General features: G+C 72.8%; 53 protein-coding genes (2 of these 53 cut by a window edge). 16 read left to right on the forward strand and 37 right to left on the reverse strand.

Features of this window, described 5'->3' with window-relative positions; translation table 11 throughout:
• The 3 genes from ABD811_RS19905 to ABD811_RS19915 all read right to left on the reverse strand — a co-directional run.
• Positions 1-1,306, reverse strand: partial view of an FAD-dependent monooxygenase gene (locus ABD811_RS19905; protein ID WP_344949546.1) — the 5' portion only. It extends 170 nt beyond the left edge of the window; 1,306 of the gene's 1,476 nt are visible here — the first part of the coding sequence; the start codon lies at positions 1,304-1,306; its stop codon lies beyond the left edge, outside the window.
• Between the two features lie 312 nt (positions 1,307-1,618).
• The gene (locus tag ABD811_RS19910; protein ID WP_344949549.1) at positions 1,619-2,353 is read right to left on the reverse strand and encodes an EthD domain-containing protein; all 735 of its coding nucleotides are present in this window, start codon (positions 2,351-2,353) and stop codon (positions 1,619-1,621) included.
• Positions 2,354-2,393: 40 nt separating this feature from the next.
• On the reverse strand, positions 2,394-2,996 hold the full coding sequence (locus ABD811_RS19915) for a DsbA family oxidoreductase (RefSeq protein WP_344949552.1): 603 nt from the start codon (positions 2,994-2,996) through the stop codon (positions 2,394-2,396).
• A 492-nt stretch (positions 2,997-3,488) separates the two neighbouring features.
• Here ABD811_RS19915 and ABD811_RS19920 point away from each other — a divergent pair, with 492 nt between their 5' ends.
• The 3 genes from ABD811_RS19920 to ABD811_RS19930 are packed head-to-tail and all read left to right on the forward strand — an operon-like array spanning position 3,489 to position 5,771.
• The gene (locus ABD811_RS19920; protein WP_344949555.1) at positions 3,489-4,256 is read left to right on the forward strand and encodes an SDR family oxidoreductase; all 768 of its coding nucleotides are present in this window, start codon (positions 3,489-3,491) and stop codon (positions 4,254-4,256) included.
• 31 nt (positions 4,257-4,287) lie between these two features.
• Positions 4,288-4,872 carry an NADPH-dependent FMN reductase gene (locus tag ABD811_RS19925; RefSeq protein WP_344949558.1) on the forward strand — a complete coding sequence of 195 codons (585 nt, stop codon included), beginning with the start codon at positions 4,288-4,290 and terminating at the stop codon, positions 4,870-4,872.
• A gap of 38 nt (positions 4,873-4,910) precedes the next feature.
• The gene (locus ABD811_RS19930) at positions 4,911-5,771 is read left to right on the forward strand and encodes an NAD(P)H-binding protein (protein ID WP_344949561.1); all 861 of its coding nucleotides are present in this window, start codon (positions 4,911-4,913) and stop codon (positions 5,769-5,771) included.
• Between the two features lie 154 nt (positions 5,772-5,925).
• Here the strand turns inward: ABD811_RS19930 and ABD811_RS19935 are convergent, their stop codons facing one another.
• Positions 5,926-6,327 (reverse strand): winged helix-turn-helix transcriptional regulator, encoded by a 402-nt coding sequence (locus ABD811_RS19935; protein ID WP_344949564.1) that lies wholly within the window; start codon positions 6,325-6,327, stop codon positions 5,926-5,928.
• 145 nt (positions 6,328-6,472) lie between these two features.
• Between ABD811_RS19935 and ABD811_RS19940 the strand changes: the two genes are divergently transcribed.
• Both ABD811_RS19940 and ABD811_RS19945 read left to right on the forward strand, forming a co-directional pair.
• Entirely contained in the window at positions 6,473-7,216 is a 744-nt protein-coding gene (locus ABD811_RS19940) for a hypothetical protein (protein ID WP_344949567.1), read from the forward strand.
• Between the two features lie 40 nt (positions 7,217-7,256).
• Positions 7,257-8,123, forward strand: coding sequence for an SDR family oxidoreductase (locus tag ABD811_RS19945; RefSeq protein WP_344949570.1), 867 nt, complete (start codon positions 7,257-7,259; stop codon positions 8,121-8,123).
• A 10-nt stretch (positions 8,124-8,133) separates the two neighbouring features.
• Here the strand turns inward: ABD811_RS19945 and ABD811_RS19950 are convergent, their stop codons facing one another.
• From ABD811_RS19950 to ABD811_RS20005, 12 genes are all read right to left on the reverse strand, one after another.
• The gene (locus ABD811_RS19950) at positions 8,134-9,012 is read right to left on the reverse strand and encodes an alpha/beta hydrolase (protein WP_344949573.1); all 879 of its coding nucleotides are present in this window, start codon (positions 9,010-9,012) and stop codon (positions 8,134-8,136) included.
• Positions 8,963-10,594, reverse strand: coding sequence for a dipeptide ABC transporter ATP-binding protein (locus ABD811_RS19955; protein WP_344949576.1), 1,632 nt, complete (start codon positions 10,592-10,594; stop codon positions 8,963-8,965). The genes ABD811_RS19950 and ABD811_RS19955 overlap by 50 nt, the downstream gene beginning before the upstream one ends.
• Positions 10,591-11,439, reverse strand: a complete 849-nt coding sequence (locus ABD811_RS19960; protein ID WP_344949579.1) for an ABC transporter permease — start codon at positions 11,437-11,439, stop codon at positions 10,591-10,593. Before ABD811_RS19960 ends, ABD811_RS19955 begins: the two co-directional genes overlap by 4 nt.
• Positions 11,436-12,416, reverse strand: coding sequence for an ABC transporter permease (locus ABD811_RS19965; RefSeq protein WP_344949582.1), 981 nt, complete (start codon positions 12,414-12,416; stop codon positions 11,436-11,438). The genes ABD811_RS19960 and ABD811_RS19965 overlap by 4 nt, the downstream gene beginning before the upstream one ends.
• On the reverse strand, positions 12,398-14,014 hold the full coding sequence (locus ABD811_RS19970) for an ABC transporter substrate-binding protein (RefSeq protein WP_344949586.1): 1,617 nt from the start codon (positions 14,012-14,014) through the stop codon (positions 12,398-12,400). Before ABD811_RS19970 ends, ABD811_RS19965 begins: the two co-directional genes overlap by 19 nt.
• Entirely contained in the window at positions 14,011-15,414 is a 1,404-nt protein-coding gene (locus ABD811_RS19975; RefSeq protein ID WP_344949589.1) for an FAD-dependent monooxygenase, read from the reverse strand. The genes ABD811_RS19970 and ABD811_RS19975 overlap by 4 nt, the downstream gene beginning before the upstream one ends.
• Before the next feature lie 89 nt (positions 15,415-15,503).
• The gene (locus ABD811_RS19980; protein WP_344949592.1) at positions 15,504-16,448 is read right to left on the reverse strand and encodes an aromatase/cyclase; all 945 of its coding nucleotides are present in this window, start codon (positions 16,446-16,448) and stop codon (positions 15,504-15,506) included.
• A 69-nt stretch (positions 16,449-16,517) separates the two neighbouring features.
• Positions 16,518-17,303, reverse strand: coding sequence for a 3-oxoacyl-ACP reductase (locus ABD811_RS19985; RefSeq protein ID WP_344949595.1), 786 nt, complete (start codon positions 17,301-17,303; stop codon positions 16,518-16,520).
• A 70-nt stretch (positions 17,304-17,373) separates the two neighbouring features.
• The gene (locus tag ABD811_RS19990; protein WP_344949598.1) at positions 17,374-17,631 is read right to left on the reverse strand and encodes an acyl carrier protein; all 258 of its coding nucleotides are present in this window, start codon (positions 17,629-17,631) and stop codon (positions 17,374-17,376) included.
• Between the two features lie 684 nt (positions 17,632-18,315).
• The gene (locus ABD811_RS19995; RefSeq protein WP_344949601.1) at positions 18,316-18,984 is read right to left on the reverse strand and encodes a hypothetical protein; all 669 of its coding nucleotides are present in this window, start codon (positions 18,982-18,984) and stop codon (positions 18,316-18,318) included.
• 799 nt (positions 18,985-19,783) lie between these two features.
• A complete protein-coding gene (locus ABD811_RS20000; protein WP_344949604.1) occupies positions 19,784-20,674 on the reverse strand; it encodes an ADP-ribosylglycohydrolase family protein in 891 nt (296 codons plus the stop codon).
• Between the two features lie 63 nt (positions 20,675-20,737).
• Positions 20,738-20,926: a hypothetical protein gene (locus ABD811_RS20005; protein WP_344949607.1), complete on the reverse strand. Its 189-nt coding sequence runs from the start codon at positions 20,924-20,926 to the stop codon at positions 20,738-20,740.
• 98 nt (positions 20,927-21,024) lie between these two features.
• Here ABD811_RS20005 and ABD811_RS20010 point away from each other — a divergent pair, with 98 nt between their 5' ends.
• Positions 21,025-21,459, forward strand: coding sequence for an archease (locus ABD811_RS20010; RefSeq protein ID WP_344949610.1), 435 nt, complete (start codon positions 21,025-21,027; stop codon positions 21,457-21,459).
• Positions 21,460-21,481: 22 nt separating this feature from the next.
• Here the strand turns inward: ABD811_RS20010 and ABD811_RS20015 are convergent, their stop codons facing one another.
• Both ABD811_RS20015 and ABD811_RS20020 read right to left on the reverse strand, forming a co-directional pair.
• The gene (locus ABD811_RS20015; RefSeq protein WP_344949613.1) at positions 21,482-22,894 is read right to left on the reverse strand and encodes an RtcB family protein; all 1,413 of its coding nucleotides are present in this window, start codon (positions 22,892-22,894) and stop codon (positions 21,482-21,484) included.
• Complete coding sequence (locus tag ABD811_RS20020) at positions 22,891-23,538, reverse strand: dienelactone hydrolase family protein (protein WP_344949616.1); 648 nt, start codon at positions 23,536-23,538, stop codon at positions 22,891-22,893. The genes ABD811_RS20015 and ABD811_RS20020 overlap by 4 nt, the downstream gene beginning before the upstream one ends.
• A 139-nt stretch (positions 23,539-23,677) precedes the next feature.
• Here ABD811_RS20020 and def point away from each other — a divergent pair, with 139 nt between their 5' ends.
• The gene (gene def, locus ABD811_RS20025) at positions 23,678-24,196 is read left to right on the forward strand and encodes a peptide deformylase (protein WP_344949618.1); all 519 of its coding nucleotides are present in this window, start codon (positions 23,678-23,680) and stop codon (positions 24,194-24,196) included.
• A 25-nt stretch (positions 24,197-24,221) separates the two neighbouring features.
• On the opposite strand, the gene ABD811_RS20030 is transcribed toward def, so the two are convergent.
• Both ABD811_RS20030 and ABD811_RS20035 read right to left on the reverse strand, forming a co-directional pair.
• Positions 24,222-24,830 carry a DJ-1/PfpI family protein gene (locus ABD811_RS20030; RefSeq protein WP_344949621.1) on the reverse strand — a complete coding sequence of 203 codons (609 nt, stop codon included), beginning with the start codon at positions 24,828-24,830 and terminating at the stop codon, positions 24,222-24,224.
• Positions 24,827-25,795, reverse strand: coding sequence for a GlxA family transcriptional regulator (locus tag ABD811_RS20035; RefSeq protein ID WP_344949624.1), 969 nt, complete (start codon positions 25,793-25,795; stop codon positions 24,827-24,829). Before ABD811_RS20035 ends, ABD811_RS20030 begins: the two co-directional genes overlap by 4 nt.
• Positions 25,796-26,180: 385 nt before the next feature.
• On the opposite strand from ABD811_RS20035, the gene ABD811_RS20040 reads away from it, so the two are divergent.
• Complete coding sequence (locus ABD811_RS20040; protein WP_344949627.1) at positions 26,181-26,345, forward strand: hypothetical protein; 165 nt, start codon at positions 26,181-26,183, stop codon at positions 26,343-26,345.
• A gap of 99 nt (positions 26,346-26,444) precedes the next feature.
• Here the strand turns inward: ABD811_RS20040 and ABD811_RS20045 are convergent, their stop codons facing one another.
• The 10 genes from ABD811_RS20045 to ABD811_RS20090 all read right to left on the reverse strand — a co-directional run bounded on the left by ABD811_RS20045 (position 26,445) and on the right by ABD811_RS20090 (position 40,024).
• The gene (locus ABD811_RS20045) at positions 26,445-27,764 is read right to left on the reverse strand and encodes an SEL1-like repeat protein (RefSeq protein ID WP_344949630.1); all 1,320 of its coding nucleotides are present in this window, start codon (positions 27,762-27,764) and stop codon (positions 26,445-26,447) included.
• Between the two features lie 171 nt (positions 27,765-27,935).
• Positions 27,936-28,328: a hypothetical protein gene (locus ABD811_RS20050; RefSeq protein WP_344949633.1), complete on the reverse strand. Its 393-nt coding sequence runs from the start codon at positions 28,326-28,328 to the stop codon at positions 27,936-27,938.
• A gap of 112 nt (positions 28,329-28,440) precedes the next feature.
• Positions 28,441-28,833 (reverse strand): SSI family serine proteinase inhibitor, encoded by a 393-nt coding sequence (locus ABD811_RS20055; RefSeq protein ID WP_344949636.1) that lies wholly within the window; start codon positions 28,831-28,833, stop codon positions 28,441-28,443.
• 454 nt (positions 28,834-29,287) lie between these two features.
• Positions 29,288-30,367, reverse strand: a complete 1,080-nt coding sequence (locus ABD811_RS20060) for a WD40 repeat domain-containing protein (RefSeq protein ID WP_344949639.1) — start codon at positions 30,365-30,367, stop codon at positions 29,288-29,290.
• Positions 30,368-30,804: 437 nt separating this feature from the next.
• The gene (locus tag ABD811_RS20065) at positions 30,805-31,104 is read right to left on the reverse strand and encodes a hypothetical protein (RefSeq protein ID WP_344949642.1); all 300 of its coding nucleotides are present in this window, start codon (positions 31,102-31,104) and stop codon (positions 30,805-30,807) included.
• Positions 31,105-31,620: 516 nt separating this feature from the next.
• A complete protein-coding gene (locus ABD811_RS20070) occupies positions 31,621-32,517 on the reverse strand; it encodes a sugar phosphate isomerase/epimerase family protein (protein ID WP_344949645.1) in 897 nt (298 codons plus the stop codon).
• Positions 32,518-32,571: 54 nt separating this feature from the next.
• Positions 32,572-36,018 carry a ThuA domain-containing protein gene (locus tag ABD811_RS20075; protein WP_344949648.1) on the reverse strand — a complete coding sequence of 1,149 codons (3,447 nt, stop codon included), beginning with the start codon at positions 36,016-36,018 and terminating at the stop codon, positions 32,572-32,574.
• Between the two features lie 1,035 nt (positions 36,019-37,053).
• Positions 37,054-37,791 carry a carbonic anhydrase gene (locus tag ABD811_RS20080; protein ID WP_344949651.1) on the reverse strand — a complete coding sequence of 246 codons (738 nt, stop codon included), beginning with the start codon at positions 37,789-37,791 and terminating at the stop codon, positions 37,054-37,056.
• A 603-nt stretch (positions 37,792-38,394) separates the two neighbouring features.
• Positions 38,395-38,910: a YfbM family protein gene (locus ABD811_RS20085; protein ID WP_344949654.1), complete on the reverse strand. Its 516-nt coding sequence runs from the start codon at positions 38,908-38,910 to the stop codon at positions 38,395-38,397.
• Positions 38,911-38,950: 40 nt separating this feature from the next.
• Positions 38,951-40,024, reverse strand: coding sequence for an alpha/beta fold hydrolase (locus ABD811_RS20090; protein ID WP_344949657.1), 1,074 nt, complete (start codon positions 40,022-40,024; stop codon positions 38,951-38,953).
• Between the two features lie 163 nt (positions 40,025-40,187).
• On the opposite strand from ABD811_RS20090, the gene ABD811_RS20095 reads away from it, so the two are divergent.
• Positions 40,188-41,663, forward strand: a complete 1,476-nt coding sequence (locus ABD811_RS20095) for a CYTH and CHAD domain-containing protein (protein WP_344949659.1) — start codon at positions 40,188-40,190, stop codon at positions 41,661-41,663.
• Here the strand turns inward: ABD811_RS20095 and ABD811_RS20100 are convergent.
• The gene (locus ABD811_RS20100) at positions 41,660-42,709 is read right to left on the reverse strand and encodes an NUDIX hydrolase (RefSeq protein WP_344949662.1); all 1,050 of its coding nucleotides are present in this window, start codon (positions 42,707-42,709) and stop codon (positions 41,660-41,662) included. The genes ABD811_RS20095 and ABD811_RS20100 overlap by 4 nt on opposite strands.
• The gene (locus ABD811_RS20105) at positions 42,702-44,786 is read right to left on the reverse strand and encodes an RNA degradosome polyphosphate kinase (protein WP_344949665.1); all 2,085 of its coding nucleotides are present in this window, start codon (positions 44,784-44,786) and stop codon (positions 42,702-42,704) included. The genes ABD811_RS20100 and ABD811_RS20105 overlap by 8 nt, the downstream gene beginning before the upstream one ends.
• A 169-nt stretch (positions 44,787-44,955) precedes the next feature.
• Here ABD811_RS20105 and ABD811_RS20110 point away from each other — a divergent pair, with 169 nt between their 5' ends.
• The 4 genes from ABD811_RS20110 to ABD811_RS20125 all read left to right on the forward strand — a co-directional run bounded on the left by ABD811_RS20110 (position 44,956) and on the right by ABD811_RS20125 (position 48,642).
• Positions 44,956-45,402, forward strand: a complete 447-nt coding sequence (locus ABD811_RS20110; protein WP_344949667.1) for a phage holin family protein — start codon at positions 44,956-44,958, stop codon at positions 45,400-45,402.
• Entirely contained in the window at positions 45,399-46,547 is a 1,149-nt protein-coding gene (locus tag ABD811_RS20115) for a DUF3618 domain-containing protein (protein WP_344949670.1), read from the forward strand. The genes ABD811_RS20110 and ABD811_RS20115 overlap by 4 nt, the downstream gene beginning before the upstream one ends.
• A gap of 198 nt (positions 46,548-46,745) precedes the next feature.
• The gene (locus ABD811_RS20120; RefSeq protein WP_344949673.1) at positions 46,746-48,224 is read left to right on the forward strand and encodes a pentapeptide repeat-containing protein; all 1,479 of its coding nucleotides are present in this window, start codon (positions 46,746-46,748) and stop codon (positions 48,222-48,224) included.
• 19 nt (positions 48,225-48,243) lie between these two features.
• Positions 48,244-48,642, forward strand: a complete 399-nt coding sequence (locus tag ABD811_RS20125; RefSeq protein WP_344949675.1) for a gamma-glutamylcyclotransferase family protein — start codon at positions 48,244-48,246, stop codon at positions 48,640-48,642.
• Positions 48,643-48,645: 3 nt separating this feature from the next.
• On the opposite strand, the gene ABD811_RS20130 is transcribed toward ABD811_RS20125, so the two are convergent.
• The 3 genes from ABD811_RS20130 to ABD811_RS20140 form a co-directional block, all read right to left on the reverse strand.
• Positions 48,646-49,998 carry a sensor histidine kinase gene (locus ABD811_RS20130; protein ID WP_344949677.1) on the reverse strand — a complete coding sequence of 451 codons (1,353 nt, stop codon included), beginning with the start codon at positions 49,996-49,998 and terminating at the stop codon, positions 48,646-48,648.
• Entirely contained in the window at positions 49,995-50,708 is a 714-nt protein-coding gene (locus ABD811_RS20135; RefSeq protein WP_344949679.1) for a response regulator transcription factor, read from the reverse strand. Before ABD811_RS20135 ends, ABD811_RS20130 begins: the two co-directional genes overlap by 4 nt.
• Before the next feature lie 120 nt (positions 50,709-50,828).
• On the reverse strand, positions 50,829-51,311 hold the full coding sequence (locus ABD811_RS20140; protein ID WP_344949682.1) for a hypothetical protein: 483 nt from the start codon (positions 51,309-51,311) through the stop codon (positions 50,829-50,831).
• Between the two features lie 497 nt (positions 51,312-51,808).
• On the opposite strand from ABD811_RS20140, the gene ABD811_RS20145 reads away from it, so the two are divergent.
• Positions 51,809-53,029, forward strand: coding sequence for a PucR family transcriptional regulator (locus ABD811_RS20145; RefSeq protein WP_344949685.1), 1,221 nt, complete (start codon positions 51,809-51,811; stop codon positions 53,027-53,029).
• A 98-nt stretch (positions 53,030-53,127) separates the two neighbouring features.
• A complete protein-coding gene (locus ABD811_RS20150) occupies positions 53,128-53,421 on the forward strand; it encodes a hypothetical protein (RefSeq protein ID WP_344949688.1) in 294 nt (97 codons plus the stop codon).
• Positions 53,422-53,973: 552 nt separating this feature from the next.
• Here the strand turns inward: ABD811_RS20150 and ABD811_RS20155 are convergent.
• Positions 53,974-54,537, reverse strand: a complete 564-nt coding sequence (locus ABD811_RS20155) for a TetR/AcrR family transcriptional regulator (RefSeq protein WP_344949691.1) — start codon at positions 54,535-54,537, stop codon at positions 53,974-53,976.
• Between the two features lie 90 nt (positions 54,538-54,627).
• On the opposite strand from ABD811_RS20155, the gene ABD811_RS20160 reads away from it, so the two are divergent.
• Positions 54,628-55,026, forward strand: coding sequence for a nuclear transport factor 2 family protein (locus ABD811_RS20160; RefSeq protein WP_344949694.1), 399 nt, complete (start codon positions 54,628-54,630; stop codon positions 55,024-55,026).
• Positions 55,027-55,077: 51 nt separating this feature from the next.
• On the opposite strand, the gene ABD811_RS20165 is transcribed toward ABD811_RS20160, so the two are convergent.
• On the reverse strand, positions 55,078-55,618 hold the end of the coding sequence (locus ABD811_RS20165) for a CU044_5270 family protein (protein WP_344949696.1). The gene runs 623 nt beyond the window's last position; 541 of the gene's 1,164 nt are visible here — the last part of the coding sequence; its start codon lies off the right edge, out of view — the gene reads right to left on this strand; its stop codon occupies positions 55,078-55,080.

Below are 55,618 nucleotides of genomic sequence, written 5' to 3' on the forward strand. Positions count from 1 at the left end.
CCGCGGCGGCGCGCCGCAGGCCGGCGTCGTCGGCCAGGTCGAGCAGCACGCCGCGTCCCGCGTGCAGCAGCGCGGTCGTGCTGGTCTTGCCGGACTCGGTGGCCAGCTCCTGCGGCGGCATGCGGCGGCCGAGCAGCGGATGGTCGCCGGGGCCGACGTCGTACCGGATCTCCAGCCCGCTGACCATGCCGACCAGGTGACGCGCGACCTCGGGGTACTCGACCAGCTCGGTGAGCAGCTCGCGCAGCGGGCCGGTGTTCTCGCCGGTGAGGAACAGCAGGCCCTGCGCCTGGGTGTTCATCAGCAGCCGCGCGCCCACCGGGTGCCGTTCGGAGTGGTAGGTGTCCAGCAGCTCGTCGGGGGCCTGGCCGCGCACCACCGCGGCCAGCTTCCAGCCGAGGTTGACCGAGTCCTGGATGCTGACGTTCATGCCCTGCCCGCCTGCGGGCAGGTGGATGTGCGCGGCGTCGCCCGCCAGCAGCACCCGGCCGCGCCGGTACTGGGCGGCCTGCCGGGCGGCGTCGCCGAACGCGGTGGTCCACACGGCGGTGCCGCCGCTGATGTCCTCGCCGGTCAGGCGCTGCCAGCCGGCGGCCACCTCCGCGAACGGCGGCGGCTCGGTGCGCTTGCGCGGCGCCCGTCCCCGCTCGCACACCACGATGCGGGTGACGCCGTCGCCGAGCGGCCCGGCCAGGACCATGCCGCCGGGGACGGGCTCGCCCGCCCAGCGCGGCTTGATGTCGGCGTCCTTGACGTCGGCGATGAACATCTCCACGGTCGCGGCGGTGCCGGGGAAGTCGAACCCGGCGAGCTTGCGCACCGTGCTGCGGCCGCCGTCGCAGCCCACCAGGTACGAGGCGCGCAGCCGCCGGGGACCGTCCGGCCCCCGGACCTCGACGTCCACGCCGTCGCCGTCGTCGGACAGGCCGACCACCTCGTGGCCGCGGCGCACGTCGCCGCCGAGGTCGTCCACCCACCCGGCGAGCATCGCCTCGGTGCGGCTCTGCGGGATGCTCTTGCCGCCGAAGTGCGCGCCCTCCAGTACGCCGAAGTCCAGCGGGACGCCGGCGAAGTGCCCGACGTTGCTGGTCTCGACCTCGCCGAGCCGGGGCAGCAGGCCGCGCTGGTCGAACGATTCCATGGTGCGGGCGGTGAACCCCAGGCCCCGGGACTCGCCGGTGGGCTCGGCCAGGCGTTCCAGGACGACGACGTCCACACCCGCCAGCCGCAGTTCGCCGGCGAGCATGAGCCCCGCGGGGCCTGCGCCGACCACGACGACGGGAACGGTTTCCTTCTGCTCGGTCACCTGTTGTTCCTTCCAGGAGCGGGCGGAGGCCGGCCCGAGGCACGCCGGAGGCCGGAGCGCCCGGGGGGCGTCCGGTGGAGGGCTCGGGAGGCCGGATGGGCGGCGGAACGCGCGGTGGCGACGCGACGCCCTGGTTGCGGTAAGCGAGAGACCTGCGATATCAGCGGGAGCGCCCGTTTTCGGGCATGGCTCAACCGCGGGCAAAAGTGTGACATCGCCGCCGCACGGGAGTCAAGGCGCCAGTGAACGCGCCGGCATGTCAAAGGCCGGGGCTCCGTTTCCGGGCCCCGGCCGTCGACGCAGGTCAGGCGGTCACACGACGACCTTGCGCCGGGTGAGCGCGGAGAAGCTGGAGTCGGCGTCCACGTATTCGGCCTGCCTGGCCCGCAGCCGGTCGTACAGCGCGGCCAGTCCGGTGAAGTCGGTCACGGTGGTCGTGACGATGGCGTCGTGCAGGTCGGCCGCGCCCGGGTTGAGCGAGCCCTCGCCGCCCTGGACGAGGTTGTGCACCCGCCGCCGGGCGACCGCGCGGTAGTCCGCGTCGGCGCCCAGCCACTCGGCCTCCGCGGCGAGCGCGGCGCGGAACCCGGCGGCGTCCACGTCGGGACGGCGGCGCAGGAAGTCGATGACCACCAGGTCGCCGTCGTCGCCGGACGCGCCGTCCCCGGCGTCGTCGAGCACGGTCTCCTCGGCGACCTCGTACACCGTGGGCGGCACGGAGAAGATCTCGGTGCTCATGTAGATCTCGTCGGGCCGCACCGTGGCGAGGTACTCGGCGTCCTCCAGGGTCGCCTCGAATCCCGCCCGGTCGTCGCAGCTGTGCTCGACCACCACGAGCAGGTCGTCGGCGCGCCGGTGGAGCGCGTCGGCGTCCACGCCGTCCGCGGGCGTGAGCACCCGGTACATCACGTACCCGGTGAACAGGTCGCGGATGGCGGGCACCGTCATGGCCAGCGCCGAGTGCTTCTCGATGACGTAGTCCTGGCCGTCCCGGCGGCCGACCCCGGGACGGGGGCCGCGGGTGACGAGGATGTCCTTGAAGGTCACGAGGCGTTCCTCTCCGTGCGGAACTGCGGTCGGACCGGCCTCACCCGGCGTGCTGCTGCAGGAAGCGGGACAGGTCCTGGATCTCGGGCGAGACCAGCATGTACTTCTCGTCGACGATGAGGGTGGGCACCCCGACGACGCCGTACCGGGCCGCGAGGGCGAGGTCGGCGTTGACCTCGTCGGTGTAGGCGCCGGGCTCCAGCGGGGGCAGCCCCTGCTCGGCGGCGATCTCGTTGAGCGTGTCGTGGTCGCCGATGTCACGGCCCTCGACGGCGAACGCGCGCATCAGCGCCTCGGCCGTCTCGGTGCCCTTCCCGTGCGCGTGGCCGTGCTTGACCAGCCGGTGCGCGTCGACGGTGTTGGCCATGATGGCGCGGTCCAGCCGGTAGCCGATGCCGACCTGGGCCGCCAGGTCGGTGACGAGCTTCTGCCGGCGCTTGTCCTCCTCCCCGTGGATGCCGTAGCGGTTGGCGTGCGCCTCGGAGAGCGTCCAGGTGACGTTGGACGGGTAGGACGGGTCGAGCTGGAACGCGCGCCAGACCAGCTCGGGCTTGGCGCCGACCTGGTCGAGCGCGATCGACAACCGGCGCTTTCCGATGTAGCACCAGGGGCAGACCATGTCCGAGAAGACTTCGATTCTCATGCCCCCACTGTAGGAAACGAGCGCACTCAATGAAAGAACATACCTTTTAGTTAGCGCCTTTCGAGCAGTAAGCTTTGCCCTTCCGTGGACGTTCAGACGATCTTGTGCTGACCGCTGTTGACGCCGCCCGCGCGGACATGTCACGCTTTCGAGGCGCGGGTGAGGTATGCCCACGACACCGCCGGTGACGACCCGGCGGTGGTCCGCCCGCCGTTCCACCAGGCGCACGTCGCGTCCCGCCACGCCGTCACGTCCCCGGCCCCTCTCGCACGCGGGCCGAGGCAGGCCAGGATGCGCGCCTCCGCACCGTCCTCGCGCGTCCGCCACGCACAGCTTCCGTCAGGCCCCCGCCATCGCCCGGGGGCCCGGCCCGCCGTGCGCACGGACGTCCGGCCGCGGCTCGACGGCGCCTCGGCACCCGCCGCGCCGACCCCTCGCCGGCACGCACCGGCCCCTTCGGCACCCGATGGCACTCGATGGCAGGAGGAAGACATGGGAGTTCTCGACAACAAGATCGCACTGGTCACCGGGGCGAGCCGCGGCATCGGCAAGGCGATCGCCGAGCGGCTGGCCAGGGACGGCGCGCTGGTCGCCGTGCACTACGCGAGCAACTCCGAGGCCGCCGAGAAGACCGTGGCGGGCATCGTCGAGTCGGGCGGCTCGGCCTTCACCGTGCAGGCGGAGCTGGGCGTCCCCGGTGACGTGGACACGCTGTTCGACGGGCTGCGCGCCGGGCTGGCCGAGCACACCGACCGGTACGAGCTGGACATCCTGGTCAACAACGCGGGCGAGCAGACCGCCGCCGGGCTGGCCCCGGAGGACATCACGCCCGAGGCGTTCGACCGGCTGTTCGCGGTCAACGCCAGGGCGCCGCTGTTCATCACCCAGCGGGCGCTGACGATCGTGCCGGAGGGCGGCCGGATCATCAACATCTCCTCGGGCCTGACCCGGTTCGCGGTGCCCGAGCAGCTGGCGTACTCGATGACCAAGGGCGCGCTGGAGCAGATCACGCTGCACTACGCCCGGCACCTGGCGCCACGCGGGATCACCATCAACACCGTCGCGCCGGGCATCACCGACAACGGCAGCCCGGTGTTCTCGATCCCCGAGGCGCGCGAGCAGATGTCCCAGCTGTCGGCGTTCAAGCGGGTCGGCACCGCCGAGGAGATCGCGGGCGTGGTGGCCTTCCTCGCCGGTCCCGACGGCGGCTGGACCACCGGCGCGTTCGTCGACGCGTCCGGCGGCACGCTGCTGGGCTGACCGGCCCGCGTCCGGAACGGAAGTGACAGACATGGCGCAACGCCCCGTCCACCTCGTCGTCGTCACCGGCAGCGTGCGGACCGGACGGTTCGGCCCCACCGTGGCCCGCTGGTTCGCGGAGCAGGCCGAGGCCTGCCCCGACGTCACCGTCGAGCCGCTCGACCTGGCGGACGTCACCCTGCCCGCGCGGCTGCCCGAGTACGACATGCGCGACCGGCCGCCGGAGGCGGACGCGATCGCCGAGCGGCTGGCCGCTGCGGACGGTTACATCATCATTACGCCTGAGTACAATCACAGCTTCCCGGCCTCCCTGAAACACTTCATCGACTGGTTCATGGAGGAGTGGCAGGCCAAGCCGGTCGGTTTCGTCTCCTACGGCGGAATGGCCGGCGGCCTGCGCGCGGTGGAGGCGCTCCGCCTGGTCTTCGCCGAGCTGCACGCGGTGACCGTCCGCGAGACGGTCAGCTTCCACAACCACCGCGAGCGGTTCGGCGCCGACGGGCGGCCGCTGGAGCCGGAGGGCTGCGAGCAGGCCGCCAAGGTCCTGCTCGACCAGCTCGTGTGGTGGGCGCTGGCGCTGCGGGAGGCCAAGGAGCGGCGTCCCTACCGCCGCTGACCGACCGCCCGAGCAAACCGACGCGGAAGAGGACTGAGATGTCGACCATCACCACGGTCCTGGTGACCGGCGCCACCGGCTCGGTCGGGCGGCACGTCGTCGACCGCCTGCTGGCGCGCGGCGTCGCCGTCCGGGCGCTCACCCGCGACCCGGCCCGGGCGCGGCTGCCGGAGGCGGTCGAGGTGTTCGCCGGCGACCTGACCCGGCCCGACACGGTGCGCCCGGCCATCGACGGCGCGGACGGGCTCTACCTGTTCCCGGTGCCCGACACCGTCGAGGAGGTCGTGCGGATCGCGGAGAAGGCCGGGGTGCGCCGGGTGGCGGTGCTCTCGTCGCTGACCGCCGGCGACGAGGTCCAGGCCAACGCCACCAAGGACCACCACCGCGCGGTGGAACGTGCCGTGGAGGCCGGGAGCTTCGAGTGGACGCACGTGCGGCCCGGCGAGTTCGCGGGCAACGTGCTGTGGCGGTGGGGGCCGGCGATCCGCGCCGAGGGCGTGGCCCGGGCCCCCTACGGCGAGTCGCGGCGGGTGCCCGTCCACGAGGACGACATCGCCGCGGTCGCGGTCGCCGCGCTGCTGGACGGCGGGCACGCGGGGAAGGCGTACGAGATCACCGGCCCGCAGGTGCTCACGCAGATCGAGCAGTTGCGGATCATCTCCGAGGTGACCGGCCGGGAGCTCGGGTTCGTCGAGCTCACGCACGAGCAGGCGCGCGAGCTGATGAGCCCGCACGTGCCCGCCGACCTGCTGGAGGGCGTGCTCGGCTACATGCGCGAGTCGGTCGGCGCCGAGCTGACGGTGCACGCGGACACGATCGAACGCGTCACCGGACGGCCCGCCCGGACGTTCGCCGAGTGGGTCGCCGACCACGCCGACGCGTTCCGTCCGGAGCGCTGACCGCCCGCACTCCCGGCGCGGCTCGTCCGCACGCCCGGCCGCGCATCCGACGGCCGCACATGCGGCGGCCGCACGCGCGGGTTCGTACGCCCGCGCATCCGACACCGGCCCATCGGTCCGGCTCCAGGCCGGACCGGTGGGCCGCCGCATGCGTTCAGGCGGAGTCGCCCGCGGCGCGGTCGTAGCGCTGCTGGGCGGCGACGATGTCGTCGGTGCGGCAGGTGATCCAGTCGATCAGCGTGCGCAGCAGCGAGGCCAGCTCGCGGCCGAGCGGGGTCAGCGCGTAGGAGACGCGGGGCGGCGTGCTGGACTCCACGGTCCGGTCGATCAGGCCGTCGCGGATCAGCAGCCGCAGGTTCTGCGACAGCATCTTCTCGCTGATGCCGCCGATGTTGTCGCGGAGCTGGTGGAAGCGCATCGGGCCCTGGTGCAGTGAGGTGACGATCAGCGTCCCCCACCGGTTCGCCACGTGGTTGAGCACCACGCGGCTCGGACAGTCGTCGACGAACGGGCCCTGCCGGCTCCGGGTCACCACACGTTCCAACTCGGCCTCCATCGCGCCCACCTCAATTCTTTCTTTTGGGTTTGGAGCTTACCCGCAGGTAGGCGCCTTGTCTCTCGAAGCAGGACGCCCTATTTTGTCCAGTCGGAGAAATATTTCCCTTTGGCCACACTCGTGGTGAATTCATTTTGGAGGCGTCATGCGGCTCGCCGCACCCCGTCCCTTCGATGTCACGCTCGCCCCGTCGGGTGTCACGGTGGTGAGCCACTGGGCCGTCCCCGACCCGGCCCGCCAGGGTGAGGTGGCCGACACGGTGTTCGCGGCGTGGGAGGCCGGGCCCCTGCCGGACGGGCTGCTGTCGGCCGACACCTTCGTCAGCACCACCGAGAAGCCCCAGGGCGAGGAGAAGCTGAGCACCGAGGACAGCGCGGTCGTCGTCGTGTCGCAGTGGCGGGCCGCCGAGGACTACGAGCGCTTCGCGGCCGCCGCGCCCGAACCGCCCGACATCGCGGACGTGCCGCGTCCCGAGCCCGTCGTGCACCGGCTCTACAGGGGAACGTTCCGACGCGACCTGCCGACCTCGGTGCCGACCCAGGAGCCCGCCGGCGGCGCCGACGCCGAGCCCGGCTGCATCTTCATCGCCGAGTTCGAGATGGCCGACACCGAGTCGGCCCAGCTGTGGTCGGACGCTGTGTACGACGCGATGGAGGAGGCGGTCGTGCGGAAGGGGGCGCTGCCCGGCTGGATCTCCAGCCACCATTTCCTCAGCCTGGAGGGGCGGCGGGTGTTCCAGTACGCCCAGTGGGCGTCGGCCGCCGCGCACGAGGAGTTCCTGGAGAGCGACCTGCGGCAGGACGTGCTGCGCCGGGCCGGGGGGCTGTCGAAGGTCAAGAGCGCGCTGGGCCAGCGGTACGTGCACCACGCGGGCCTGCGGCGCGGTTGAGAAACGCTGAGCGGTTGAGAGCGGAAGGGACTATCACCTGATGACCACGTTGGTGACCGGGGCCACGGGCAAGGTCGGCCGGCACGTCGTCGCGGAGCTGCGCGCCGCGGGCGAGGACGTGCGGGCGACCAGCCGCGACCCCGAGGCCCCGGGCCTGCCGCGCGACCTGCGGGTGTTCCAGGGCGACCTGGCGGCCCCCGAGTCGCTGCGCCCGGCCCTCGCCGGGGTCGAACGCCTCTACCTGTATCCGCACGCCCCGACCGCGGGCGAGGTGGTCGAGCTGGCCCGCGCGGCGGGCGTGCGCAGGATCGTCGTGCTGTCGTCGCGCGCGGTGTCCCTCGGCACCGACACCGACCGGCACCTGCCGGTCGAGCAGGCGGTCGAGGCGTCGGGGCTGGAGCACGCGTTCGTCCGGCCCAACGACTTCGCCGCCAACAAGACCGACCTGTGGGGCCCGATGATCCGCAAGGACCGGACGGTGCGGTTCCCCGACCCCGACGAGATCAGCAACCCGGTGCACGAGCGGGACATCGCCGCCGTGGCCGCCGCCGCGCTGCTCGCCGACGGCGCGCCCCCGGCCGTGCACGAGGTGACCGGGCCGGAGATCCTCACCCAGCGGCGGCAGGCGGAGCTGATCGGCGAGGCCATCGGCACCCCGGTCCGGTTCGAGCCGACCCCGCCGGAGGAGACGCTGCGCATCCTGACCGAACAGGGCGGCTGGGTCGCGCAGATGGCCCCGTTCCTGCTCGGGCTGGCGCCGTACTCCGAGGGCGAGCCGATCCCCAGCTTCACGCCCGAGGAGCAGCGCGAGATCTGGAAGCCGCGGTCCACGGTGCTGGACGTCACGGGCCGTCCGCCGCGCTCGTTCCTGGAGTGGGCCCGCGAGCACCAGGCCGACTTCCTGTGAGCCCCTTCTTCTAGTCCACTTCCGCCGGCGTCCCGGACGCGTTCAGGCAGGAGTCGAAGAACGCCAGCGCGCGTGCGTGGTAGGTGCGGGCGACCCGGCTGAGGCTGATGTTGTGGCCGGTGTCCGCCAGCCGGTCGACCCGCACCACCGGCGAGGACAGGCGCGCGGTCATGTCCCGCAGCGTGTCCTCGTCGTGCCGCCACCAGCGCTCGTGTTCGGCGAAGGTGAGCCGCACCGGCACCCGGACGCGGCTCGCCAGCGCGTCGTACCGGCCGGGCCAGCTCGGCACGTCCGCCGCCTCGCGCGGCGGGAGCGGCCCGGCCAGGTCCCGCGCGAACTGGAAGGTCCCCGGCGGGTAGAGGCCGAGCGGCCCCCAGTGCAGCCGGTGCGCGCCGAATCCTCCGGCGTCCCTCGTCTGTTCCGGGTCCGCCGCCCACCGGTGGCTGACCCCTGACACGTCCACCGCGCGCACGCGGTCGTCCTCGGCCGCGAGCAGGAGCGCGACCTTCCCGCCGAGCGAGTGGCCGAGCAGGACGAAGCCCGCGCCGATGTCGTGACGGCCGGCCAGGTCGGTCAGCGCGGCGCGCACCAGCCGTACCTGTTCGGTAAGGCCGGTGCCGTCGGGCAGCGTGCGGGCGGACAGGCCGTACCCGGGACGGTCCAGCGCGACCGCCAGATACCCGTGAGCGGCGGCGTGCTCCAGCAGCGACTGGCCCGGCTCCACCTCGCCGTGGAAGTACCGGGCGCGCATCCCGCCGCCGTGCAGCGCGACGAGGGCCGCGCGCGGCGGCCCCTCCGGCGGCGCGGCGAGCAGGCCGGACAGCCGCGCCGCCCCGGCGTCAACCGTGATCGGCCGAACGGACGCGGCCGCCGTCGTGGTCGGTGCCATGGTTCCCTCCCTGGTCCTCCGGCGCGCCCGGTTCCCCCGGCAGGCGCGGTATCGCGGCCAGCAACCGCCTCGTGTAGTCCGTGCGGGGCGCGGTGAACACCCGCTCGACCTCGCCGACCTCGACGATCCGCCCGTCCTTCAGCACCGCCACCCGGTCGCTGACCTGCCGGATGACGCCGAGGTGGTGGGAGATGAACAGGTAGGACAGGCCCAGCTCCGCGCGCAGCCGGGCCAGCAGGTCCAGCACCTGGGCCTGCACCGAGACGTCCAGCGCGGAGACGGGCTCGTCGCACACGATGACCTTCGGGCGGGTGGCCAGCGCCCGGGCGATCGCCACCCGCTGGCGCTGCCCGCCCGACAGCCGCGCCGGGCGGCGGTCCAGCAGCCCGGCGTCCAGGCCGACCTGCTCCAGCAGTTCCACGGCGCGGTCGCGGCGGGCGGGACGGGGCAGGCCGCTCACCGCGATCGCCTCGTCCAGGATGCGGCGGACGTCGAACCGCGGGTCGAAGGAGCCGAGCGGGTCCTGGTAGACGACCTGGATGCGGCTGCGGACGGCCCGGCGGTCCCGCGCGGACATCTCCCGCCACGGCCGCCCCTCGATCAGCACCTCGCCCGAGTCGGGACGCAGCAGGTCCAGCGCCAGGCGGCCGAGGGTGGTCTTGCCGGAGCCCGACTCTCCCACCAGCCCGAGCGTCTCGCCCTCGCGCAGCTCGAACGAGACGTCGTCGGCCGCCCGGCGGGCCCCGTACGACTTCACCAGGTTGCGCGCCTGGACGACCGGTGCGCCGATCTTCGTGGCGGGGCGTGCGGGCCGGGGGTCGGCCGCCTCGCGCAGCATGACGGTGTAGGGATGCTCCGGCCGGGTCAGCACCCGCTCGGCGGGCCCCTCCTCGACGATCACGCCGTCCTTCATCACCAGGACGCGGTCGGCGATCCGCGCCACCACCCCGAGGTCGTGGCTGATGAGCAGCAGCGCCATCCCGTCCCGTTTGCGGGCGGCCAGCAAATCCAGGATCTGCGCCTGGACGGTGACGTCGAGCGCGGTGGTGGGCTCGTCGGCGATGAGCAGGGCGGGCGCGCACGCGATCGCCGAGGCGATGAGGGCCCGCTGGCGCAGGCCGCCGGACAGCTCGTGCGGACGCTGCCCGGCCCGCGCCTCGGGCTCGGGCACGCCGACGTCGCGCAGCAGCTCGACCACCCGCGCGCCGACCTCGGCGCGGGGCACGGTCCGGTGCAGCCGCAGCGCCTCGGCGATCTCGCGGCCGACGGGGCGCAGCGGGTCCAGCGACACCAGCGCGTCCTGCAGGACGAAGCCGATCCGTGCGCCGCGCACCGCGCGCCACTGCCGGTCGCCGAACGTCCGCGCGTCCCGGCCGTCGACGCGCAGCGTGGTCGCGCGCACGTCGGCGCCCTCGCCCGCCAGGCCGATGAGGGCGCGGGCGGTGACGCTCTTGCCGGACCCGGACTCCCCCACGATCGCCACGCACTCGCCGGGGTGGACGGCGAACGACACGTCCCGCACGGCCCGCGTCGCGCCGAACGCGACCGACAGCCCGGCGACCTCCACCAGGGGATCGCTCACGCGTCCCTCCCTTCGCCCCGCCGCCGCAGCGCGCGGCCGACGACCGTGATCGACAGCACCGTCAGGGTGATCGCCAGCCCGGGGAAGACCGCCACCCACCAGGCCACCGCCGTGTAGTCGCGGCCGGCGGCGAGCATCGCGCCCCACTCGGGTGCGGGCGGCTGCGGGCCGAACCCGAGGAACCCCAGCGACGCCACCGCGACCAGCGCGGTCCCGACCTCGATGGTGGCCAGCACCAGCAGCGGCGCCAGCACGTTCGGCAGCACGTGCCGTACGACGACCACCGCGCGCGGCAGGCCCAGCGCGGTCGCGGCCTCGACGTAGCCGGACCCGCGCACGACCATCGCCCGCACCCGCACCAACCGCGCGTACACCGGCATGGTGGCCACCGCGACCGCGCAGACCGAGTTGAGCGTTCCGGGCCCGGCCATCACCAGCACCACCAGCGCGAGCAGCAGGCTGGGCAGCGACAGCACCACGTCGACCAGCCGCATGACCAGCTCGTCCAGCCACCGCCCGCCGAGCGCCGCGACCAGCCCCAGCGCCGTGCCGCCCGCCACCGCCAGCGCGGTGGCGCCCAGCCCCACCAGCAGCGACGGACGCGCCCCGTGCACGATGCGGACGAACACGTCGCGGCCGTTGGCGTCGGTGCCGAACACGTGGTCCGCGCCGGGCGGCATCAGCGCCGCCGCCGGATCCCCGTCGACGGCCGAACCGTCGGTGAACAGCCCCGGCGCGAGCGCCGCCAGCACGACCAGCCCCAGGAACAGCGCCGCCGCCCACAGGCCGGGCCGCGCCGGCGCCCGCCGCGCCCGGACGGCCTCGGCGGTGACCGCGGCGGTCACCGGGCACCCCGCAGCCGCGGGTCGACCACGAGATACAGCAGGTCGAGCACGATGTTGACCGCGACGTACAGCACCGCGGTGACGAGCACCGCCCCCATCACCACGGGCAGGTCCTTCCCTTCGACGGCGGTGAGCACCAGGCGGCCCAGCCCCGGCCGCGCGAAGATCTCCTCAACCACGACCAGCGCGCCGACCAGCGCGCCGAACATCCATCCGGCCAGGGTCAGCGCCGGCAGCAGGGCGTGCCGCAGCGCGTGCCGCATCCGCACCGCCAGGTCCGACAGCCCGCGCGCCCGCGCGGTCAGCACGAACGGCTCGTCCAGCGCCAGCTCCAGGCTGTCGCGCAGCAGCTGCGTCAGCAGCGCCGTCAGCGGGACGGCCACCGCGACCGCGGGCAGCACCAGGGCAGCGCCGCCGTCCGCGCCGGCCGCCGGGAACCAGCCGCGCTGGAACGAGAACACCGTCAGCAGCACGATCGCCGTCCAGAACGTCGGGATCGACACCCCGACCAGCTCGATTCCGGACGACAGCCCGCGGATCCAGCGGCCGCGCCCGGCCGTGAGCAGCGCCAGCGTCAGCGAGGCGACGACGGCCAGCGCCATCGCGGCCCCGGCCAGCTGGAGCGACGGGCCAAGCTGCGAGCCGAGCGCGTCCGCGACCGGCTCGTGCAGCTGGTAGGACTGGCCGAGATCGCCGCGCGCCATCCGGCCGACGAGCCTGCCGTACTGGACGAGCAGCGGCTCGTCCAGGCCGTACTCGGCGACCAGCTCGGCGCGCGCCTGCGGGGTGATCGTGTTCGGGCCGACGAGCGCCTGCTCGACCGAGCCCGGGGTGAGGTGCAGCGCGACGAACGCGACCGTCACCGCGCCCCACAGCACCAGGACCGAGGTGCCCAGCCGGACCAGCACCGCGCGCGCCACCCGGAACCGGGGGCTCGTCCAGTGTGTCCACAACGCCTTCACCGCTCGCTCACCCACGCCTCGTAGAAGGTCGGATACGCCAGCGGGGACCAGCCGATGCCGTGCACCGTCTTCGACGCGCCCAGCACGTAGGCGGGCTCGTACACCGGGAAGGCCACGGACTCGTCCATCACCTTGCGCTGCACCCTGGCGTAGAGGTCGGCCCGTTCGGCCCGGTCGTCGGTGGCCAGCGCGGCGGCGAGCCACCCGTCCACCTGCCGGTCGGAGTAGCGCGCGCCGTTCTGGCCGAACTTTTCGGGCGTGGAGATGAACGAGGTGGCGAAGAGGTTGCGCAGCATGTCCCCGTCGATGCGCCGGCCGACGTAGTCGACCAGGTCGTAGTCGCCGGAGCCGTACAGGGGGAAGTACTCCGCCTGCGACACGTTGCCGACCCGCAGGTCGATGCCGATCTTGCGGGCCTCCGACTGCACCAGCTCGGCCAGTTCGGCGCGCTGCTCGCGGGCGGTGCCGCGCTGGAACGGCCATCGGACGACCAGCCGCCGCCCGTTCTTGGTGCGGTAGCCCTGCCGGTCGCGTCCGGTCCACCCGGCCTCGTCCAGGAGCCGCCCGGCGGCCGCCCGGTCGAACCGCCACCGGGCCCGGGTGCCCGAGTCGTACCCGGGCGTGCTGGTGCCGAGCGGGCTGAACGCCGGGCTGAACAGCCCGAAGTACAGCCGCCGCACGATGGTCGGGTGGTCGATGCCGATGCGGAACGCCTCGCGGACGCGTCTGTCGGTGAAGACGCCCCGGCCGACGTTCGGGAGGTACATGTACACGCCGCCGGGGGCGGGACGTGTCTCCACCCGCAGCCGCGGGTTCGCACGCACGCGGCGGACGGTGACCGGCGGGACGCTCGCGATCGCGTCGGCCTGGCCGCTGGTCAGCGCGCCGAGCCGCACCGAGTCCTCGGTCAGGATCGTGAACTTCAACCTGGCCAGCCGGGCGGGGCCGGTGTGCCGGGCGGTGGCCGGCCCCCAGCGGTAGCCGGGGTTGCGCCGGTACACGATCTCCTGGTGCGGGACGAACCGCTCGATGACGAACGGCCCCGACCCGACGACGTGGCGGGCCAGCACGTCGAGGCCGCGCCGCAGCGACGCGGGCGACTGCATCCCGAAGAACGCCTCCGACAGCGCGGCGAGGAACGGCGCGTGCGGCTTGGCGAAGTGGACCTTGACCGTCCGCGCGTCCACCACCGTGCTGCCGGTGTACGGCTCCATGTAGTGGGCGGCGAGCCGCGACTGCGTCTTCGGGTCGGCGATGTGGTCGAGGTTGGCCTTCACCGCCGCCGCGTCGAAGCGCGTGCCGTCGCTGAACCGCACGTCCTCGCGCAGCGTGAAGGTGTAGGTGCGCCGGTCGGGGGAGACCGACCAGGCGGTGGCGAGCCACGGTTCGACCCGCCCGTCCGGGCCGAGCGAGACCAGGGAGTCCAGGACGGGCCGGGTGAACAGCGCCGCCGAGTCCTGCGGGCTGGCGTGCGGGTCGAGCACGAGCGGTTCGTCGTCCACGGCGAACACGAGCGTGTCGGCCGCCGCCTGCCGGGCGCCGCACCCGGCCGACGAGAGCACCAGCGCCAGGGCGGCCAGCGCGGCGAGCGCGGCGGGGCGACGCCGGATCACCGGGGGTCGCCGAACCAGCGGCGCACCGCCGCGTCCAGGCCGGTGCCGGTGCCGGCGACCCAGGCGACGTAGCCGTCCGGCCGCACGAGGACGGCCTCGGAGCGGCCGATGGCGCGCACCACGTCCACGCGGTCGTGCGGGCCGGGGCCGTCCGGCGGTTCGGGATGCAGGAGCAGGCCGCGCGCGGCCCGCAGGGCCTCGCCTCCCGCGCCCAGCTCGTCGGGCGGGACGCGGACGCCCAGCAGCGGGTGGTCGCCGGATCCCGTCGCGTAGCGGACGTCCAGGCCGCTGATCGTCGAGGCCAGCCGGTCCCGCACCCGGGGGTAGTCGATCAGCTCGCCGAGCACCGCGCGCAGCGGCTCGACCTCGGGCCCGCCGAGCAGGATCCGCGCCTGCGCGCGGATGTTGCCGAGCACCCGGCGGCCGACCGCGTGCCGTTCCTCGTGGTAGGTGTCCAGCAGCGGGTCGGCCGCACGGCCGGTCACCACGGCGGCCAGCTTCCAGCCGAGGTTCACCGCGTCCTGCAGCCCCAGGTTGAGCGCCTGCCCGCCGGCCGGAAGCTGCCGGTGCGCGGCGTCGCCCGCCAGCAGCACCCGGCCGCGCCGGTACTCGCTCGCCTGGCGGGCCGCGTCGCCGAAGGCGTTCACCCAGATCGGCGTGCCGTGCCCGATGTCCTCGCCGGTGACCCGCTCCCACACCTTGACGACCTCGGCGAAGTCGGGGTCGCCGGCACGGGCGGCGGCGGGGCGGCCGAACTCGTGCACCATCACCCGGGTCACGCCGTCCGGCCGCCGCGCCGCGATCGCCAGGCCGTCCGGGAGCCGCTCGAAGCGCCGGTTCGGCACCTCGATCCCGTCCACGTCGGCCCGCAGCAGCTCCCGGCCCGCGTCCTCGCCGGGGAACGCGAAACCGCCCAGCCGCCGCACGGTGCTCTCCTCGCCGTCGCAGCCGACGACGAACCGCGCGCGCAGCCGGACGGTTCCGTCCGGCCCGTCGGCCTCGACCTCGACGTGGTCGGCGGCCTGGGTCAGCGCCCGCACCTCGTACCCGCGCCGCACGTCCGCGCCCAGCTCGGCGGCCCACCCGCCGAGCAGTTCCTCGGTGCGGGTCTGCTGGACCTTCCACTGCCCCGGGTACGGCGTGCGCAGCCCGGAGAAGTCGAGCGGGATGCCGCCGAAGTGGCCCCGCAGGTCGTTCGGCGGCGGCCCGCCGAGCCGCTCCAGCAGCCCGCGCTGGGCGAAGATCTCCATCGTGCGGGCGTGCAGGGTCGAGGCGCGCGACTCGGTGGTGGGCGCGGGCAGCCGCTCCAGCACCACCGCCTCCGCCCCGCCGAGCCGCAGCTCGCCCGCGAGCATGAGCCCGACCGGGCCCGCGCCCACGATGATGACCTGGGTGTCCATCGTCCTCCTCTTGCATGGGGTGCCGTCGCGGCGGCGCCGCGACGGCGGCGCGGGTGAACGGGGTGGGTTCGACGGGCGGGGCCGGCGGGTCAGCGGCGGCTCTCGGCGTACTCCTTGGCGTGGCGGAGGGTCGCGGAGCTGTTGCCGCTGAGGGCGGTGCGCACGAACGTGCGGGCCCTGTCCAGGTCGGCGTCCTCGCCGAGCACCTTGGTGATGTTGTCGGTGTTGATGATCACCGTGTGCTGGGACGTGGCGGTGACGCCGCCGTCGTGCTCGGTCAGCAGCCAGTAGCCGGTGTGCAGGTTCATCAGCGCGGGCAGCACCAGCTGCTTGTAGACGATCTTGTGGTGCGGGAAGCACACCCGGACCGACTCGGTGGTGTGGGTGGAGCCGTCCTTGGTGCGGGTGTCCATCCGCAGCACCTGCAGGCCCGGCGTCTCCTCGGTCAGCCGGACCTCGGCGACGTGCGGCAGCCGCTCCTTCCACAGGTCCGCCTCGTTGAGGAAGTCGTACACGTCCTTGGCGGACCCGTCGATCTCGACGGTGTCCTCGAACGACAGCAGGACGTCCCGGTCGCCGGTGACCAGCTCGGCGTTGGCCTTCAGCGCGGCCAGCTCGGAGGTGCTGTTGCGGTCGACGGCCCGGTCGATCCAGGCCAGCTTCTCGGGGTCGTCGTCCACCGCGCGGTAGTCGTGCAGCAGCCGCACCCGGGACGTGTCCGCCGCCAGCGGCTCGATGATCCAGGTGCCGCCCATGGACGCCACCGGCGGGCTGGACACCTCCTGGCGGAACTCGATGCGCAGCCGTTCGCGGTCGAGCCGCCGCCGCGACGTCCAGTTCTTGATCTCGCCGTTGGCGGTGGCCCAGATGCGGATGCGCTCCTCGGTCTCGCCCTTGTCGACGTGGTCGACGTACACGGTCGGCGGGAACAGCCGGGGCCAGTTCTCCACCTGGGCGATGAGGTCGTACACCTGGGCCGCGGGGGCGGCCACGGTGATCTCGTGCTCCACCTCGCGGACGCCGTCGGTCGCCATCTGCTTCTCCTTCGGGGTTGGCGGGCCGTGCTCGGGGGCCGTGGTCAGGCAGGGGATGCGGGCGCGGGCTCAGAAGTTGCCCAGGCCGCCGCAGACGTTGAGCGCCTGGGAGGTGATCGACGCCGCGGTGTCGGAGGCCAGGTAGCCGACCAGCCCGGCGACCTCCTCGGGAGTGGAGTAGCGGCCCAGTGGGATCTTGGCCTGGAACTTCTCCAGGACGGCCTCCTCGCTGGTGTCCCAGGCCGCCGCGTAGCCCTCCCGGACGCGCTGGGCCATCGGGGTCTCGACGTAGCCGGGGCAGACCGCGTTGACGGTGATCCCGGTCGGCGCCAGCTCGTTGCCGAGCGCCTTGGTGAAGCCGACGACGCCGTGCTTGGAGGCCGAGTAGGGGGCGCCCAGCACCACGCCCTGCTTGCCCGCCGTCGAGGCGATGTTGATGATGCGGCCGCGCGACTTCTCGCGCATGCCGCCGGTGTTCAGCACCTCGCGCGTCATGAGGAAGACGCTGTTGAGGTTGGTGTTGATGACGTCGAACCACAGCTCGTCGGCGATGTCGGCGGTGACCCCGCCGCCGCTGCGGCCCGCGTTGTTGACCAGCACGTCGATCGTTCCGTAGCGGTCCACGGCGGCCTGGACGAACGCGCGGATCTGGGCGGCGTCGCGGACGTCGCAGTGGGTGCCGTCCACCTCCAGCCCTTCGCCGCGCAGCTGCTTGACCGTGTCCCGCACGCTGTCGGACGACCGCGCGCAGACGAACACGCGGTGCCCCTGCTCGGCCAGCAGCCGGGTCACCGCCAGCCCGATCCCGCTGGTGCCGCCGGTGACGATCGCGACGCGGTCTGCTTGGTTCGGCATGCTCTCTCCCTGGTGGTGTCGGTGCGGATCGATACGTGGATCTCGTGCGGCCCGGCGTCGGCCCGGGGGCTCAGGCGGCGCCGGCCGCCGTCGCCAGGTGCCGGTTCACCACGTCCAGCAGCGCGGCCGGCGTCTCGGCGTCGGTGAGCGCGTCGTCCTCCAGCCGGACGCCGTACTCGCGTTCGATGCGGCTGCCGGTCTCCAGCAGGGCCAGCGAGTCGTAGCCGAGGTCGGCGAAGGGCTGGTCGGCGGCGTCGGCTCCCAGTTCGATGCCCGCCGCCTCGCGCAGAATGCGCCCGAGGTCGTCAATGGTGATAGCAGTCGCCATCGTGAGTTCCCTTTCGTGCGATGCGGGACAGGGCCCGGACATGACGACGGCCGGGCCGTTTGTGAACACGGCCCGGCCGAAGACGGGAAAAGTCGGTCGTGAGATCGAGGAAGTGCCGGCACTCACCCGCGGAAAGCGGAGCGGTAACGGCGGGCGGGGCGGCGGGGAAAGGCGCCGCCGGTGATCGCGCCGGGAGGATTTGGGCAGTCCTCGCCTGGCAGGAAGAGCGTGACATCCGCCCCGCTCGACTGTCAACCCCCGCCGTCGGCAGGCGGCTGACCTGCGAGGTCACCGCTTCGACACACGGACGGTGACGGCACGAGGACGCCGCTCACAACCCGAAGGGGGCACCGCCCGGCCGCGCGTCGCGGCCGGGCGGCGCCCCCTTCTCCTACAGTTCGGCACATGCGCCCCGGGACGGACCGGAGCGTCCGCCGATCGCACCGGTCGGCGCACCGAACAAATCTCAGAATTCGGCGGATCGAACGGGAGGCGAGGCCGGTGACCGGCGGGGAGAAGCCATTATCGTGGCCAGCTCATCAAGGTCGTACATCGCGCGGCCGGGGGTTCCGTAGCGGGTCAGCTTCCCCCGGCTCGCCCATTTGCGGATGGTCGCTTCGGAGACTCCCGCGGCGAGGGCGGCGAGCTCGGTGGGAACCGCGCGGCGCGGTTGCGACCTGGCAATCATCGGATCTCCTTGATGCGTCGCGAAACCTGGTCCTGGTTCATCCGGGCGAACAGCTCCAGCCACCGACTCGGTGGCCACGTGTGCCCCCTGTCGCACTGGACGTCGGTGGGCCGCACCTCCTCCCCGCTCCCGCTCATCGCGTACATCTCGCCCTCGCAGCCGGCATGCACGCACGCGCCGAGGACGCGGCGGACCGTCGCCGGACCGTGCAGCGCCCGGCGCGCCTGGTCGGCCACGGCCACGATCTCGGCGGCGAAGTCGGCCCCGCCGTCGTGGTCCAGCAACCAGTCGAGATGCCGCAGCAGGTACCGGCACAGGTCGCCGACCTCCCGCCGGACCGGCCGCGCCACCCGCCGCCGCTCGGCGACCAGTCCCGACCAGGAGGCCAGCACGGCGAGCATGTCGGACCGGGCCGCCATCACGGCCTCGTCGAGAGCGGGTCCGGTCCGCCGGCCGCCGCTGACCCGCTCGGTCAGCATCCACGAGGAGGGCACGAGCGCCTGCTCGCACTCGGCGTACAGCACGGGCAGCCGCCGCAGGTCCACCTCGACGCGCCTGCGGCACCGCACGCACAGCCACGGGTCGACCGGGGGCGCCTGCCCCCGCGACCGCCGATCGGCCGCCCGGTCGCATCCCCGCGCGGCGCACACCATTCTTCCCGCCATTCGACCGTTCCCTTTCGGATGGGCGTGGGCACGACCTGCTGGAATGGGCCGCCCACGATTCCGGGCACTCTTCACCGGCCCGCCGGACGCCGCCGTCCGCCGGGCACGCCTCATCACAGTGAAATGCGCTGGTTGTCATCGGGACGCGGGCACGGCGCGCCGAGAGAGGTCAGTGATATGTCGCGTCGGCGACCCCGTCGACGGGCCGGTCATCGCCCGTTCGCGTCCGCGGACATCGGAACAAGAGCAGCGTCAACGGCATCCTTGGGAGGCTCGGAGGGCTGACTGGAACGATCCCGGACGGGACCGTAGGGCGTCCCACGAGGCGGAACCGGGAGGTGGTGGGGGGGAAGGCCCGCGGCCGGCGGCTGTGCTCGTCACCTGGCGATGCACGCGCCGAGCGCCACGGTCCGCCAGCGTCCCGGAACCATACGAAGCGGACTTACTTCGCAACTATGTACACAAACTAACAGTTTGCCACACACTCATGGATAGCACTAAAACCACCCGGCGATCTCAAGTCAAGATGATCAACTGTTACACCGCATGGCAGGGTGGGTAAACTCCACATAAAACCAGTGGTCAGCCCGGCTCCCGGCGATCCGGCGTGGCCACGTGAGGCCATCTCGGGCACTTCGTCACCGATTGACGAACAAGGCGAGGATGTGCAACAGCTCACATCTCCCGCAGAGAATGGTTGACGCCTCAATCACTTTCGCCGGGGCCGCCCCCCGCCGCCCGGTGTCGAACGATCTCTCGCTTATGAAAGCGTGCACAGGGGGTTGACCGAGCCGCCGGTTCAGCCCCAGAGCCAGCCGGGCAGGGGCTCGCGGGTCTCCAGCCACTCTTCGGGGATGCAGGACGTGCCGTGGTGGGCGGCGATGACACCGCCGACGATGGCACCCATGGTGTCCATGTCGCCGCCCACCTCGACGCACGTCCGCAGCGCCGCCGCGTAGTCGTCCAGCCGCGTGGCGGCCGTCCACAGCGCGAACGGCACCGTGTCGGGGGCGCTGATCTGCGAGCCGTTGCCGAGTTCGGCGGCGGCCTCGGCGGCGGAACGGTCCAGCAGTTCCCTGGCCTGGCGCAGGCCGTCGTGCACGTAGCCCTCGGTGACGTGGGCGAGCGCCGCGTCGATCAGCTCGGGCCCGGCCAGTGACCCGCCGCGCGTCGCGGCCGCGTGGGCGGCGGCCACGGCGACGGCGACTGCGCCGGCGACGCCCTCCGGGTGGGCGTGGGTGACCTCGGACGCGGCGGCGGCCTGGGCGGCGGCCTGCTCCAGGTCGTCGTGGAACCACGCGCCGAGCGGGGCGATCCGCATCGCGCCGCCGTTGCCCCACGACCCGGCCCCGTCGAACAGCCGCCGGCTGAGGACGCTCCACTCGCCGCCGCGCCGGACGCCGTCGATGAACTGGAGGGCGCCGTAGCCGTAGTTGCGGTGGGGCTCGGCGCGTTCGGCGAACGCGCGGGCCAGGATGTTCTGGTCGATCTCGCCGAAGCGCGCCAGGACGTCCAGCACTGAGCAGGCCATCTGGGTGTCGTCCGTCCAGGGCCACCGGTCGTCCGGGCACGCGGGCGGCTTGGCCCGCAGGTGGGGCTCGAAGGCCTGCTCGCCGAAGGCGTCGCCCGCCGAAAGGCCGGCGAGGGAGTCCAGCGCGAGGACGTGACGGGGGATGGCGGATGTCGACATTCCGCGATTGTGGTCGTCCTCGTCGGACCCCTGCAAGGCATTTCGGCGGGGACGCGGCACGGCTCAGACCGGTTCCGGCTCCGGCTGCGGGCCCGGCGGCACCGGCTCCGGCATGGGCTTGGGCGGCGGCATCGGGCCGGGGGGCTGCGGCTCGGGTTTGGGCGGGGGCGCCGGTGCGGGCGGTGCGGGCTGCGGCGCCGGGGATGGATGCACCGCGCCGTGGGGACGGTTGGGCGTGCTGACGGCTGTCATGCCGTTCCTCCTCACTCTGCGCGTGTAAAGGATTCGAAAACCGCCCGTCCCCTCGCGCGGTCCGGCTAAACGAAAGGGGCCGGGGTAGTGGTGGACGCATGGCCGGTGAAACGAACGCGGCGTCCGGTCATCGGACGGTGCCGCACACCGCCGACCTGCGGATCGAGGCGTGGGCGCCGACCCGGGAGGGCTGCGTCGCCGAGGCCGTGGCCGGGCTGGTGGACGCGTTCGCCGACCGCGCGGGCGTCCCCCCGCTGGGCGAGCGCGAGGCCGAGGTCGGCCCCGCCGCGGACGCGGACCTGCTGGTCGCCGCGCTCGACGAGGTGATCTACCGGCTGGACGTCGCCGGGGAGCTCGTCCTCGCCGCCGACGTCACGGCCCGCGACGGCGACCGGCTCCGGTTGCGGCTGACGGTCGGGGACGTGAGCCGGGCCGAGGGGACCGGCGCGGTCCCAAAGGCGATCTCCCTGCACGGCCTGCGTTTCGCCGAGGACTCCGGCACATGGGCGTGCGCGGTGACGGTCGACGTCTGAGCCCGGCAGGGCGCCCGCGGGTTCAGCCCTTGACGACGCCCACCGGGACCAGCTTGGCGACCTTGCGGCACAGCCCGGCGCCCTCGCTCGCCTCGATGACGGCCGTGACGTCCTTGTAGGCGGCGGGCGCCTCCTCGGCGAGGCCGCGCCAGGACGAGGCGCGCACCGCGATGCCGTCGGCCTCCAGCCGGGCCCGCAGGTCACGGCCGCTGACGCCGCGCGCGGCCTGGTGACGGCTCTGCACGCGTCCGGCGCCGTGGCAGGTGGAGTGGAACGCCCGCCCGTCCGGAACGCCGGTGAGCACGTAGGACGCGGTGCCCATCGTCCCCGGGATCAGGACGGGCTGACCGACGTCCCGCAGGTCCGGGGGAAGCTCGGGGTGGCCCGGCGGAAACGCCCGCGTGGCGCCCTTGCGATGCACGCACACCCGGCGCCGCCGCCCGCCGATGCGGTGTTCCTCCAGCTTGGCGAGGTTGTGCGACACGTCGTACACCAGGTCGAGCCGCACCCCCGCGACCCGCTGGAACACCCGCCGCGCGGCCTGAGCCAGCAGTTGCCGGTTGGCGCGCCCGTAGTTGGCGGCCGCCGCCATCGCGCCGAGGTACGCGCGTCCGGCCGGCGACTCGACGGGCGCGCAGGCGAGCTGGCGGTCCGGCACGCGGATGCCGTGCCCAGGCATCTCCCGTTCCATGACCCGCACGTGGTCGGTGCAGATCTGGTGGCCGAGCCCGCGCGACCCGCTGTGCACCATCACGCAGATCTGGTCGCGGCGCAGCCCGAACGCCCCGGCCACGGCCTCGTCGTACACCTCGGCGACCCGCTGCACCTCCAGGAAGTGGTTGCCGGAGCCGAGGCTGCCGACCTGCCCGAGGCCGCGTTCGACGGCCCGGGTCCCGACCTGCCCGGGGTCGGCGTCGGCGACGGCGCCGCCGTCCTCGCAGCGGTCCAGGTCGCGCTGGACGCCGTGGCCGCGTTCGACCGCGAACCGCGACCCGCCGGTGAGGACGCCGTCCAATTCCGCGGCGTCGCGGATCTTCCAGACGGCGCCCTTGCCCATGCCGCGCGGCACGGCGTGGTCGAGCGCGTCCATGACGTCCCGCAGCACGGGACGCAGCCCGGCGTCGTCGACGTCGGCGGCCAGCAGCCGCACCCCGCAGGAGATGTCGAACCCGACTCCGCCCGGCGAGACGACGCCGCCCTCGGCCGGGTCGGTGGCGGCCACCCCGCCGATCGCGAAGCCGTAGCCCCAGTGGACGTCCGGCATCGCGTACGACGCCTCGACCACGCCCGGCAGCGTCGCCACGTTCGCGACCTGCTCCAGCGCCTGGTCCGCCGCGTGCAGCAGCGCCCGGGAGGCGAACACCACCCCGGGCACGCGCATCCGGCCGGTGGGCTCGATCCGGTACCGGTACGGCCCGTCCTCCAGCAGCCTCATGGCCTCAGATACGCCGCGAACCACCGGGTGGCCAGCTCGGTGACCCGCTCCAGCGCACCGGGCTCCTCGAACAGATGGGTCGCCCCCGCGACGATCTTCAGCTTGTGGGTGACGCGCAACCGGTGCTTGGCCAGCTCGTTCAGCTCCAGCACCCGCGGGTCGTCGCCGCCCACGATCAGCAGGACGGGGGCCCGCACCCGCCCCAGCGCGTCGCCCGCCAGGTCGGGACGGCCACCCCGTGACACCACCGCCCCGACCGCGCCGGGCCGCTCGGCGGCGGCGGCCAGCGCGCCCGCCGCGCCGGTGCTGGCGCCGAACAGGCCGATGGGCAGCCCCGTGGTCTGGGGTTCCTCCCCCAGCCAGTCGACGGCGCCCACCAGCCGCCGCGTCAGCAGGCCGATGTCGAAGCGCAGCGCGGCCGACTCGGCGTCCACGCGCTCCTCGTCGGCGGTCAGCAGATCCAGCAGCAGCGTGCCGAACCCGGCGGTGTTCAGCCCGGACGCCACGGCGCGGTTGCGCGGGCTGAACCGCGAGCTTCCGCTGCCGTGCGCGAACAGGACGACCCCGTCGGCCCGGTCGGGCACCACGAGGTCGCCGTCCAGGGACGCGTCCGGGAGCGCGACCGTGACACCGGTGGTGATCATCGTCGTTCCCCGTGCTCTCGTACGGCCTGTCGTTCCGGACCGCCCTACCCGCGCACGGCCATCTCATGCGGGTGAACCGCCCGTGACGGCGGACATACCTGTTGCGCCTACGATGCAAGCGGACCGAGGGAGGGCTGGGATGGCCGGACAGGCGAAACCGATCACGCTGGTGGGCGAGCCCGTGCTGCACCGCCCGTGCCGCACCGTCAAGCACTTCGACGACGAGCTGGCGCGCCTGGTGGACGACATGTTCGCCAGCATGTACGCCGCCGACGGGGTCGGCCTGGCCGCCAACCAGATCGGCGTGGACCTGCGCGTGTTCGTCTACGACTGCCCAGACGAGGACGACCGGCCGCAGAAGGGCGTCGTGGTCAACCCCACGCTCGTCCTGCCCGAGCTCCCCGACCGGCACCTGGACGACGGTGAGGAGGGCTGCCTGTCGGTCCCCGGCGCCCACGCCCCCTTGGCCCGCCCCGACCGGGCCACCTGCCACGGCTTCGACGTCACCGGCGCCCCCGTCACCGTGGAGGGCACCGGCCTGCTGGCCCGCTGCCTGCAACACGAGACCGACCACCTGAACGGCAAGCTCTACATCGACCGCCTGCCGACCCGCGTCCGCAAGCAGATCCTCAAGGACTTCGAGGCCAACCGCCCCTGAGGGCCGGTAAGAGGCTGCCCGTGGTTCAGGCTCCGAGCGGCTCGTCGGCCAGGTAGGGCGGGGCGGGCTCGTACTGCACGTAGCGGCGGACGCGGCGCGCGTGGTCGCGTCCGTGCAGACGCCCCACCAGCCACAGCGCCATGTCGATCCCCGCGGAGACGCCCTGGCTGGTGACCAGGTCGCCGTCGACGACGTAGCGGGCGTCCCGGACGACGGTGACGTCGCCGAGGGCTTCCAGGGTGTCCTCGAACGAGAAGTGCGTGGCCACCCGGCGGCCGCGCGCGACGCCCGACGCGTGCAGCAAGGCGGCTCCCGTGCACACGCTCGTCACCCAGGTGGCCTCGGCGGCGGCCTTGGCGATCCAGCCGGTCACCGCCGGGTTGTGCATCTGGGTCTCGCGGGCGCCGTTGCCGCCGGGGACCAGCAGCACGTCCAGCGGCGGATGGTCGTGGATCGTGTGGTCGGGCAGCACGCGCATGCCCTTGTTGCAGCGGACGGGCCCGTCCTTCTCGGCGATCAGCACGACGGTGTCGGCGTCGTCGCGCAGCATCGAGGACACGGTGAAGATCTCCCACGGCCCGACGAAGTCGAGCTCCTCGGCCCGGTCGAAGATCAGCAGTCCGTAGGTGGTCACAGCGGCTCCCTCGTGGCTCGGAAACGTTCGCGGTAGTCGGACGGCGCCACGCCCACCTGGCGGTGGAACGCACGACGCAGCGTTTCGGCCGTCCCGAAGCCCAGGCGGCGGGCGAGCGCCTCCAGCGGCTCGTCCCCCTCGACCAGGGCCCGCCGGGCGGCCTCCACCCGGACCCGCTCCACGTACGCGGCGGGCGGCATCCCCAGCTCGGCGGTGAACCGGCGTTGCAGGTGCCGGGGGCTGAGTCCGGCGCGGGCGGCCAGGTCGGGGATGCCGTGCCGGGCGCCGGGGTCGGCGTTGACCGCCGCGACGGCCGCCCGGATCGGGTCGGTCGCCGGGCGCACCGCCCACAGCGGCACGCTGAACTGCGACTGGCTGCCCGGACGGCGCAGGAACAACACCAGCTCCCGGGCGACGGTGTGCGCGACGTCGCGGCCGTGGTCGTCCTCCACCAGGGCGAGCGCGAGGTCCATCCCGGCGGTCACGCCCGCCGACGTCCACACCCGCCCGTCCCGGATGTAGATCGGGTCGCAGTCGACGACCGCCTCCGGGTGCTCCGCGCGCAGCTGCGCCTCCCGCCCCCAGTGCGTGGTGACCCGGCGTCCCTCGACGAGCCCCGCCGCCGCCAGCAGGAACACCCCGCTGCACACCGACGTCACCCGCCGCGCCGTCGCGGCCGCCGCACCGACCCATCCGACCAGCGCTTCGTCGTCGCGGGCCTGGTCGACACCGGTGCCGCCGGCCACGACGAGCGTGTCGACGCCGTCCGGCGCCAGGTCGTCCACCCCGTGCGCGGCGTGCACGGGCAGCCCGCTGTGCGTCCGGACGGGCCCGGCGGCGGACGCCACGATCCGGCAGTCGTAGCCGCCACCGGTGAGGCGGCCCGCGTACTGGAACACCTCATGCGGCCCGACCAGGTCGAGGGGCTGGAACCCCTCGTAGATGACGAAGACGACGCGGCGCATGCCCTCCAGGCTGGTCGCCCGCCGTCGATGGCGTCAACGACACGTACCCCACGGATCGCGCCATCGGCCGCCGTCCCCGCCCCCGAAAAAATGCCGCAATAACGGAGTTGACACCGAACGCCTCGATCACGCTAATATTCAGCGCATGGAGCTGTGATTCCTTCCGGGTTGAGCTGACCGCGGCGCATACGCCGCCCGCTCCCCTTCCCTCATCTCACCGGCCGCCAGGTCAAGCCTCTCAGCTGCGCTGACGCCTGCCCGGTGCGTCTTTTCCACCCATCTTCACGGCCGTCCGACGCGTGTCCGCACCGGCCCGCCTCGGCCTGCGCCGACTTGTGTCGGCCTGCGCCGGCCGCTTTTCGAGCCTGCCCGGAGGTAATTCTTCATGCGCGCCATTCACCAGAACCCCGAGTCCGGCGACTTCTTTTCCAACGCCGGGAAAAAGAGCAAGAAGCGCAACAATAACCGCGACCCGAAGGCGGCCGCGTTCGCGCAGCAGCGCCGCAACGCCCGCCGGCTGCCGAACCGCCAGCTCCAGCGCGGTCGCTGACCACCGCCGGGCCGCCCGGGCTCCCCGCCCGGGCGGCCCGCCGTTCCACGGCGAAAGGCCGCGCGCGGGGGCCGGCGCCCCGCCACTGGCGGGGTGGGGTCAGGCCGGGCGGGCGTAGCCGTGCTGGACGAGCCACTGGAGCCATCGGGTGGCCTCCTCGTTGCGGCCCGACTGGGTCAGCATCTCCATCAGCAGGGTGATCGCCTCGACGTCCTCGGTGTCGGCGGCGCGGCGCAGCCACGTCTCGGCCTCGTCGAGACGGCCGGTCTCCTTCAGCAGCCTGCCGAGGTTGCGGAAGGCCGCCGGGACGCCCGCGTCCGCGGCGCCGCGCAGCAGCGGCTCGGCCTCGTCGTAGCGCTGCTGGTCGAGCAGGTCGCGGGCGGCGGCGTTCATCGCGGGCGGGTATCCGGCGTCGGACGCCTTCAGCAGGTACGGGACGCCCTCGCGATAGCGGCCCTGCCCGTTCAGCAGCACGCACAGATTGAACATCGCCGGGACGTGCCCGGCCTCGGCCGCCCGCCGCAGCCACGACTCGGCCCGCTCCGGGTCGTTTTCGACCAGGTCGTTTCCGAGGTTGTACATGGCGTCCCGGTGGCCGTGCTCGGCGGCCCGCCCGTACCAGTCGCGGCTCTCGGCCGCCCGTCCCGTGTCGCCGAGCAGAATGCCCAGGTTGAACATGGCCTGCGGCTCCCCGGCGTCGGCGGCCTGCCGGAGCCACCGCTCCGCCTCGTCCAGCCGTCCCGACTGCGCCAGGAAGACGCCCAGGTTCGTCACCGACAGCGCGCGGCCCGTCTCGGCGGCGGCCCGGTGCCAGCGCTCGGCCTCCTCCATGCGACGCCCGGACGCGCACCACCGGGCCAGCTCCGTCATGGCCACGGGATCGCCCGCCTCGGCGGCCCGCGTGTACCAGCGTTCGGCCTCCTCCGCCTGGCCCGCCCGCTGCGCCGCGTCACCGAGGTGCAGCATCGACTCGGTGTCCCCGGCCTCGGCCGCCCGCCCGAACCACTCGCGCGCCTCGGCGTCCCGCCCGGACTCGGCGTACATGATCGCCAGGTTCACCATCCCGTGGACGACGCCCATCTCCGCCGCCCGGCGGAACATCTCCTCGGCCTCGCCCGCGCGCTGCGGATCGCGCACCAGCAGCGCCCCGAGATTGACGATGGCCTGCGCCTCGCCCGCGTCGGCCGCGGCCCGCAGCCACCGCTCGGCCTCCCCCGTGCGTCCCGCGCCGCCGAGCAGCGTGCCGAGGTACTTCATGGCCATCACATGACCGGCCTCGGCGGCGGTGGCGTACCACCGTTCGGCCTCCTCCACGCGGCCGTCCCGCTCGCACATCAGCCCGAGCTGCGCCTGCGCCTCGGCGTCCCCCGTCTCCGCGGCCACCCGGCACGCCTGCTCCTCATGCCACGTCCTGGTCATGCCGTCCCTTCTCGCGCCCGTCCGGATCCTCCCGGTCTACGACTCCGGCACCCGTGCCCGGGTTCCCCATGATCCGGACACCCAAGGCCACGGTGCGCCCTCGGGCGGGCGGCGCGACGGCGGGACGCGTCCCAGCGCCCGTTCAGGCGAGGCCGAACCGCCGTCGGCTGCTCACCGGGAGCGCGCCGAGGAGCGGAGCAGGGCGTCGAGACGGGTGACGACCGGGCGCCAGTCCTCGGGGAGCCGGTGGCAGCGGGTCGCGCGCCAGTCGCGGTAGGCGAGCGTGTAGGCGAAGTGGTCGGGGATGTCGCACCAGCGGCGCGAGGACGTTCGCGTGGTGACGCCGTCGAGCGTCCGGCGGATGTCGCGGATCTGCGCATGGTCCAGCGTGAATTCGGCGGTACGTCCACGGCCGGTGGTGACCGTTCCGTCCCGATGGACGACGACCGTTTCCTGGACACCGGCGAATCCACCGCTGCGCGCGTAGGAGACGAGCATTCCGGACGACGCCGGCGACGCCAGGGAAAGCGCCGCGACACCCGCGGCGGCAATATATGTGAACATCGATGAAAATACCTCGCACATTTCATGGCGAGTCGTCGGCGTGGAACCCCGCACACCTTCCACGCCGACGACTCGCCGACCCAGCCACCCCGGTGGGTCTTCCCGGGAAGCCTCAGAATTTGAACAGTACGCCGCCGGTGCCCCGGATGGCCGCGCACCGGTTGGAATAGGTCCGGGCGTAGTCCCGCGGCCTGCCCTTCCAGGTACCGTGCGCCCGCACCCGCACGGGCGCGTATTCGAGCGTGCACCGGCCGGGCCGCTCCGGCAGGCGCGCCACGTTTCCGTTGACACGTCGCAGCTGGTCACAGGCCCGTACCGGGTCGGGGTGCGACCCTCCGTCCGGTCCGCACCGCAAGCTGGCGCTCGCGACCCGGCCCGCGCCCTGCACCGGGGCGACGGTCAGCCGGTAGCCGCCGACCGGCTCCGTCGCCTCGGCGGCGGACGGCGCCGCCAACGGAATCGACACCATTCCCCCGATGACGGCCAGCGTCTTCCGCACGCACATGTGGAAACTCCCTGGAATTCGCCTGCCGCGGTCTGCGACGCCCGGCGCGGCGACATCCCGATTTGTGGTCGGGATGTCGCCGCCATGAAGGAGCGACGGCGGTCCGTGTGGCAGTTCCTTCCCACGGATCGGCCCGCCTCCCCGACCTTAGGAAGCCGATCGCCTCCACACAACCGGGAGTTTTGACCGCATACGGTCATCAGATTGATATTTGAACTTCGTTGACCACTTCTGCAAAGTGAGCTGGGGATTCCCTTACTGAGACTTGTCAATGGGACCTTTGTCACTTCCGCCAATGGCCGGTGCGAGCGAGCCCACCGCCTACGATGGTCTGATCGGCCAGCGCCCGGCGACCGGCTTTCTGTGGACACCGTCCACCGCAGACCCCATCACCGCCCACCGCTCACCGAGCGCTGCATGAGAGCGGACGCCTCGTCATGGAGATTGCTCCCGGTCACGGGGCGGAGATGCGCCAGACTCGGATGGTGCCGTCGTCGTGACCTGTCACGACGACGGGCTCGCCGTTGATATCCATGGCGGTCACGGCCGTGGGGGGTTGCTCACCGGGAACGGCCAGTGTGCCGCCGAGCTGTTCGGCACGGGTGAGGTCCCAGATTCGGGGCGGGTCGTCCATGGCCTCGGTGACAGCGACCGCACGCCCGCCGAGCCGGGTGAGGGTGATCCCCTGGATGGTGCCGGCATGGCCGGACAGCGGCCCCCCTGCCGGCCGGCCGGTGGGCAGGTCCCACATCCGCAGTGTGTTGTCGTCGCCGGCGGTGAGGATCACTGCGCGACCGGCCACCTCGGTCAGGGCGACGGTGTGGACGGGGGCGCCGATCTGTCTGGGGCCGCCTACGGCCTCCCCGGTGAGGGCGTCCCAAACTTCGAGGTGGGGGTCGTGGCCGCCGGTGACGGCAAGCGGGCGGCCATCCACCACGGCGGCGGCCATCGCGCCGTTGTAGCTGCCCCGGATCTCCGCGACGCGTTCGCCGGACGCGAGCACCGAAACGAGCAGCACGCCGTCCTCACTGCTGCTGAGCACCAGCGGTCCGCGCTCGGAGGGGACGGTGGCCAGGGCGGTGACGCCGAGACCGTGCCCGGTCATGGTCTTGCCGATCTTCTCACCGGTGGCCAGGTCCCAGCAGCGGACGGCGCCGCCCATGTAGTCCTCGCCCAGCAGGGAAGTGAGGTCGAACCGGCCGCCGCCGGTCACCAGCACCGGGTGGCCGTCGAGACTCGTCGCGGTCAGCAGGGAGACGACCTCGTACGCGTCCGCCTCGCCCTTCTCGTCTTCGAAATCCTCGTCGTCCCAGATGGTTCCCTCGGCGTCGGGGACCGGGTCATCGGGCGCGGCGCTGTCGAGATCGATGGGGTGTCCGACGCGTTCGCCCGTGGTCAGGTCGCAGGTCCACAGGGAGCCGTCGCCGTGTTTGCCGATCACCGCCGGGGCGCCGTCCAGGACGAGAGGGGCGAGGGCGTGGACGGCACCGCCGTCCGGGTCGGGGAAGGTCTTCAGGATTCGGTGATCAGCCATGCGCCGGACCGTAGACCACGGCACCGACATGATCAGCGGAATGTGAAAGCCCATCGCATGGCGCATCCGTCCGCCTGGAATCCACCGACCGCCGCCCTCTCCGGGCGTTCCCCTAGGACGTCGATCCGGAGCGGCCTGCGGCCTCCCCGGTGAGCGCGGGTCGTGGCCACCGATGACGCCGAGACCGTGCCCGCGTCACGTCGTACCGTTCACTGCCACGATTTCGCGGGTCCCGGCCGGCCTTCCCCCGTGGACAGGGCCGTCACGGCCCCGTCCAGGCCGGCCGGAACCCGCGCCGCAGGCCGCGTTGCGCCGACGCGATCAGCGGAAGCGGCCCTGCGGGCAGGTGCCCAGGCACGGAGGACTGCGGCGCCGTCACCGGCCACGCCGTATGGCGCGCCGACGGCTCGCGGTCCGGCAGGCACCTGGGCGGTCAATCAGCCGGTTCCGTCGTTGACCCACAGGACCCAGGCGGGCCCTCCGGCGTCCGGATGACCGGGCGAGTACGAGCACCAGGCCCCGGTCGAGCCGTCGCGGATCGTGGCCGCGTCGGACTCACATGCCTGCCGTCCCGCCTCGGTCGGCGCGTAGTACCTGGCCGGATAGATGCCCTGTGCCGAGTAGTCACGGCCGGCCGGTTCCGTGTCGGCCGCCGCTGCTCCCGCCGCGATCACCGACGAGCCGATCGACAGGGCCGTCCCGGTGAGCAGGGTGGCAGCGAAGATCTTGAGCTTCATGTGCGCCTTTCTGGTGGCTGCGACAACACGGACATCGCGCGCAACGCCGAAGCCGAACCTAGTGATCGTCGCTTGCGACTCGGCAACAGCTCACTTACGACACCCAGAAAGGGACAGCCCGTGAGATCTCGGTGGCCGGCCGGTTCTGATCGCGGTGAGGGCGCGTCCGGCGGACGGTGGGCGCGATCTCGGCCTCTTGGCCGATCCGGGGGCGGGTCTGAGGGCGGCGGAACGTGGCCGCTCCGCGGACTGCCTAGAGGGCGCGGTCATCCGCCGGCGCGATCGAGGAGGGGGGTCGTCGCTGAGCGGCGGGCTCAGCCACCAGATCATGGCGCCGTACGCGTCGCGTACGGACGTGGGGATCGGCGTAACGAAGTCGCCGGGCGGTTCGGCGGCCTCCTGCCCGGCCCAGGCGCCGCGCCGACGGCTTGGACGCGGCGGAGGGCGCCTGGGCGTGGGACGCGAACGCCGTCTCTCGCAACCATCGGCTGCGAGAGACGGCGCAGGGGGTGGACGTCAGAACCGGAGTTTGGACAGATAGTCGTAGCTGTTGCGGGCGCTCGCGAAGGGGTCAGCCGGCCGGTCGTGTTCGACCAGCCACTGCTTGACGCCGCCGCGCCGGGCCGACCGGAACATCGCCGCGAAGTCGAGGACCCCGGAGCCGACGTCGGCGAAGTCGCCGTCGGGCGCCATGTCCTTCACGTGCAGGGCCGGGAAACGGCGGGGATGGTCGGTGAAGTAGTCGGCCGGGTTCCCGCCGAGCTTCGCCGCCCAGTAGAGGTCGAGTTCGAAGCCGACGAGCGCCGGGTCGGTCTCCTTCAGCAGGATGTCGTAGAGCACCTCGCCTTCCACGGTCCTGTGGTCGGCGTCGTGGTTGTGGAAGAGCAGCTTGAGCCCGGCCCGCCGCGCGGCCAGCCCCGCCTCGTTGAAGAGCCGGGCGGCCTCCCGGTATCCCGCCGGGGTGCCCATCGACCCCGGCAGGCTCGGGATGACGATCCACCTGCCACCCAGCGTGCGGACGTCTTCGAGGGCCTGCTCCCACCCGCCGTTGGTGATCGTGGTGAAGCTGACGTGTTCGAGGACGGCCTTGAGCCCGGTCGCGTCCAGCATGCGCCGGATCTGTGCGGCGTCGTGGCCGTGCCGGCCGCTCACCCCGACGGTGGCGTACCCGATGGCGGCGAGCTTCTCGAGGGTGCCCGCGAAGTCCTGGGCCAGCGGAGTGCGCATCGTGTAGAGGTGCATGCCGATGGCGCTGGGGGGAATGCGCCGCTTGCCCCTGTCGGCGTCGCCGAGTTCCTCGGCGTGCGCCGCCGTCGCGCCCGCGGTCAGCGTGGCCGCCGCGGCGGCACCGAGCGTCGCTCCGAGGAACGCGCGCCGCTTCAGACCCCTCTCGCCGGAGTCCCGTCCGTTCATGCTCCGCCACCTCTCCGTGTGAGCGTGTGATCCTTCGATGGCCGAGGGGACATGTCAGGTGACCCTGACCTGGACCGCGCCGGTGGTCGTGTCGCCTTTGTCGTCGGTGACGGTCAGGTGAACGGTGTAGGTCCCCTTCCTCGGATAGGTGTGGCTCGCGCCGGCCCCGCCGTCCGCCGACGCGCCGTCGCCGAAGCTCCAGTGGTAGGCAGCGGCGGTTCGTCCCGGCGGCAGTTTCACGTTGCTCGCGAGTGACACGGTGAGGGGTGCGGCGCCCTCGGCGGGCGTCGCCGTCACGGCCACGTTGCCGGTGGGACGCTTCTCGACGCCGGGTCCGTTGAAGTGCAGCCAGTCGAGCGCGAGGAGGTCGGGCTTGTCGGCCGACCAGTCCGGGTTGGTGAAGACCACGTAGAGCTTCACGGTCCGCCCGGGATCGGTGAGCTTGACGGTCGGGGACACCACGTTGCCCCAGCCGCCGGTGTTCGGGATGGTCGCCTTGCCGAGCAGCGGCCCGGTGGGCGAGTCGGCGCGGAACTCGACGTCACCGCCGAGGCCGCCCGACGCCGCGCCGACGGTGACGGACGCGATGCCCTTGAGGTGCGCGGGGTCGAGGGTGATCCAGTCCCCGTGCTCGATCTCGGTGAGCCGCCTGCCGCCGGACGCGTCGGACCGGCTGCCGATCTGCACGCCGCCGCCTTCGCCGCCCGTGCCGGTGTAGTGCTCGGCCTCCCGGAACTTGGGCCGCAGGCTCAACGCCGCCGATCCGATGAGGCTCGGCACCCCGGGCGCGCCCTTGTCCTCGTACTGCGCGCTGATCGCGTAGTACAGGTTCTGGCCCGGGCCGTGGCTGTCACCGGGGTCGGTGACGATCTCGCCCGCGCACCCGGTGTAGTTGTCCAGGGGGTGCAGGTGGTTGTCGTGGCCGAGCTGCGACTGGACGACCACCCGGTCACAGTCGATGGTGCGGTCCTCGGGATCCGTCACCTTGATCTTGAACGGGACGGTGTCGCCGAAGTCGAACATCCCGCCGTTCGGCGGGCTGACGATGGTCACCTTGGGCCGGGAGTTGCCGACCGTGATGTCCTGGACGGCGACGCCGCTGAGGCCGTTGCTCTCGACCGTCAGGCGGGCGGCGAACTGGCCCTCGGTGGTGTAGGTGTGCGTCGGGTTCGCCTCGGTGGAGTCGGTGGTGCCGTCACCGTCGAAGTCCCACGCGTAGCTGATCGGTTTGCCGTCGGGCGACGCGGAACCCTCGCTGGAGAACCGCACCGTCAGCGGCGCCGGACCCGAGTCCGGAGTGGCGGAGACCTTCGCGACCGGCGGCCGTCCGTCAGCGACGTAGTCGATGCGGTAGATGCCGGCGCCGTTGTTGCTGCCGCCGCGTCCGGTCCCGCTGCCCTCACCGAAGTCGATCACATAGAGCGAGCCGTCCGGCCCGAAGTGCGCCTCGAACGGCTGGATCCAGGACATGTCGGGGAACACGGTGTTGATCGACTGAAGGTCGCCCTTGCGCGCGGGGGCGAAACGCGGATCGGTGAAGGTCTGGTCGTTCTGCTGGACGGAGAACGTCTTGAACCACCGGCGGGTGAGCTCGAAGGTGAGCCACTTGCCCTCGAAGTACTCGGGGAACTTGGTCTTGCGCGGGTTGGCCGGGTCGTAGTCGTACACCGGGCCGCTCATCGGGCCGCCGCCCCCGGTGCCGAGTTCGGGGAACTCCGCCGAGGCCGAGTAGGCGTACCACACCAGCGCGGGCTGAGCCGGGGGCAGATCGCGCAGGCCGGTGTTGTTGGGCGAGTCGTTGACGAGAGCCGAGCAGTCGAACTTCGCGCCCGAGGTCTGGGTCGCGAAGTCGTAGTCGTTGAAGGGGGTGTTGTTCCCCACGCAGTACGGCCAGCCGTAGTTCCCCGCCTTGGTGATGCGGTTGAACTCGACGGTCCCCTCCGGGCCGCGGTCGGGGTCGGCCTGGCGGGCGTCCGGCCCGTAGTCGGCGACTAGCAGCGCGCCGGTCAGCGGATCGACCGTGATCCGGAACGGGTTGCGCATCCCCATCGCGTAGATCTCGGCCCGGGTCCTGGCGGTGCCGGGCTGGAAGAGGTTGCCCTCGGGGACGTCGTACGTGCCGTCCGCCTGCGGCGTGATCCGCAGGATCTTGCCGCGCAGGTCGTTGGTGTTGCCCGCGGTGCCCTGCGCGTCCCACGCGCGGCGGCCCTCGCGCTCGTCGATCGGGGCGAAGCCGTCGGAGGCGAAGGGATCGGTGTTGTCGCCGGTCGCGACGTAGAGGTTCCCCTTGGTGTCAAAGGTGAGCGAGCCGGCCATGTGCACGTTGGCCCGTCCCTCACCACGCCAGGTGGGGATCGTCAGCAGCACCTTCTGCGACGCGGGGTCGACCTTGTCGCCGGACACGGTGAACCGCGACAGGTTGATGTGTTTCTCGACCTTGTCGGAGTGCAGCAGGTAGACCCAGTTGTTCTCGGCGAACCCGGGATCGAGGGCGAGCCCGAGCAGCCCGTCGGACTGACTGGTCATCTCCGGCGAGTAGTCGAAGTCCAGGGCGGTGGTGACCTTCAGCGAGTCCTGGTCGACGACCTTGAGCTCGCCGGTCCGCTGGATGTAGAAGACCCGCCGGTCGGGCGCGACCGCCAGTTCGAACGGGTCGGCGAGGTCGTCGGTCACCAGCGGCACCCGCTGGAAGTTCCCGGTCTGGGTGGCCGCGCAGTCACCGGCGGCGGCTCCGGCCGCCCAGGTGATGCCGCCGAGCAGATGACGCAGGAACAGCGGTTCGGAGAACGCGGAACTCGCATGGCCGCCGGCGGTGTACCAGGAGCGGCCGCCGTCGTAGCGCTGGCACCAGGAGTAGGGGTGGTCGACGCCCTCGTCCAGGCCGTCGATCCCGTCCCGCACCTTGATCTGGGCGAGCGTGTGGACCTTGCCGGTCGGGTTGGTGCGCCAGTTGTACCACTCCTCGGTGCGCTCCCACAGTTCGGGAAGCCCCTTGGTGGAGGGGTGCGCCTGGTCCAGAACCTTGATCCGGCCGGTCTGGACGGCCGGGTGGCTGTCGAAGATCGCGCCGACCAGGCCCTCGTACCAGTCCCAGTCGCGCTCGCTGTCGGCCGCCGAGTGCAGGCCGACCCAGCCGCCCCCGCCGCGGACGAACTTCTGCAGCGCGGCCCGCTGGTCGGCGTTGAGCAGATCACCCTTCTCGGGTGAGGAGTTGGTGTTGTTGAAGACGATCGCCTGGAATCGTGCGAGGTTGTCGTCGGTGAAGGCGCCGGCGTCGTCCGTCACCTCCACCTCGAAGCCGTGCTCGGCGCCGAGCTGGCGCACGGCGGCGATTCCGGCCGGGATGGACTCATGCCGATAGTTCGTGACCTTGGAGAAGACGAGCACGCGGAACTGCGGAGCCTCGGCGCGGGCGGGGGCCACCCCGATGCCGAGGACGAGTGCCAGCAGGACTGTGATGACGGCGAACGGGGACAGGGGACGGCGGACGAGGGAGCTCATGGGCGCTCTCAAGGGGGTGGGGGCGGACGCTCATGGATGGAGTGCGGACGCTCGTTGAGAAAACGCTTTCCCGTCTGTTCTGCCCCAAAGTAAAGCTTCTGACCCGAAAACGGTCAATAGGGATCTTTCGCCGCCCCCGTCCCCCCGACCACGCCAACGCCCCCCGCCCCCCGTCCCGCCGCAACGCCCCCCACCCACCAGAGACCACCAGCCAGGCACGCCGGCCCCGTGCCCGCAAGGCGACCAGCACCCCCACCCGACCCCCACCAGCAACACCGTCGGCCCGGACCCCACATCCACCTGAGCACAGCGCCTTCAACCGCCCCCTCGATCCCAGGCCACACGCGGAGACGTGTCGAGGCGGCGAGCGGGAAGTGACCGGCCCGCCCGGTCGATTTCGTAGGGGCACCGTCGTGTCGCATCGCATGGCACGGCGGTTCGGCCGGTCCCTCCAACGGCACCTGCGGAGCGTGTCGGGGCTGGGGTGACCGGCACGCCCGGTCGAATTCGCCGGGGCATTGGCGGGTCGTGTGTCGCATCGCGCGTGACACGGCGGCGCCTGCCGGCCCTCCCACGGCCACGCGCGGAGCGTGTCAGGCTGGGCGCTGGGGTGACCAGCCCGCCCGGCAAAACCGCCGGGGACACCGTCGGGCCGGGCTTCACACACACGTGGACAGCGACGGCCTCAGCCCGCCCACCCGAGGCCACCTGCCGGGTGGGGCGGGGCTGGGGACGCGAGGTGACCGGCGCGCCCGGCAAATGGGCCGGGGCATTGGCGGGTCGTGTGTGCATCGCGCGTGGGACGGCGGTTTCGGGCGGGCCGCCCGAGGCCATGTGCGGGGTGGGCGGGGGTTGGGGGCGGGGGGTGACCGGCGCGCCCGGCGAGTGCGTCGGGGCGCCGGTCGGTGTGGCCCGCAGGTCGGCGGGCGGCGTGGCCCGCACCCTGCGCGTCCCTTTTTGGGGCAGCGCGCATTGACCGTTTGTAGTGATCGAAATGGTTATCGGACGCGGCTGTGCGTCCGGTTTCCCGAGGGGTCAGGAGGGGTTGAAGCCGACGGCTTTCAGGAGGGAGACCTGACCCGTGTCGAGGCTGTAGTACGTGCCGGCGATGCCGAGCTCGCCCTTCTCGATGAGCGACGCGAGGACGTCGTCGGCGGCCAGGTCGTTGACCGTGCGGAGCGTGTGCGCGCGGACCGTCTTGTCGACGATGTCGCCGCCCTGTCCGGCGGCTTCTTCGTAGGCTCCCCGCAGCGCGCTCACGATCTCGTCCAGGTGCCCCGGAAGGTGATGGCCGCTCTCGATCGCCTCGACGGCGGCCTTGACCGCGCCGCAGCGCTGATGGCCCATCACGACGATCAGGGGGGTGCCGTTCTCCACCGGGCCGTACTCGATCGACGCGGTGACCAGGCCGTCGACCGTGTGCGCCCCGGTGCGGAGGCAGAACAGGTCGCCGATTCCCTGGTCGAACACGATCTCCGGAGAGATGCGGGAGTCGATGCAGGTCACGACCGCGGCGAAGGGGGACTGGGCCTGCGCCACCTCCGTACGCCGCTGGACGGTCTGGTGGGGGTGCTGGAGTCTGCCGGCGATCCAGTGGCGGTTTCCTCGCCACAGCTTCGCCCACGCCTGCGCCGGGGTGAGCTTGACGGGCGAGGAAGAGGCCGCCGGGCTGGGATTCGTCGCCGCCTGGGCGGCGCCGGTGCCCGCCGTCGCCACCGCTCCTAACGTGGCCAGACCGGTCCAGAGTGCTCCTCTGCGCGAGTACTCACGCATTGCTGTCGTCCATCCTTTCGACAGGCCGACTTGTTCGATGAGTTTCGGCAGGCCGGAGCAAGCCTGCCCGGGGTGGGGCGGCCTGGCCGAAAATGACCGCCTTACTTTATAGCGATCTTTTGGCCGTCGACTTACCTACTACTTGTTTTGTATAGATCTGCCAGCTCACCCCGTTCATCGCGCGCCGCACCACCCGGCTTGGGCGTTGATTCGTCACCGTTGGTAGCGAATGAACAACGAAGCGCCGATCAGAATCGCATTCAGTGATAAAGTGCATGCGGAAAGCATCCGTCGGCTCGTGGTGAGCACTTCCGGTTCCAGCGCCGGGAGTGGCGACTATGCGGACATTTGCCAAATCGGCGAATGCGCCCCCCTGGGCCTCGTTGCGTAGTCCCGTGCCGATCGCGGCCGCACAGTGAGAGCCCAGGCCGGCACCCTGGAAGGTGAGGCCGTCGTGAGACGGACGCAAGGGCCGCGGCCTCGGGTGCTCCGCAAGGCCGGGCACCGGTAGCTGCACGGCGCCGTCACCCAAGGCGTGCCTGGTGGAGAACCCAGTCCACCGCCGCGCGCCGTGGTCTCCGCACAGACCACGGCGCGCGCCGGTCAGGTCAGCATCAGGACGACCGCGTCACCTGCCTTGGCGGCGGCACCGAAGAAGCGCGTCAGCTCGTCGTAGCGGCACCGCAGGGCGTCCAGGTCGAACGGGACGTCCGCCTCGGCCGCCGGGACGAGATAGATCTCTGCGGCAAGCATGGCGGGGAGGTCATAGTGACGGGCGAGATCGTCGAACGGGGTGGCGGCGAGGAAGGCGCCCGCCTCGGCGACCTCCGAGGGTGTCAGGTAACGCGCGGGCCCGAAGTCCGTCTCGTCGTCCAGCGGAAGTTCGGCCCCTCCGTGGATGACGTCGATCGTCATGCCGCCGTGGGCGCGCAGGAGGTAGTGGAGCTTGTCCCATGACTTCTCGATGCTGAAGTAGGGCGCCTCCTCGGGAGGGAGCGGTTCCTCATAGGCCCAGGCATCGGCGAGGTCGTCGAGGCGCTTCTGTGCCCAGGCGGGGTCGCTCCGCGAACGCTGCAGGGCGGCTGGGGAGAGACGTGCGTACTGGCGATGGAGTCCCACCGTGCGGACGTTAACCGGGGGTGGTGACAGGCCGGGCGCGTCAGCTTCTGAGGAATGTGGTGACTTCGGACAGCAGCTGGGAGCGGCCGCGTGCGGGGCGGTCCAGGTGGACGTGGTGGATGGCGCCCGGCAGCGTGACGGCGCGGGTCCGGGGAGCGCCGGTGAGGTGGTCCATCAGGCGGGTGACGTCCTCGGGACGGGACCAGAAGTCGCGTTCGCTGCGGACGACCAGGGTGCGGGCGTCGATCAGGCTGGCGTCCCAGAACTGGCGTCCCTGGGCGAGGTAGAAGGCGTCGACCAGGGGGCCGGTGGGGTTGCGGAAGCCGGGCGGGTCGCGGTCGTCGCTGGTGGGGTCGGCGCGGAGGGCCTCGCGCTGGTAGGCGGCGCGGACGTGGGGGTCGCGCCACTGGTCCTTGTCGGGGATGGGGATGTCCTGGTCCCAGCGTGCGGTCAGGCTGTCGGCGGTGACGGCGCGCCAGGCGGGCATGGGACGCGGGTGGCCGGGACGGTCCGGGTCCTCGTACTCGTCCTGCAGCGACCAGCGGGACGTGCCCGAGTACAGGGAGTTGTGGACGACCAGGTCGGAGACCTTCTCCGAGTGGAGCGAGGCGTACATGCCCGCCCAGTGGCCGCCGGTCGCCCAGCCGTACACCGCCACCTCGGGGACGCGGGCGCGCGAGCGGACGAGGTCGACGGCCGCGTCCACGTCCCGAACGGCCTCGTTGGAGCGCACGGCGGGCGGGTTGGCGGACGGGTCCTGGGTGAACGAGCGCGGGTAGGTCGAGCGGCCGTATCCGCGCACGTCCATGACGTAGACGGGGTGTCCGGCGCGGGCGATGTCGCCGGCCAGTGAGCCGCCGGGCACCGGCAGGTCGAAGGTGGCGACGCCGCCGGGCCGGGCGCCGTGCACCAGCAGCACCGGGACCTTGCCGGTGTGGCGGCGCGGCAGCACCTCGCGGACGAAGATGCCGCCGCGGGCGTGCAGGTCGCGGCGGCGGAGACCGTCGTCGGACGTGGACGCGGCGGATGTGGTGGCGGGCGCGGAGGGCGAGCCGGCGAGGGCCAGGCCTCCGGTGAGCGCGAGCGCCAGGCCGAGCGCGAGCGGGCGTCTCAAGGGAGCACCGCCTTCCTGGTGGGGAGATCAACTCGGCCATGACAGCAACTCCCGGTGAAAGCCGGGCTAAAAGGAATTACTGGTGTTTTGCCTTGTATGTCCGTTCATTTTCCGGTGCCATCCTGGCAACATGAAATTCACCGCGACGTAAGGACGTGATGCCGTGGCCGCGCAGCATGTGGAGGTCGAGCGCAAGTACGACGCGGACGCCGGCTTCGGGCTGCCGGAACTGTCCGGCCTGCCCGGGGTGGCCACCGTGGGGCGGGCGCGGTCGCACCGGCTGCACGCCACCTACTTCGACACCGACGACCTGCGGCTTTCCGCGCACGGCATCACCCTGCGGCGGCGGCGCGGCGGCGATGACGCGGGCTGGCACCTGAAGATGCCGGTCGGCCCGGACAGCAAGATCGAAACCCGTGCGCCGCTCGGGCGGGCGCGGGTCGTCCCGGCCCGGCTGGCGAACCTGGTGGCCGCCTACACGCGCGGCGCGGCGCTGCGGCCGGTCGCCACCCTGGAGACCGAGCGGACCGTGCTGCCGCTGCTGGACGAGGACGGCGCGGTGCTCGCCGAGGTCGCCGACGACGCGGTCACCGGCCGCGTCCTGCGGGACGACCACGACGCCGCCGCGTCCTGGCGGGAGATCGAGGTCGAGCTGGGCACCGGGGAGCCCGGGCTGCTCAGGGCGGCGGGCAAGCGGCTGCGCAAGGCCGGGGCGCGGCGGTCGGCGTCGTCGTCCAAGCTGGGACGGCTGCTGAACGGCGCCGTCCCGCGGGCCCCTGGGGAGCCGGCCGACGACGGGTCGGCGGGCGCGGCCGTCCGGGCGTATCTGGCGGCCCAGGCCGCGGCGATCCTGAGGTACGACCCGAAGGCGCGGGTGGCCGAGGAGGACGCGGTCCACCGGATGCGGGTCGCGGTCCGCCGCGTCCGCAGCGCCCTGCGCAGCTACCGGCCGCTGCTGGAGCGCGAGCGCGTCGATCCGCTGCGGCCCGAGCTGCAGTGGCTGGCCGAGGTGCTCGGCGAGGTTCGCGACCTCGAGGTGCTCCGCATGCGGTTCACCGCGCGGCTGGACGAGCTGGGCGTCGGCGACGCCGGACGGGAGTGGCTGGACGAGCTCGCCCGCAAGGAGAGGTCGGCGTACCGGCGGCTCAACGCCGCGCTCAAGGAGCCGCGCTACTTCGCCCTGCTGGACGCGCTGGAGCGTCTCGTCGCCGACCCGCCGCTGACCGACCGCGCCGCCCGCCGGGCCACCAAGGAACTGCCGGTGCTGGTGGCCCGGGCGTGGCGGCGGATGGAACGGGCGCACGCCGCCATCGCCACCGCCGAGGACGCCGACGTGGCGCGGCACGAGACCCGCAAGTCCGCCAAACGGGCCCGCTACGCGGCGGAGCTGGCCGTCCCGGTGCTCGGGGAGACCGCGGCGCGGGCCGCCCGGGACGCCAGGAGCGTGCAGGAGGTGTTCGGCGGCCACCAGGACGGCGTGATCGCCATGGCGCACCTGCGGGAGATCGCCGCGGGCGTGCGCACCCCGGCCGAGGCGTTCACCATCGGCGTGCTGTACGGGGTCGAGCGCTGCGAGGCGCAGACGTCGCTGGACGGGCTGGAACGGACCTGGCAGCGGATCGGCGCGCCCGCCTTCTAGCAGGCGTGGCGTTCCAGCGCCGCCAGGGTCGGCGTCGTGCCGTCGCCTGACGCCGACACGTGCACCGCCCAGAACGCCCCCTTGTCGAGCGCGGGGTCGTCGGGCTCCTTCTCGCCCAGCTCGCGGCACAGGAAGGTGATCAGCTCGGACACGATCTCGCCGTGCGTGCACACCACCAGCGGCTCCGGCGCGGGCGTCCCCTCGGTGGCGACCGCGAGGTCGAGCAGGCGCGCGCACGCCCGTCCTGCGTCGGTGACGCCGACCGTGAACGCCCGGTCGGTGACGACCTCCGAACCGGTGCGGCGCGCGTACGGCAGCAGCGTCTCCACGCAGCGCGCCGTCGCCGAGCTGACCAGACGCCCGGGGCCGTAGGCGAACAGCAGGTCGGCCAGCGTCCCGGCCTGGGCGCGGCCCGGCTCGTCCAGGTGACGCAGCTCGTCCGGACCGTTCCACTCGCTCTTCTCGCCCGCCGTGGCGTGCCGCAGGATCACCAGCGGACGCGTCACCAGCGGCCCGGCGGCGAACTCGCGCAGCAGGTCGACGTCCAGCGGGTAGGTGAGCCGCCGCTCTGCCTCGGCCACCGGCAGCCAGACCAGCTCGTCGACCTCGTCGTTCGGGGTGAACCTCGCCGACGACACGGCCCGCGCCGCCCAGTAGTCGACGTACTTGGTGCGGCCGTCCTTGGGATAGACGCGGGTCGGCAGGCGGCGCCCCAGCCGCGCCACGACCCCGGTCTCCTCCTCCACCTCGCGGACCGCGCCGCGCAGCGCGTGCTCGTCCCGTTCCAGCTTGCCCTTGGGGAACGACCAGTCGTCATGGCGCGGACGGTGGATCAGCGCCACCTCGGGGACGGGCGCGCCGTCGGGGCCGCGGCCGTCACCCGGGCGCCACAGCACGGCGCCCGCCGCGCGGATGGGCGGCCGCGTCACGGCCGGGCCGGGTTCGCCGGGCCCCGGCTCCCCCGGGGAGCGGGGTCCGGCGAGGTTCGGCTCCCCGGGGGAGTGGGGGGTGCCGAGTACGGGTGCGTCGGGGCGGGGGTCATCCATCGACGGTCCTCCAGCGGCGGCTGCGGACCAGGTGCGTCTGGATGTCCAGCAGCTCCCCGTCCACCATGGCGGACCGGCGCGTCCACGTGCCGTCGCCGTCAAGCCACCAGGTCGCGGTGTCGTCGTCCATGGCCAGATCGATCAGCCGGACCAGGTCGGCCCGGTGCGACCGATCGGTCACCCGGACCAGGGCCTCGACCCGCCGGTCCAGGTTGCGGTGCATCAGGTCGGCGCTGCCCAGCCACACCTCCGAGTCGCCGCCGTGCTCGAAGGCGAACACCCGGGAGTGCTCCAGGAACCGGCCCAGCACGCTGCGCACCCGGATCGTCTCCGACAGCCCCGGCACACCCGGGCGCAGCGCGCAGATGCCGCGCACCCATATGTCGACCGGCACGCCCGCCTGCGACGCCCGGTACAGCGCGTCGATGATCACCTCGTCGACCAGCGAGTTGCACTTGATGCGGATGCGGGCGGGCCGGCCGGCGCGGTGGTGCTCGATCTCGCGCTCGATGCGCAGCACCAGCCCCGACCGCAGGCTGTGCGGGGCCACCAGCAGCCGCTTGAACGAGGTCTGCCGCGAGTAGCCGGTCAGGTGGTTGAACAGCGCGCTGACGTCCTCGCCGACCTCGCGGTCGGCGGTGAGCAGCCCGAAGTCCTCGTACAGCCGCGCGGTCTTGGGATGGTAGTTGCCGGTGCCGATGTGGCAGTAGCGGCGCAGCGTGCCGTCGGCGTCCTGGCGCACCACCATGGCCAGCTTGCAGTGCGTCTTCAGCCCGACGAACCCGTACACCACGTGGCAGCCCGCCTGCTCCAGCTTGCGCGCCCAGGCGATGTTGGCCCGCTCGTCGAACCGGGCCTTCAACTCGACCACCACGACGACCTGCTTACCCTCCTCGGCCGCTTCGATGAGCGCGTCCACGATCGGCGAGTCGCCGCTGGTGCGGTAGAGCGTCTGCTTGATCGCCAGCACGCGGGGGTCGGCGGCGGCGTCCTCGATCAGCCGCTGCACGGTGGTGGTGAACGAGTCGTAGGGGTGGTGGACGAGCACGTCGCGTTCGCGGATGGCGGCGAAGATGCCGGCGTCGGCCGCGATCGCCTCCTTGGACGGCACGAACGGCGGGTACTTCAGCTCCGGGCGGTCCAGGTCGGCGATGGCCGCCATCCCGGCCAGGTCCAGCGGGCCGTCCACCCGGTAGATCTGGTTGTCGTCGATGGCCAGCTCGGTGGTGAGGAACTCCAGCACCTCCGGGGAGATCGAGCTCTCCACCTCCAGCCGGACCACCGGGCCGAACCGGCGGCGCAGCAGCTCGCGTTCCAGCGCCTGCAGCAGGCCCTCGCTGATGTCCTCGTCGATCTCCAGGTCCTGGTTGCGGGTCACCCGGAACGCGTGGTGCTCGACGATCTCCATGCCGACGAACAGCTGCCCGAGATGGGCGGCGATCACGTCCTCCAGCGGGGTGAACCGGTTGGGGGACGCCTCGATGAACCTCGGCAGCAGCGGCGGCACCTTCACCCGGGCGAACAGCGTGCCGTCCCGTTCCGGATCGCGGACGATCACGGCCAGGTTGAGCGACAGGCCGGAGATGTAGGGGAACGGGTGCGCCGAGTCGACCACCAGGGGGGTCAGCACCGGGTAGATCCGGTCGCGGAACAGCCGGCGCAGCCGCTCCTGCTCGGTCTGCGCCAGCTCGTCCCAGCGCAGGATGTCGATGCCCTCCTTGGCCAGCGCGGGGCAGATCTCCTCGTGGAAGGCCACCGCGTGCCGCAGCATCAGCTCGTGCGCGACGGCGGAGATGCGCTCCAGCACCTCGCGGGGCTGGCGGCCGCTGGCCGACTGCACCGCCAGGCCGGTCGCCATCCGGCGGGCCAGCCCGGCGACCCGCACCATGAAGAACTCGTCGAGGTTGCTGGCGAAGATCGACAGGAACCGCACGCGCTCCAGCAGCGGCAGCCCGGGGTCCTCGGCCAGCTCCAGGACACGCTGGTTGAACCGCAGCCAGCTCTCCTCGCGGTCCAGATAGCGATCTTCGGGCAGCGCTTCCTCACCCCGTCGGGCGTGTCCTGGTTCGACCGTCATGAGTCAATGGTCCCTGGTCAAGGTGAACGTTGGTGAAACGCTGGCGTTTCACCTTGTTGTCGACAATCAGGTGATCCCCGCTGTTCCCCCTGATCACTCGCTGTCGCCCCGTTAGGTCCCCTGGTGAGCGGGTATCGACAGCTTCCCGTGCAAGGGAGGCGACGTTGCGATGTCCGAACAACTGACCGAGCGACGTGTCGGTGACGTGACCGGGCGACATGTCGAAGACCTGGCCGGAGCCTCGACCGCCGAGCTGATCCGGCACCTCAGCGAGCAGAGCGCCCGCCTGGTGCGCGAGGAGCTGCGGCTGGCCCAGCTGGAGCTGCGGCACAAGGGCGGCCGCGCCGCCAAGGCCGCCAGGATGTTCGGCGGCGCCGGAGCGTTCGCGCTGTACGGCGGCGGCGCCATGGTCGCGGCGGCGGTGCTCGCCCTGGCCCTCGTCCTGCCCGCCTGGGCGGCCGCGTTGATCATAGGCGGCGTCCTGTTCGTGGTGGCCGGGCTGATGGCCCTCCAGGGCAGGTGGCATCTGCGCCTCGCCACGCCCCCGGTCCGCACCGCCGACAGCGTTCGGGCCGACGTCCACGAGATCCAGCAACGCACCAGGGGCAGGCGATGACCACTTACGACCGTGATCCGCAGGTCGCGGAGCAACAGCACATCATCGAGGAGACGCGCGCCGAGCTCGGCGCCACCGTGGAGGCCCTCGCCGCGCGCGCCGACGTCAGGGCCCGCGCCCAGCAGAAGGCCGGCCAGCTCAAGGCCAGGGCCCGCGAGGCGACCCCGGAGGCGGCCGTGCACGCCGCCGAAGGCGCCCGGCGCCACCCGCTGACCACCGCCGCCGGCGCCACCGCCGCGGGCGTGGCCGCGTACGCCCTGGTCCGCGGCATCCGCGGCGGCACCATGCGGCCCGGCGGACGCGGCGCCATCACGCGGCGGCGTACGCCCGGGATCTTCGGGGGGCCCACGGGACGCGGCGTCCTCGGCGGCGGGGGGCTCGGCCGGGGCGGCACGCTGCCGCGGCGCACCCCCATGCGCCGGGGCAACGCCCTCCAACGCGCCCTGGGCATCACCCCGAGCGGCCCACTGGGAGGTCGCCTTTCGCAACGCCGGGGCAACACTCTGCAACGCGCGCTCGGCATCACCCCCAGCAGGGGCACGTTCGGGGCACGCACCACGCTACGCCGGGGCACCCCTCTGCAACGCGCCCTGGGCATCAGCCCCGGTGGCGGACTGCTGAGCGGCAGCTACACGGGCCCCATGCGACGCGGCGGCCCCCTCTCAGGCCGCACCTCACTACACCGAGGCAACGCCCTGCAACGCGCCCTCGGCATCACCCCCAGCAGGAGCACGTTCGGAGGCCGCACCTCGCTACGCCGAGGCAACACCCTGCAACGCGCCCTGGGCATCACCCCGAGCGGCCCACTGGGAGGCCGCACCACGCCACGCCGGGGCAACACCCTCCAACGCGCGCTCGGCATCACCCCCAGCAGGGGCACGTTCGGAGGCGGCACCTCGCTACGCCGGGGCAACGCCCTCCAACGCGCCCTCGGCATCACCCCCAGCAGGAGCACGTTCGGAGGCCGCATCTCGGCGCGCCGGGGCAACGCCCTCCAACGCGCCCTGGGCATCACGCCGGGCGGCATGGGGAACGGCCGCAGTCGCTCCTACGGCCGTGGCATCTCGGGGGCCGTCCCGACCCGGCAGCGCAAAGCGATCAAGCGCACTGTCCGCAAGACGGGGTCAAGCGGCATTCGTCTCTGACCCCTGCCCGTGCTGTGGCGGCACCGGGACACCGTCCCCGCCGCCACAGCGCGCATTCTTGAGAGCCGGCCCGCACGGGCGTTGCCCCAGGTAGGGCACGTGTTCAACGGGTATCCCGAAGGGGCCGATAGAGGACGTAACGCTCAGCTACCCCCAAAGGCCCTTCACGTAATCACCAGGTGTGGGTAAAAACGGCCCGTGAGCACTCAGACCGTTGCCCTGGACGCACTGGCGACCTGGCCCCGCTGCAAGGTCGCGTACGGCTGCGCCGGACGGGCCGTCGCCCCGTACCTGAGGTGCGCCGCCCATCTGACTCCGGGCGAGCTCGAAACGTACGCCGCCGGACTGCGTCCGGGCGACGACCTGGATCTGCGCGGGGTCACGGTGCCCCCGCACGTGCTGTCCGTCCTGCTGGACGCGCTGACCGGTCCCGACGGCCGTCCGCACCTGGGGCGCGGCAGGTTCGACGGGGCGGTGCTGCCGTCGCCGTTCTCGCTGTCGGGCGCGTGCCTGGAGGGTGACAGCTCCTTCGACGGCGCGTGCTTCACCGGCGCCGCGTGCTTCCTGGACGCCCGGTTCCTGGGGCACGTGTCGTTCCGCAGGGTCCGTTTCAGGGGCAACGCCTCGTTCCACGGCGCACGGTTCCACCGGCACGCCACGTTCGACGAAGCCGTATTCGCAGGGGACGCGCTGTTCGGAGAGACCACCTGGCAGGCGGACGCGTCCCTCTCCCGGGCGGTCTTCATCGGCGCGGCGGCGTTCGACCGGGCGCGCTTCGGCCGCGACGCCTGGCTGCAGGCGGCGCGGTTCGGCGGCGCGGTCTCGTTCCGGCGCGTACGGGTGACCCGGCAGGCGCGCTTCGAACGCGTCCGTTTCCGTCGCGACGCCTGGCTGGGCCCCCTGGCGGCAGGACGCCTGGGCCTGGCGGACGCGGTGGCCCACGGCACGCTGCACGTGAGCGCGGTGACCCGCGCCCTGGACGCGCGCGGCCTGTCGGTACGGGGAACCGCCGACTTCCGTCTCCGCCACGCCGATCTCAACCTGGAGAACGCGGTGTTCGACGGCGCCCTGTCGGTACGGACGGTCGACCACCCGTTCCATGGGCTGACCGATCTGCCGCACGAGCCGGTGGTGCGGGTGCTGTCCCTGTGCGGAACCACGGCGCCCGGCGTGGCCCTCACAGACGTGGACCTGAGCCGTTGCCGTTTCCTGGGGCTGGCGCGCCCGGAGCGTCTGCGGCTGTCGGGATGTTCGTTCGCGACCGCCCCGCCGAGCCGTTGGCGACTCCCGGGATGGCACGCGCGGCGGCACGCCGTCCTGGCCGAAGACCTCACGGGCTCGGCCAACGCCGGCCTCCTGGAGACGCTCTACCGGCAGCTCGCGTCCGCCGCCCACGAGTGCGAGGACGGACGAAAGCTCGAACGCGACTTCCGCTACTGCGCCCTGGACATCCGCCGCCGCACGGAACGCGACCAGTGGCGCCGCCTGGGCCTGCACCTGCTGTGGTTCACCTGCGGCTACGGCCTGCGCATCGGCCGCACGCTCCTGTGCCTCGCCGTCCTGGCAACGGCCGTCTGGTTCGGCCTCACCCTGGCCCGCCACGGCGCCACCCCCCTCACCCCCACCACCCGCCACGCCCTCCCCTCCCCGGGGAGAGGGGCCGACGAGCCCTGGTGAGGGCGTACGCTGCGCGGGCATGGAGGGGTTGTTCGTCTACGGCACGCTGCGTTTTCCTGAGATTCTGCGGGTTCTGCTGGGGCGGGTGCCGGACATGCGGCCGGCGACGGCCACGGGGTGGAGTGTGCGGGCGTTGCCGGGGGTGGTGTACCCGGGGCTCGTGGCCGACCCGGACGGTGTTGCACAGGGGCTGGTGATGACCGGTCTCACCGAGGCCGAACGCCGTCTGCTGGACGCCTACGAAGACGACGACTACGACCCCGTCCTCATCACCCTGGACGACGGGCAACGCGCCTGGACGTACGTGTGGAAGGCGTCCACCGAGCCCTACGACTGGGACGTTGAGCGGTTCGCACGCGAGGAGCTGCCCGCGTTCGTGGACAGGTGCCGCCTGTGGCGCCGGGCCTTCACGTCGTGAACGTCAGGACAGGTCGCGCAGCGCCACGCTGACGACAGTTCCGTGGCCGGGCTTGGAGAGGAGCTGGGCGCGCCCCCCGTGGGCGGCGGCGATGGCGGCGACGATCGGCAGGCCGAGCCCGGTGCCGGACGAGCCGTCCCCGGCGCGGTGGAAGCGTTCGAAGGCGCGGGCGGCGTCCTCCGGCGCCATGCCCGGGCCCTGGTCGGCGACCTCGACCAGGAGGCCGCCGGGGTCGCGGCGGAGCCGTACCGTGGCGACGGTCCCGGGCGGGGTGTGCGTGCGGACGTTGGCCAGCAGGTTCGCCAGGATCTGCCGGACGCGGGCCTCGTCCACCGTCGCGACCAGCTCGTCCGGCGCCTCCAGGGCGACCGGGTGGTCGGGGCCCGCGGCCGAGGCGTCGGCGACGGCGTCCCGGGCCAGCGCCACCACGTCGACGCGGGCGGGCCGCAGGGACGCGTCGCGGTCCAGCCGGGCCAGTTCCAGCAGGTCGCCGACCAGGGCGCTCATGCGGCGCGCCTCGTCCTCGATCCGCCGTATCGCGTCCGGCAGCTCGTCCGGGCCGAGGGCGCCGTGCCGGTACAGCTCCGCGTACCCCTGGATGGTGGTGAGCGGGGTGCGCAGCTCGTGGGAGGCGTCCGCGGCGAACTCCCGCACCCGCGCCTCGGAGCGGGCGCGCGCCCAGAACGCCTGCTCGATCCGGTCGAGCATCACGTTGATCGCGGCGGCGAGCCGGGACGCCTCGGTGGCCGGGCCGGGGCCGGGCATGCGGGCGCGCAGGTCGCCGCCGGACGCGATCGCCTGGGCGGTGGCGGCCATCCGGCTCAGCGGCAGCAGCCCCCGGCCGATCAGGCCGCGTCCGGCCAGGGCCAGCGCCGCGACCAGCACGGCCGTCGTGACCAACTCCGCGGCGACCAGGTTGCGCACGGCCGCGCGGATCTCGTCCAGCGGCGCCGCCACGACGACCACGTTGCCGTTGCGCATCTCCCGGGCCACCGCGCGCAGCCCCGGCAGCGAGAACGGCTCCAGCGACACCGCCCGCGCGCGCAGCTCCGCGTGCCCCAGGCCGGCCACCGCGCGGACCGCCGGGAGAGGATCGGGGTCGTCCCCGCTGAGCACCCGCACCCGCCCGGCCGGGTTGACGTTCAGCACGACGAACCGGGGCGGCGCGACGCCCTCCCCGGGCAGCCCGGGGCGGACGATCCGGATCACCGCCCGGTCGCGGGTGGCCTGCAACTGCCCGTCCACCCGGTTCATCAGGTACGTGTGCAGGACGAACCCGCTCACCCCGCACATGACGAGAAGCCCGGCCAGCGTGACGCCGAGCAGGCCGGTCATGAGCCGGGCGTTGAGCGTCATGGCCGCAGCGCGTACCCCACCCCGCGCCGGGTGTGGATGAGCGGCGGCCCCAGCGGGTCCAGCTTGCGCCGCAGGTAGCTGATGTAGGTCTCGACGACCTGCGGGTTGTCGTCCCGGCCCCAGCCCCACACGTTCTCCAGCAGCTGCGCCCGGGTGAGCACCCGCCCGGAGTTGCGCATCAGGTACGCCAGCAGCCGGAACTCGGTGGGCGACAGGTCGACCTCCACCCCGGCGCGGCGCACCGTCCAGTGCGCCTCGTCCAGTTCCAGGTCGGCGACCCGCAGCACCTGCCCGTCCTCCGCCGGAGGGGGCGCGGGGGCGGCGGGGGCGGCGCGGCGCAGCACCGCCCGGATCCGCGCCACCAGCGCGTCGATCGAGAACGGCTTGGTGACGTAGTCGTCACCGCCGAGGGTGAGCCCGGTGACGGTGTCGGACGGCGTGTCCCGCGCGGTCAGGAAGATCACCGGGGTGTCGTCGCCCGCGGCGCGCAGGCGCCGGCACACCTCGAAACCGTCGATGTCCGGCAGCAGGACGTCCAGCAGGATCAGGTCGGGGCGGCGGTCGCCGCCGGGCCCGCGGGCGGCGCGCAGCGCCTCGGCGCCGGTGCGCGCCACGACGGTCTGGAACCCGTGGAAGCGCAGCGCTGTCTCGATCAAGTCGCGGATGTTGGCCTCGTCCTCCACCACCAGCACCCGCCGGTCGTCGCTCATGGGCTCCCCTGGTCGCCGCAGGCCGCTCACGGCGGCGAGCCGCCGCCCGCACCGGGCCGATGCCGCCGCCCGCCGCCCGACGTTACTGCAGGACGCCGGACCGGGACGACGACAGACGGCTCAGTCCTTCGGCACCCGGAACGCCGCCGCCGTGCGGGTCGCGCCCGTGCTCTCGCCCACGACGATCACCTGGTCGCCGTTCTTCACCGCCGACAGCTGGGACTTCTCGCCGTCCCTGCGGAAACGGGTCTTGTCGTTGGTCGTCCACTGCCACGAGGCGCCGTCGGCGCTGCGCACCGTCACGACCGCACCGGACCGTCCGGTCACCTCGCCGCGCTGCCAGGTGACGACGCGGAACCCGCCGTCACGCCGCACGGTCGCCTCGCCGTGCACGCCCTGCCCGCCGCGCATGCCGTGGCCCTTGCGCGCCGCCCAGCGGTGCGGCTGCCGCTTCCACTGGTGCCGGTCGCCCTTGTCCGGCGACGCCGAGGTCGACGGCGCGGGGGAGGGATCCGCGACCGCGGGGACGGCCACGAGCAGCCCGAGGCCGAGCACACCCGCCGCACCGGCGCCCGCTATCAGAGTCTTGGTGTTCCTTCGCATACGGCACAGCCAAGCAGGTCCGTCTGGGAGACGCCCCGGCACGAACCTGAGAGAACCCTGGGAACCGGCTGACGATGCCCCGCGCGTCCGCCGCACGCCTCCGCGCGCCGCCGGGGTGGGTGCCTGGCGCGCCCGTTATCACGCCGGACGCCGCGACCTTTCGTAAGAATTGCGAAGGCCCCGATAAGCGCCGCGAATTGGTAAGAGCAGATAACGCCGACGGCACCGAACGCTCACCCGACGTCACATGGTGCGAAAATCCTGCAGCCGCCGCCGACATGCCCAACGATGATCGTCCACAGGCTTCTGACCAGGGCTTTCGCCGACACGTCCAACCTCATCCGCATCTTGACCCGTCGCCGCACATCCTGAACCGTTGTAAGTCAAGTGACAACGGGGCAGCGCGAAATCGTCAGTTGCGCACTATAGCGCGGCGATTCGAACGTCAATCCTGGGATCCCCGTAATCAAGTGGACTGACCGTCCTAGGGAGGTCCAGTGGCTCAGCCGTTCCCGCACTCGTCCGCCGCCGAACTGCCCGTCTCGGAACTGCCGGCCGACATGGCCGCCCCGCTACGGCCCCACCTCACCGCCGCCGCGGAGGAGATGGTCCGGGAGATCCAGGGCCTGGTCCCCGAGTACGCGCGTCCGCCCGAAAGCCCGTACGGGCAGCGCATGCGGCGCCAGATCCAGCAGGCCGTCCAGCACTTCGTCGACGCCATCGGCAACCCGGAACAGGACTGGGACGCCGTCGTGGCGATCTTCGAGGGCATCGGCCGGCACGAGGCCCGCCAGGGGCGCGGCCTGGACGGCCTGCAGACCGCCATCCGAGTGAGCGGACAGGTCGCCTGCCGCCGCTTCATCCGCGACGCCCGGCGCCTGGACTGGCCGCTGGACGTCCTCGGGCACATCACCGAGTCACTGTTCGTGTTCCTGGAGAAGATCGCCGAGGCCGCGGCCCGCGGCTACGCCGGCGCCCACGAGGGGCTGGCCGACGAGCGGGAACGGTCCCGCCGGCGGCTGCGCGACCTGCTGGTCGCCGACCCGCCCGCCAGCCGCGAGGCCGTCACCGAGCTGGCCCGCCCCGCGTGCTGGACGCCTCCGCGCACCCTGGCCGCCGTCGCGCTGCGCACACCCGCCGATTTCACCCCGCCCGTGCTGCCGCCGTCCGTCCTGGCCGACTGGCACGCACCCTCGCCGTACCTGATCGTCCCCGACCCGGACGGCCCCGGGCAGGACCGCCTGATCACCGCCCTGGTGCGCGACTGCCAGGCCGCCATCGGCCCGACCGTGCCGCCCACCAAGGGCGCCCTGTCGCTGCGCTGGGCCCGGCATGCCCTCGACCTGGTGGAACGCGGCGTCCTGCCCGGCAAGGAGGCGGTGCGCTGCCTGGACCACCTGCCCACCCTCATCGCCGCCCGCAGCGCGGAACTGATCGACGTCGCGCTGCGCCACCGCCTGGCCCCCCTCGTCGACCTGCCCCGGCACAAGCGCGATCCCCTCGTCCGAACGCTTCTCACCTACATGGAGAACCGCGACAACGCCGTCGCCGCCGCCGACCGGCTGCTGGTGCACGAACAGACCGTCCGCTACCGCATCCGCCGCCTGGAACAGATGCTCGGCGAACTGGTCTACGACGCCGACCGCCGCATCGAACTGCTTCTTCTCCTGCACGCCTGGGTCCACATCCACCCCGCCGCCGAAACCGCCGCGTCCTGAATCCGCCCCCGTGCCCCAAGATCAGCCTCACTCCGGCGCCGCACGCCCTTTAAGCCCGGGTAGTTGAATTGTCAGACCCACGGGGAATGATGCGGGGTATGAGCAGAGACACCCATTCGGGGTTGCGGTGCCCGCACTGCCAAACGGCTCTCACGCTCGTTCCGGCGGCGGGGAATCCGGCCGTTCCCGCACTGTCCCCGGTCGTCCGGGACGAGACGCCCCCACCCGTCCACGAAGTGCTCGCCGTTTACGCGAACCGCACCAAGGACACCGCCACCGCCCTGCGCGGCGCCGCCCGCGTCCGCGACAGCTTCAACCGCGCCCGCATGGCCGCCGCCCAACGCCGCGCCGCCCAAAAAGCCGCCCAACAACGCCCCGCCCGCAGCGCCTGACCAATTCCGCCCCACCCCCCTGACTCACCCATTCCCCCCTCCGCAATACGCCCCCACTCAACACCCCCATCGCCCTCGGCCCCGCACCCGCCGCCAGCGAACACCGCCCCACCCAGCACCCGCTGCACCCCAGCACGCCCCCAGCCACACACCACGCCCCCCAGGCTGAGCCGCCGACGGTCCCCACGTCCCGAGCCCTGTGACCACCGCAAATCCAGCGCTCCCCCGCGGCCCCCACACCTGAACCCCGGCCCCCTCCGCCCACCTGGCACAAGGGGCGATTCGCGTGGGTGGAAGCTTCCCCAACGGCAGCCGCGCACGTGGACACCAACCGCGCAAAGCGTCGCTCGCCCCCACCGCGAAACCGCACTGCAAAAGCGCACGCAAGACACCAGTACATCCGCCCTGGTGGTGTGACGGCGGACGGGACGATCAGCGGGCGCACGGCCAGCGGTTTGTGGGCGTCGTCAGCGGGTTGGCCGCTTCGCCAACGGCAGTGAGGCGGCCGTGTGCGGGGGCGTAGGCGTGGGGGGCGCGTGGGTTGTCTGTCGGTCAGGGGGTGGGGGGCGGGTCGGTGAGGAGGGCTTGGAGGGTGGGGCGGAGTAGGCGGGCTATCTCGTCCGGGGAGGCGTCGGCGAGCGGCGGCAGGTCGAGCATCTGGTGGCCGAGGGTGACGCCGAGCATGAGTGAGATGGCCAGGGCGGCGCGGAGGGCGGCGTCGTCGCCGGGCAGGGCGGCGGCGAGCTGGTCGATCTGGTCGGTGAGGGCGGAGCGGGCGGTGGCGGCCGCGTCGGGGTGGGTGAGCATCGAGCGCAGGGTCGCCTGCGACACCGGCGGCAGGCCGCCCAGCTTCACGCGGAGCGACTCCAGGTAGTTCTCCACCACGTCGTCCGGACGGACGTCGCCGTCCGGGGCGGCGGGGGCCTGCGCCGCCCGCTCGAACAACCCCTGCTTCGAGCCGAAGTACTGCATCACCAGGGCCGGGTCGACGCCCGCCGACGCCGCCACGGCCCGGATGGTGGTGCGTTCGAAGCCCCGTTCGGCGAACAGGGTCCGGGCCGCCGCCAGGATGCGCTGCTCGGATCGGCGGCGGCGTTCGGCGCGGCTGGAGTCCACGCGTCGAGCCTACCCATCGCTCAACGCCTGTTGACCGAAATCGTCCGGGGCCCGTACGCTCAACGCGCGTTGAGCGAAAAGGAGTGGGGCATGGACACGACCGTCGCGCGCTATCACGAGGCGATGTGCCGCAAGTCGGCCGACGCGCTCGCCGACCTGTACGCCGAGGACGCGGTGCACGAGTTCCCGTTCAGCACGCCGGGCTTCCCGCCCCGTCTGGAGGGGCGCGAGGCGATCCGCGAGACCTACCGGGCGATGTGGGGGGCCAGTCCCGTGGTGCTCGACCGGGTCGGCGACGTCGTCACGCACCGGACGACCGACCCCGAGGTGGTCATCGTCGAGCAGGTGGCGACCGGCACCGTGGGCGGGCCCGGCGGGCCGCGGTTCGACATGCCGGGGCTGCTGGTGCTGCGGATCCGGGACGGGGTGATCACGCACTGCCGCGACTACCTGGACGGCCTCGCGCTCACCGAGCTCGCGTCGTCCTGAACACGGCGAGAAGCCCAGGGGCACGCCCCTGGGCTCCTCGGTCGGCGCGGCTCAGCGGGGGGCCGAGTCGGTCCAGGTGGTCTTGATGACCGTGGTGGACTGGAGCGGCGTGCCCGCGGGCAGGTTCGCGTTCGCACCCGCCGGCTTGAGCACGACGATCTCGTCGGACAGCGCGTTGCCGGTCCCCGGATCGATGATCAGCCGGTGCTGCAGGACGCCGTTGGGCGTGCTCGTGGTCACGGCCACGGCGGCGCCGGTGCGGCCCTGGGCGTCCTTGACCTCGCCGACGGAGCGCACCGTCTTGAGCTCGGCGAGCATCCGGAACGCCGCCGCGCGCACCTCGGGCTTGACCGGCATGTCGATGACCAGCCCCCGCGTGACCTGGAACAGCCACTCGTCGGAGGCCATCGGCACGCTGGACGACTCGGTGTCGTGCCCCTTGTACCAGCGCAGCAGCGACTTCTTCAGCCGCGCCGGGTCGGCGGGCAGCGACCGCAGGTCCTTCATCGTGACGTTGCGGCCGAGCCAGAACACCTTGTCGCCGTCCACCAGGGGCGTGCTGCTGAGCTGGGGCTTGCCCGGGGCCGCGTTG

This window comes from Actinomadura miaoliensis, from assembly GCF_039536785.1.
Lineage (GTDB): Bacteria > Actinomycetota > Actinomycetes > Streptosporangiales > Streptosporangiaceae > Spirillospora > Spirillospora miaoliensis.

Bases quoted from the DNA above. Each gene is read 5' to 3' on its own strand.
- ABD811_RS19915 (WP_344949552.1), bottom strand. From the start codon at position 2,996: ATGAGAATCGAAGTCTTCTCGGACATGGTCTGCCCCTGGTGCTACATC.
- ABD811_RS19920 (WP_344949555.1), top strand. From the start codon at position 3,489: ATGGGAGTTCTCGACAACAAGATCGCACTGGTCACCGGGGCGAGCCGC.
- ABD811_RS19925 (WP_344949558.1), top strand. From the start codon at position 4,288: ATGGCGCAACGCCCCGTCCACCTCGTCGTCGTCACCGGCAGCGTGCGG.
- ABD811_RS19930 (WP_344949561.1), top strand. From the start codon at position 4,911: ATGTCGACCATCACCACGGTCCTGGTGACCGGCGCCACCGGCTCGGTC.
- ABD811_RS19935 (WP_344949564.1), bottom strand. From the start codon at position 6,327: ATGGAGGCCGAGTTGGAACGTGTGGTGACCCGGAGCCGGCAGGGCCCG.
- ABD811_RS19940 (WP_344949567.1), top strand. From the start codon at position 6,473: ATGCGGCTCGCCGCACCCCGTCCCTTCGATGTCACGCTCGCCCCGTCG.
- ABD811_RS19945 (WP_344949570.1), top strand. From the start codon at position 7,257: ATGACCACGTTGGTGACCGGGGCCACGGGCAAGGTCGGCCGGCACGTC.
- ABD811_RS19950 (WP_344949573.1), bottom strand. From the start codon at position 9,012: ATGGCACCGACCACGACGGCGGCCGCGTCCGTTCGGCCGATCACGGTT.
- ABD811_RS19975 (WP_344949589.1), bottom strand. From the start codon at position 15,414: ATGGACACCCAGGTCATCATCGTGGGCGCGGGCCCGGTCGGGCTCATG.
- ABD811_RS19980 (WP_344949592.1), bottom strand. From the start codon at position 16,448: ATGGCGACCGACGGCGTCCGCGAGGTGGAGCACGAGATCACCGTGGCC.
- ABD811_RS19985 (WP_344949595.1), bottom strand. From the start codon at position 17,303: ATGCCGAACCAAGCAGACCGCGTCGCGATCGTCACCGGCGGCACCAGC.
- ABD811_RS19990 (WP_344949598.1), bottom strand. From the start codon at position 17,631: ATGGCGACTGCTATCACCATTGACGACCTCGGGCGCATTCTGCGCGAG.
- ABD811_RS19995 (WP_344949601.1), bottom strand. From the start codon at position 18,984: ATGGCGGGAAGAATGGTGTGCGCCGCGCGGGGATGCGACCGGGCGGCC.
- ABD811_RS20000 (WP_344949604.1), bottom strand. From the start codon at position 20,674: ATGTCGACATCCGCCATCCCCCGTCACGTCCTCGCGCTGGACTCCCTC.
- ABD811_RS20005 (WP_344949607.1), bottom strand. From the start codon at position 20,926: ATGACAGCCGTCAGCACGCCCAACCGTCCCCACGGCGCGGTGCATCCA.
- ABD811_RS20010 (WP_344949610.1), top strand. From the start codon at position 21,025: ATGGCCGGTGAAACGAACGCGGCGTCCGGTCATCGGACGGTGCCGCAC.
- ABD811_RS20015 (WP_344949613.1), bottom strand. From the start codon at position 22,894: ATGAGGCTGCTGGAGGACGGGCCGTACCGGTACCGGATCGAGCCCACC.
- ABD811_RS20020 (WP_344949616.1), bottom strand. From the start codon at position 23,538: ATGATCACCACCGGTGTCACGGTCGCGCTCCCGGACGCGTCCCTGGAC.
- def (WP_344949618.1), top strand. From the start codon at position 23,678: ATGGCCGGACAGGCGAAACCGATCACGCTGGTGGGCGAGCCCGTGCTG.
- ABD811_RS20035 (WP_344949624.1), bottom strand. From the start codon at position 25,795: ATGCGCCGCGTCGTCTTCGTCATCTACGAGGGGTTCCAGCCCCTCGAC.
- ABD811_RS20040 (WP_344949627.1), top strand. From the start codon at position 26,181: ATGCGCGCCATTCACCAGAACCCCGAGTCCGGCGACTTCTTTTCCAAC.
- ABD811_RS20045 (WP_344949630.1), bottom strand. From the start codon at position 27,764: ATGACCAGGACGTGGCATGAGGAGCAGGCGTGCCGGGTGGCCGCGGAG.
- ABD811_RS20050 (WP_344949633.1), bottom strand. From the start codon at position 28,328: ATGTTCACATATATTGCCGCCGCGGGTGTCGCGGCGCTTTCCCTGGCG.
- ABD811_RS20055 (WP_344949636.1), bottom strand. From the start codon at position 28,833: ATGTGCGTGCGGAAGACGCTGGCCGTCATCGGGGGAATGGTGTCGATT.
- ABD811_RS20060 (WP_344949639.1), bottom strand. From the start codon at position 30,367: ATGGCTGATCACCGAATCCTGAAGACCTTCCCCGACCCGGACGGCGGT.
- ABD811_RS20065 (WP_344949642.1), bottom strand. From the start codon at position 31,104: ATGAAGCTCAAGATCTTCGCTGCCACCCTGCTCACCGGGACGGCCCTG.
- ABD811_RS20070 (WP_344949645.1), bottom strand. From the start codon at position 32,517: ATGAACGGACGGGACTCCGGCGAGAGGGGTCTGAAGCGGCGCGCGTTC.
- ABD811_RS20075 (WP_344949648.1), bottom strand. From the start codon at position 36,018: ATGAGCTCCCTCGTCCGCCGTCCCCTGTCCCCGTTCGCCGTCATCACA.
- ABD811_RS20080 (WP_344949651.1), bottom strand. From the start codon at position 37,791: ATGCGTGAGTACTCGCGCAGAGGAGCACTCTGGACCGGTCTGGCCACG.
- ABD811_RS20100 (WP_344949662.1), bottom strand. From the start codon at position 42,709: ATGGATGACCCCCGCCCCGACGCACCCGTACTCGGCACCCCCCACTCC.
- ABD811_RS20105 (WP_344949665.1), bottom strand. From the start codon at position 44,786: ATGACGGTCGAACCAGGACACGCCCGACGGGGTGAGGAAGCGCTGCCC.
- ABD811_RS20110 (WP_344949667.1), top strand. From the start codon at position 44,956: ATGTCCGAACAACTGACCGAGCGACGTGTCGGTGACGTGACCGGGCGA.
- ABD811_RS20115 (WP_344949670.1), top strand. From the start codon at position 45,399: ATGACCACTTACGACCGTGATCCGCAGGTCGCGGAGCAACAGCACATC.
- ABD811_RS20125 (WP_344949675.1), top strand. From the start codon at position 48,244: ATGGAGGGGTTGTTCGTCTACGGCACGCTGCGTTTTCCTGAGATTCTG.
- ABD811_RS20130 (WP_344949677.1), bottom strand. From the start codon at position 49,998: ATGACGCTCAACGCCCGGCTCATGACCGGCCTGCTCGGCGTCACGCTG.
- ABD811_RS20135 (WP_344949679.1), bottom strand. From the start codon at position 50,708: ATGAGCGACGACCGGCGGGTGCTGGTGGTGGAGGACGAGGCCAACATC.
- ABD811_RS20140 (WP_344949682.1), bottom strand. From the start codon at position 51,311: ATGCGAAGGAACACCAAGACTCTGATAGCGGGCGCCGGTGCGGCGGGT.
- ABD811_RS20150 (WP_344949688.1), top strand. From the start codon at position 53,128: ATGAGCAGAGACACCCATTCGGGGTTGCGGTGCCCGCACTGCCAAACG.
- ABD811_RS20160 (WP_344949694.1), top strand. From the start codon at position 54,628: ATGGACACGACCGTCGCGCGCTATCACGAGGCGATGTGCCGCAAGTCG.